The sequence below is a fragment of the Mesorhizobium sp. P2_F8 genome, assembly GCF_056403655.1.
This window is the reverse complement of record NZ_JBFUFB010000002.1, coordinates 561,367-618,772: the sequence shown is the minus strand read 5'-3', so window position 1 is coordinate 618,772 and position 57,406 is coordinate 561,367. Positions and strand designations below refer to the sequence as shown.

Annotated in this window: 50 protein-coding genes (2 of these 50 running past the window's edge); 28 read left to right on the top strand and 22 right to left on the bottom strand. The window is 63.1% G+C overall.

Features of this window, described 5'->3' with window-relative positions:
• The 16 genes from AC1DZP_RS06650 to tssA form a co-directional block, all read right to left on the bottom strand.
• Window positions 1-906 carry the 5' portion of a DUF4150 domain-containing protein gene (locus tag AC1DZP_RS06650; protein ID WP_457155189.1) on the bottom strand. The gene continues 39 nt to the left of window position 1, outside the view, so the window shows 906 of its 945 coding nt (coding positions 1-906); the start codon lies at window positions 904-906; its stop codon lies off the left edge, out of view.
• A complete protein-coding gene (locus AC1DZP_RS06645) occupies window positions 906-1,964 on the bottom strand; it encodes a beta-ketoacyl synthase N-terminal-like domain-containing protein (RefSeq protein ID WP_477300990.1) in 1,059 nt (352 codons plus the stop codon). Before AC1DZP_RS06645 ends, AC1DZP_RS06650 begins: the two co-directional genes overlap by 1 nt.
• Window positions 1,961-3,019 (bottom strand): DUF2169 family type VI secretion system accessory protein, encoded by a 1,059-nt coding sequence (locus AC1DZP_RS06640; protein WP_477300988.1) that lies wholly within the window; start codon window positions 3,017-3,019, stop codon window positions 1,961-1,963. Before AC1DZP_RS06640 ends, AC1DZP_RS06645 begins: the two co-directional genes overlap by 4 nt.
• Before the next feature lie 125 nt (window positions 3,020-3,144).
• The gene (tagF, locus tag AC1DZP_RS06635; protein ID WP_477300986.1) at window positions 3,145-3,672 is read right to left on the bottom strand and encodes a type VI secretion system-associated protein TagF; all 528 of its coding nucleotides are present in this window, start codon (window positions 3,670-3,672) and stop codon (window positions 3,145-3,147) included.
• Window positions 3,669-7,208, bottom strand: a complete 3,540-nt coding sequence (gene tssM, locus AC1DZP_RS06630) for a type VI secretion system membrane subunit TssM (protein WP_477300984.1) — start codon at window positions 7,206-7,208, stop codon at window positions 3,669-3,671. The genes tagF and tssM overlap by 4 nt, the downstream gene beginning before the upstream one ends.
• Window position 7,209: 1 nt before the next feature.
• Window positions 7,210-8,532, bottom strand: coding sequence for a type IVB secretion system protein IcmH/DotU (gene icmH / locus AC1DZP_RS06625; protein ID WP_477300982.1), 1,323 nt, complete (start codon window positions 8,530-8,532; stop codon window positions 7,210-7,212).
• 4 nt (window positions 8,533-8,536) lie between these two features.
• A complete protein-coding gene (gene tssK / locus AC1DZP_RS06620) occupies window positions 8,537-9,871 on the bottom strand; it encodes a type VI secretion system baseplate subunit TssK (RefSeq protein ID WP_095080766.1) in 1,335 nt (444 codons plus the stop codon).
• Window positions 9,872-9,910: 39 nt separating this feature from the next.
• The gene (gene tssJ, locus AC1DZP_RS06615; RefSeq protein WP_477300980.1) at window positions 9,911-10,363 is read right to left on the bottom strand and encodes a type VI secretion system lipoprotein TssJ; all 453 of its coding nucleotides are present in this window, start codon (window positions 10,361-10,363) and stop codon (window positions 9,911-9,913) included.
• 3 nt (window positions 10,364-10,366) lie between these two features.
• Complete coding sequence (gene tagH, locus AC1DZP_RS06610; RefSeq protein ID WP_477300978.1) at window positions 10,367-11,836, bottom strand: type VI secretion system-associated FHA domain protein TagH; 1,470 nt, start codon at window positions 11,834-11,836, stop codon at window positions 10,367-10,369.
• Window positions 11,833-12,900 carry a type VI secretion system baseplate subunit TssG gene (gene tssG, locus AC1DZP_RS06605; RefSeq protein ID WP_477300976.1) on the bottom strand — a complete coding sequence of 356 codons (1,068 nt, stop codon included), beginning with the start codon at window positions 12,898-12,900 and terminating at the stop codon, window positions 11,833-11,835. The genes tagH and tssG overlap by 4 nt, the downstream gene beginning before the upstream one ends.
• A complete protein-coding gene (gene tssF / locus AC1DZP_RS06600; RefSeq protein ID WP_477300974.1) occupies window positions 12,864-14,738 on the bottom strand; it encodes a type VI secretion system baseplate subunit TssF in 1,875 nt (624 codons plus the stop codon). Before tssF ends, tssG begins: the two co-directional genes overlap by 37 nt.
• 1 nt (window position 14,739) lies before the next feature.
• The gene (tssE, locus tag AC1DZP_RS06595) at window positions 14,740-15,495 is read right to left on the bottom strand and encodes a type VI secretion system baseplate subunit TssE (protein ID WP_477226416.1); all 756 of its coding nucleotides are present in this window, start codon (window positions 15,493-15,495) and stop codon (window positions 14,740-14,742) included.
• Window positions 15,482-15,937 carry an Hcp family type VI secretion system effector gene (locus AC1DZP_RS06590; protein ID WP_095080773.1) on the bottom strand — a complete coding sequence of 152 codons (456 nt, stop codon included), beginning with the start codon at window positions 15,935-15,937 and terminating at the stop codon, window positions 15,482-15,484. The genes tssE and AC1DZP_RS06590 overlap by 14 nt, the downstream gene beginning before the upstream one ends.
• A 49-nt stretch (window positions 15,938-15,986) precedes the next feature.
• The gene (gene tssC / locus AC1DZP_RS06585) at window positions 15,987-17,492 is read right to left on the bottom strand and encodes a type VI secretion system contractile sheath large subunit (RefSeq protein ID WP_095080774.1); all 1,506 of its coding nucleotides are present in this window, start codon (window positions 17,490-17,492) and stop codon (window positions 15,987-15,989) included.
• Between the two features lie 3 nt (window positions 17,493-17,495).
• Complete coding sequence (tssB, locus tag AC1DZP_RS06580) at window positions 17,496-18,035, bottom strand: type VI secretion system contractile sheath small subunit (protein WP_095080775.1); 540 nt, start codon at window positions 18,033-18,035, stop codon at window positions 17,496-17,498.
• A gap of 6 nt (window positions 18,036-18,041) precedes the next feature.
• A complete protein-coding gene (tssA, locus tag AC1DZP_RS06575) occupies window positions 18,042-19,214 on the bottom strand; it encodes a type VI secretion system protein TssA (protein WP_477301176.1) in 1,173 nt (390 codons plus the stop codon).
• Window positions 19,215-19,433: 219 nt separating this feature from the next.
• Here tssA and tssH point away from each other — a divergent pair, with 219 nt between their 5' ends.
• The 14 genes from tssH to derI all read left to right on the top strand — a co-directional run bounded on the left by tssH (window position 19,434) and on the right by derI (window position 37,976).
• On the top strand, window positions 19,434-22,256 hold the full coding sequence (gene tssH / locus AC1DZP_RS06570; protein WP_477300972.1) for a type VI secretion system ATPase TssH: 2,823 nt from the start codon (window positions 19,434-19,436) through the stop codon (window positions 22,254-22,256).
• Window positions 22,257-22,722: 466 nt separating this feature from the next.
• Window positions 22,723-24,258 carry an FGGY-family carbohydrate kinase gene (locus AC1DZP_RS06565; RefSeq protein ID WP_477300970.1) on the top strand — a complete coding sequence of 512 codons (1,536 nt, stop codon included), beginning with the start codon at window positions 22,723-22,725 and terminating at the stop codon, window positions 24,256-24,258.
• Window positions 24,255-25,031 carry a DeoR/GlpR family DNA-binding transcription regulator gene (locus AC1DZP_RS06560; RefSeq protein WP_477300968.1) on the top strand — a complete coding sequence of 259 codons (777 nt, stop codon included), beginning with the start codon at window positions 24,255-24,257 and terminating at the stop codon, window positions 25,029-25,031. The genes AC1DZP_RS06565 and AC1DZP_RS06560 overlap by 4 nt, the downstream gene beginning before the upstream one ends.
• Window positions 25,028-26,740: a glycerol-3-phosphate dehydrogenase/oxidase gene (locus AC1DZP_RS06555; protein WP_477300966.1), complete on the top strand. Its 1,713-nt coding sequence runs from the start codon at window positions 25,028-25,030 to the stop codon at window positions 26,738-26,740. The genes AC1DZP_RS06560 and AC1DZP_RS06555 overlap by 4 nt, the downstream gene beginning before the upstream one ends.
• Before the next feature lie 368 nt (window positions 26,741-27,108).
• Complete coding sequence (locus AC1DZP_RS06550) at window positions 27,109-28,182, top strand: sugar-binding transcriptional regulator (RefSeq protein ID WP_457151246.1); 1,074 nt, start codon at window positions 27,109-27,111, stop codon at window positions 28,180-28,182.
• A gap of 33 nt (window positions 28,183-28,215) precedes the next feature.
• The gene (locus AC1DZP_RS06545; RefSeq protein ID WP_477300964.1) at window positions 28,216-28,872 is read left to right on the top strand and encodes a DUF2291 family protein; all 657 of its coding nucleotides are present in this window, start codon (window positions 28,216-28,218) and stop codon (window positions 28,870-28,872) included.
• Window positions 28,869-30,410, top strand: a complete 1,542-nt coding sequence (locus AC1DZP_RS06540; protein ID WP_477300962.1) for a sugar ABC transporter ATP-binding protein — start codon at window positions 28,869-28,871, stop codon at window positions 30,408-30,410. Before AC1DZP_RS06545 ends, AC1DZP_RS06540 begins: the two co-directional genes overlap by 4 nt.
• A gap of 26 nt (window positions 30,411-30,436) precedes the next feature.
• The gene (locus AC1DZP_RS06535) at window positions 30,437-31,570 is read left to right on the top strand and encodes an ABC transporter permease (protein WP_095081090.1); all 1,134 of its coding nucleotides are present in this window, start codon (window positions 30,437-30,439) and stop codon (window positions 31,568-31,570) included.
• Between the two features lie 39 nt (window positions 31,571-31,609).
• Window positions 31,610-32,551 carry a D-ribose ABC transporter substrate-binding protein gene (locus tag AC1DZP_RS06530; protein WP_095081092.1) on the top strand — a complete coding sequence of 314 codons (942 nt, stop codon included), beginning with the start codon at window positions 31,610-31,612 and terminating at the stop codon, window positions 32,549-32,551.
• A gap of 99 nt (window positions 32,552-32,650) precedes the next feature.
• Window positions 32,651-34,225, top strand: coding sequence for an FGGY family carbohydrate kinase (locus AC1DZP_RS06525; RefSeq protein WP_477300960.1), 1,575 nt, complete (start codon window positions 32,651-32,653; stop codon window positions 34,223-34,225).
• Between the two features lie 4 nt (window positions 34,226-34,229).
• Window positions 34,230-35,738 carry a glycerol-3-phosphate dehydrogenase gene (locus tag AC1DZP_RS06520; protein ID WP_477300958.1) on the top strand — a complete coding sequence of 503 codons (1,509 nt, stop codon included), beginning with the start codon at window positions 34,230-34,232 and terminating at the stop codon, window positions 35,736-35,738.
• The gene (locus tag AC1DZP_RS06515) at window positions 35,738-36,676 is read left to right on the top strand and encodes a sugar phosphate isomerase/epimerase family protein (RefSeq protein ID WP_477300956.1); all 939 of its coding nucleotides are present in this window, start codon (window positions 35,738-35,740) and stop codon (window positions 36,674-36,676) included. Before AC1DZP_RS06520 ends, AC1DZP_RS06515 begins: the two co-directional genes overlap by 1 nt.
• Before the next feature lie 62 nt (window positions 36,677-36,738).
• Window positions 36,739-37,506, top strand: coding sequence for a triose-phosphate isomerase (locus AC1DZP_RS06510; protein WP_477300954.1), 768 nt, complete (start codon window positions 36,739-36,741; stop codon window positions 37,504-37,506).
• Window positions 37,507-37,538: 32 nt separating this feature from the next.
• Entirely contained in the window at window positions 37,539-37,976 is a 438-nt protein-coding gene (gene derI, locus AC1DZP_RS06505) for a D-erythrulose-4-phosphate isomerase (RefSeq protein ID WP_095080806.1), read from the top strand.
• Window positions 37,977-37,995: 19 nt separating this feature from the next.
• Here the strand turns inward: derI and dhaL are convergent, their stop codons facing one another.
• From dhaL to AC1DZP_RS06485, 4 genes are all read right to left on the bottom strand, one after another.
• Window positions 37,996-38,637 carry a dihydroxyacetone kinase subunit DhaL gene (dhaL, locus tag AC1DZP_RS06500; protein ID WP_477300952.1) on the bottom strand — a complete coding sequence of 214 codons (642 nt, stop codon included), beginning with the start codon at window positions 38,635-38,637 and terminating at the stop codon, window positions 37,996-37,998.
• Between the two features lie 82 nt (window positions 38,638-38,719).
• Window positions 38,720-39,727, bottom strand: a complete 1,008-nt coding sequence (locus tag AC1DZP_RS06495) for a dihydroxyacetone kinase subunit DhaK (protein WP_477300950.1) — start codon at window positions 39,725-39,727, stop codon at window positions 38,720-38,722.
• 141 nt (window positions 39,728-39,868) lie between these two features.
• Entirely contained in the window at window positions 39,869-40,633 is a 765-nt protein-coding gene (locus AC1DZP_RS06490; RefSeq protein ID WP_477300948.1) for a GntR family transcriptional regulator, read from the bottom strand.
• Window position 40,634: 1 nt separating this feature from the next.
• Window positions 40,635-41,678 (bottom strand): Gfo/Idh/MocA family protein, encoded by a 1,044-nt coding sequence (locus AC1DZP_RS06485; RefSeq protein WP_477300946.1) that lies wholly within the window; start codon window positions 41,676-41,678, stop codon window positions 40,635-40,637.
• Window positions 41,679-41,865: 187 nt separating this feature from the next.
• Between AC1DZP_RS06485 and AC1DZP_RS06480 the strand changes: the two genes are divergently transcribed.
• From AC1DZP_RS06480 to AC1DZP_RS06435, 10 genes are all read left to right on the top strand, one after another.
• Window positions 41,866-43,125, top strand: coding sequence for an ABC transporter substrate-binding protein (locus AC1DZP_RS06480; RefSeq protein ID WP_167391943.1), 1,260 nt, complete (start codon window positions 41,866-41,868; stop codon window positions 43,123-43,125).
• Between the two features lie 100 nt (window positions 43,126-43,225).
• Window positions 43,226-44,113 (top strand): carbohydrate ABC transporter permease, encoded by an 888-nt coding sequence (locus AC1DZP_RS06475; protein ID WP_477300944.1) that lies wholly within the window; start codon window positions 43,226-43,228, stop codon window positions 44,111-44,113.
• A gap of 29 nt (window positions 44,114-44,142) precedes the next feature.
• Window positions 44,143-44,997 carry a carbohydrate ABC transporter permease gene (locus AC1DZP_RS06470; RefSeq protein ID WP_477301174.1) on the top strand — a complete coding sequence of 285 codons (855 nt, stop codon included), beginning with the start codon at window positions 44,143-44,145 and terminating at the stop codon, window positions 44,995-44,997.
• Between the two features lie 64 nt (window positions 44,998-45,061).
• Window positions 45,062-46,105 (top strand): SIS domain-containing protein, encoded by a 1,044-nt coding sequence (locus AC1DZP_RS06465; protein WP_477300942.1) that lies wholly within the window; start codon window positions 45,062-45,064, stop codon window positions 46,103-46,105.
• On the top strand, window positions 46,105-47,034 hold the full coding sequence (locus AC1DZP_RS06460; RefSeq protein ID WP_477300940.1) for an ROK family protein: 930 nt from the start codon (window positions 46,105-46,107) through the stop codon (window positions 47,032-47,034). Before AC1DZP_RS06465 ends, AC1DZP_RS06460 begins: the two co-directional genes overlap by 1 nt.
• Window positions 47,035-47,038: 4 nt before the next feature.
• Complete coding sequence (locus AC1DZP_RS06455; RefSeq protein ID WP_477300938.1) at window positions 47,039-48,130, top strand: ABC transporter ATP-binding protein; 1,092 nt, start codon at window positions 47,039-47,041, stop codon at window positions 48,128-48,130.
• 210 nt (window positions 48,131-48,340) lie between these two features.
• The gene (locus AC1DZP_RS06450) at window positions 48,341-49,339 is read left to right on the top strand and encodes an ABC transporter ATP-binding protein (protein ID WP_457153805.1); all 999 of its coding nucleotides are present in this window, start codon (window positions 48,341-48,343) and stop codon (window positions 49,337-49,339) included.
• 7 nt (window positions 49,340-49,346) lie between these two features.
• Window positions 49,347-50,216, top strand: a complete 870-nt coding sequence (locus AC1DZP_RS06445) for an ABC transporter permease (protein WP_477300935.1) — start codon at window positions 49,347-49,349, stop codon at window positions 50,214-50,216.
• Window positions 50,213-51,007: an ABC transporter permease gene (locus tag AC1DZP_RS06440; RefSeq protein WP_477300933.1), complete on the top strand. Its 795-nt coding sequence runs from the start codon at window positions 50,213-50,215 to the stop codon at window positions 51,005-51,007. Before AC1DZP_RS06445 ends, AC1DZP_RS06440 begins: the two co-directional genes overlap by 4 nt.
• Before the next feature lie 37 nt (window positions 51,008-51,044).
• Complete coding sequence (locus AC1DZP_RS06435) at window positions 51,045-52,091, top strand: extracellular solute-binding protein (RefSeq protein ID WP_477300932.1); 1,047 nt, start codon at window positions 51,045-51,047, stop codon at window positions 52,089-52,091.
• Between the two features lie 76 nt (window positions 52,092-52,167).
• Here AC1DZP_RS06435 and AC1DZP_RS06430 read toward each other — a convergent pair whose 3' ends face one another.
• A complete protein-coding gene (locus AC1DZP_RS06430; RefSeq protein WP_477300930.1) occupies window positions 52,168-52,869 on the bottom strand; it encodes a GntR family transcriptional regulator in 702 nt (233 codons plus the stop codon).
• Window positions 52,870-53,013: 144 nt separating this feature from the next.
• Here AC1DZP_RS06430 and AC1DZP_RS06425 point away from each other — a divergent pair, with 144 nt between their 5' ends.
• The 3 genes from AC1DZP_RS06425 to AC1DZP_RS06415 are packed head-to-tail and all read left to right on the top strand — an operon-like array spanning window position 53,014 to window position 55,736.
• Window positions 53,014-53,898: a fumarylacetoacetate hydrolase family protein gene (locus AC1DZP_RS06425; protein ID WP_477300928.1), complete on the top strand. Its 885-nt coding sequence runs from the start codon at window positions 53,014-53,016 to the stop codon at window positions 53,896-53,898.
• A 27-nt stretch (window positions 53,899-53,925) separates the two neighbouring features.
• A complete protein-coding gene (locus tag AC1DZP_RS06420; protein ID WP_477300926.1) occupies window positions 53,926-55,200 on the top strand; it encodes a metal-dependent hydrolase family protein in 1,275 nt (424 codons plus the stop codon).
• Window positions 55,201-55,205: 5 nt separating this feature from the next.
• A complete protein-coding gene (locus AC1DZP_RS06415) occupies window positions 55,206-55,736 on the top strand; it encodes a DUF5943 domain-containing protein (protein WP_457155144.1) in 531 nt (176 codons plus the stop codon).
• Window positions 55,737-55,759: 23 nt separating this feature from the next.
• Here the strand turns inward: AC1DZP_RS06415 and AC1DZP_RS06410 are convergent, their stop codons facing one another.
• Complete coding sequence (locus AC1DZP_RS06410; RefSeq protein ID WP_477225853.1) at window positions 55,760-56,095, bottom strand: hypothetical protein; 336 nt, start codon at window positions 56,093-56,095, stop codon at window positions 55,760-55,762.
• A 347-nt stretch (window positions 56,096-56,442) separates the two neighbouring features.
• Here AC1DZP_RS06410 and AC1DZP_RS06405 point away from each other — a divergent pair, with 347 nt between their 5' ends.
• Window positions 56,443-57,406, top strand: partial view of a DHA2 family efflux MFS transporter permease subunit gene (locus AC1DZP_RS06405; protein ID WP_477300924.1) — the 5' portion only. Its footprint extends 467 nt past the window's final position; only the first 964 of its 1,431 coding nucleotides appear in the window; it begins with the start codon at window positions 56,443-56,445; the stop codon falls past the right edge of the window.

The following is a 57,406-nucleotide window of genomic DNA, read 5'->3' as shown; positions in this document are numbered from 1 at the left end:
GAAAACCCCAGTGTGGGGTTTGTTTCCACCCTTTCGCCAGAAATCCGTCTTGGCGCGATACTTCTTCATGCTCGACCCCATCCACGAATTCGCGCGGCTCGACATCCATTTGAGATTCTTGGCATCCGTTGGGTGACCATTCAACTGGAGCTCGTTGCTGTGGTCGGGGCTAAATCCGGAGTATTCTTGCTCTTCCGCCTTTTCCTTCGCGCAGTCTTTGTAGAACTCAATCTCGGCAGGTTTTTTTGCCACTGCCGCATCTTTGAGGCGTTTGCATTCGGTGTTGCCTTGCGTGCGCCTTTTGGCATAGCCCGCAGAGCGATTCCCATCCCAGGTCACACGTTTCATTTCACCGGCCTTCGCGGCATCGTTGATTGCCGCGCACTTGGCGCAAATCTCTTGCTTCTCGCAATCGTCGAATTTGACGTGCTTCTTGCCCTTCTTTTTCGCCGGGCCGTTGGCACAATCGATCTTCAATGGATTGGTGTTGGCTGGCCCCAATGGATCAACATCGCCAGCCAAATTCACGGTATTCTTGTCGTTGTGGAATTTCTTGTCTGTGTGTCGGCAGGCATTCTTGCCGTCCATCTTCACATCAAACGAGTAAAGTATCCAATCCGTTGCCTTCTTGAAGACGTTGGACTTTACGCCACCGACCGTGCCGGGCTCGTCGCCGGAACTCATGCCATACTGCGAGCCCTTAATCGCAATCATCTTGCCGCCCTTGGCGAGGACGGTCGTCGTGCCGTCCTTCAATGAGCTTTGCGTGGCGATGTTGGGATAGGGCAGGGGGATCGGACCACCAGGGCTGGGTGTCTTGCAGACATCGGGGATCGTCGCTATCGAGAGGCCGATAGTGCCTTTGTAGGTTAGCCCGAGGCCGTTGACCGTGATATGACTGGGCATCAGGCGGTCCTCCTCGGTCCGCCCAGCAGCACGGCGGCACGGGAGCCGTTCTCGGAACTCGCCCAGATCAGGGACAGCGGCCCGTTCTGGTAGTTCCGCGCTTCGGCCTCGCTTATCAAACCAACGAACAGCGGACCGGACGCCGCGCCGACATCGCCCCAACAGTCGGCCGGGGTCTCGAAGTCCGCCGCATCCTTGAAGCGGCCTGGGTTGCGGATGACAGCGAAGCCATATTCGTTCCCGCGATAGCGTTCGCCGTTCATGTCGCAGATGATGCGACCGACCGGATCGATCGGCGCGTCCTCGAAAAGGAAGCGGAAGGCCGCGCCCAACCCTTCGCCGAGCACGACCGTCTCTGTCTTGATCCTGTTTTCTTCGCTCGCCGTCGAGGCACTGACGATCTCGAGAAGAGGTTGCAGCCCAAACGCTCGTGCAGTAGTCAACGTCGTCAGCAGACAGAATCCTGCCGCCTCGCCCGGACAGAAGCCGTAGATGTTGCCCTCTGAGTGGAGTTGCTCGTTTTCATCCAGCCACTCGAGGGTTTCCGGTTCAAGATAGGTATCGACGCCGCCCGCGAGGCAGAACGTGGCTTTTCCATCTCGCAGTGTCTTGCAGGCATGGTAGATCGCCAGTAGCCCACCGGCGTGGCCACCAGCTATTGAACCACCACCTTCGAGGACAACATGCTGGGCCAGCAGCTTGCGCAACTTGGCGTCCACCTGAGCGGCAAACCCATCCGGTTGACCTGGCCTTGGCTCTCCGGTGGAGAGAATAAGGCACACTTCGGGCGACTGCAGTGATGCTCGCAATGGCCGCAAGGCGTCGAGTGCCGGTGAGATCGCGATTTCCACAGCGCGCTCCGGGCCGGCAAGGCTCGCATCTACGCCGATGTCGCGAGTGATTTTCATCCGCTCACCGAAACGGTCCACCATATGGGGATGATCCTGGATGGCCGAGATACCGGCGCGGACAGCCGCTGCACTTGAGGACGCGTCAAAACCCAACGGCGTGCGTACTCCAACGCCGACGACGACAATCGTGGCCCCTTTTGTCGTCATTCGTTTTCTTCCGGTTGCCAAATGCCTGTTGCCGCTACTGTCGGCGAAATGCCTGTCCGTGACCTGATACGCAGATTTGTATTCTTCAGCCGTTCCTCGTCGAAAGGCACCGGCAGGGCGGACATCCACGTAATCGAGAACTGCCGTAAATCGGGCTTGATGCGCAGGGTATGGATGGTGGCTTCGCCGTTCTCGCGATCCGGACGATTGTAGAACTCCGTGGTCAGGTCGAATTTTATGCGCGGCAGAAGGAATTGCCAGAAGCCATCCTCGGTGAAATTCCCCAGCCGAACGTCCTCATAGCCAATCAGCGGAGTTTTGGTTTGTTGATCTTCCGGGGCGCATTGATAGTACATACGGCTGAAATCGCGCGGCAAAAGCGGATCGCGCGTCTTCTCCCATTCTTCGCCATAGGTGCCAGCGTATCTTATCCGCGGCTGCCAGTGACGCGCCACCGGACCGAAGCTAGCCGGTGTGCCGCTCTTGTGGTCGCGATAGGGCGCGTTGGAATACTCAAAGTTAGGTCCGGCTTTGCCAACTAGCCGCTGGGGGTCGATTGCAAACCCCGTACCAACTGGATTGCGCTGGTCCCAATCCGGCTTTGATGCCTCCATATCCGTGCCGCCGTAAGTCCGGCGCCAGCTGATCGGCATTCTCGTGAATGGCTCCGCCCGGCTCATCCGCACCGACACCGGGCCAGGCATAAACACGCGGTCCCCCACCACGTTGAGGGTCTTGTCCACGTCGCCGACCTTTATGCGCGCCGCGCTCTCGATGGCTGGACGCCTGCCGGGCGCATAGACGTGTCCTTCGACCAGAACATCCGTATGCTTTTTCTCAAGATTGAGATCAGTTTCGTCGAGAAGTTCGTTCGGATCGGCCCCGTGTAGAGGTGCCAGGGTCACCGGCGTCTGGTTCTTCAAGAGCCGCTGCTTGCCGTCGGCATCGATCTCGAACGACGCCTTGATCGCGATCAGCCAGACCTCATGTCCTCGCTCGTCACGCGTCCAGCTTTCCTGAGCGGCGAATGGCGTATGGTTGGACAGTATCCACATTTGAAACAAGGCATCCTTGCGCGACGGTGAAACAACGGACCTTCAACTGTCTTGGGTATAGCTTGGAAACAATTTGCCGGCGCGACGTGGGTACCGGCTACTGCATATCGTCGAATTTGCCTCCATCAATTGGTCTCCCAGCTCGCCGCAAAGATCTGTTCCAGCCTCGCTTGCGGCGATTGCGGGTCGATGTCGAAAAGATCCGAACGGGCAGTCCACATCACCATGTCGCTGATGAGCTCTTCGCTTGGCTCGACAATCGGCACGGGCAGGGCGCCCAGCGCGGCGTCCAGTTCGTCGGGGGTCAGCTCGCCATGCTGTGCAGCGATGGCCGCCTCTTCGATGCTGGCAAACCACGCCTCGGCGTCGGCCAGCTGAACGGGCACTTCGGCAAGCTGCGCGACGATGGTCAAAGGGAATTGTCTGCCAACTCTGTCGGCGCTCTGCACAATGATGCCTGCCGATGCGCCGAAGGAAGCCGGGCCAGCCAGGAAGCGCAACGGGGTTTTGCTTGGCCAAAATTCCGAACCAAACAGCGGGACGAGATGCTGCGCAAGCCAGCGGTCCCAGACGCGCACAAAATCCCCCGGCAGCCGCCGTGTGACGAAATCGCCGGTGGCGGGCATTTTGCCGTAAAAACCAGGCAGGATCATATCTGTGGCGGACATGAGAATTTCTTGAACATTTCCAAATTGTAGGGGTTTTCGACGCTAGCGGCCTTGAGCTCGAAATCGGCGTACATGCCTTTCGTGCCCAGGCGCAGGCTGTAGACATCGGACAGCGAAGTGCCGGCGAAGCGGCCGCTGCGCAGCATCCTCAACCATGCCCAGCTGCCGGTCTCGTTGAGCAGGACTTCGGGCGATCCGTCGATCGGCTGGAAGGCGAGCGTAATGACCCCGGTGCCGTCCTTGCCGGGCCAGGTCATTGGTTGCGGCCGCGTCGCGTTGTTGTAGTAGACGAGGCTCTGGCCATCGAGATTGAGCGTGACGCGCGTGACGTTGGGAGACAGGTCCTTCGGCTCGAGCGTGAAGCTCATCACCGGTCCGGTACCACCGGCAAAGAGATCGTCGCGGATATGCCTGGCCTGCTCGAACGCCGGCAGCGCCGCAGGGTCGAGGCCGAAATCGGCGCGCCACTTCCATGGCTGGCTGGTCGTGTCGACATAGTTGATCAGGTGGTCGTTGATGAAACCGTCGATCAGCCCGGCCGGTCCGAACAGGCGGGCGAAATCACGTACATTGACGTCCACAGCGCTCTCGGCGCTGAAGGGATAGCGGTCGTTCAGCGCGGCCTGGCAGAAAGGCAGTATGTCGGCCCGCCAGATGGCGTTGAGCTCCGAGGTGACCGCTTTCTGAGTCAAATTGCTGGTATCGCCGGCAATCCCGCCCAGCCAGGTGTTGATGGGGTCTGGCAGGATCTGTGCCTGCCTGGCGACCGCGCCCGTCAGTTCGGCAAGGCCGCCTTGCTTCTTGATGGCATCCTGCGGATTGGGGTTCGCGCTGACCGTCTGCAGCACGTTCGAAAGCGCGGTCAGCGCGACAACCGCGGCATCTAGTGCCGGCGGCTGGCCGTCGACCTCGGCGATGGTGCTCTTGAGCGGTTTGAAATGTTCGGCCACCAGATTGCCGGTCAGGTCTACCTCGCTGGCCGATCCGGCGCGGGGAAGCAGTTTCGCACCGCTTGTGGCCAGCTTGCCGAGCTTGCCAAGCTTGCCGAGCAGTTTCGAAGCGCCCTTGGCCGCCGCTTTGTTGTCGGCGGGCGCGTCGTCGTCGGAGCGCGTCAACTCGGTCTCCTGAACGACCGCCGTAAGCAGCCGCTTCAGCGCCGAATCAGCACTCGACAGGTCCTTCAGATTTTCACTGGCGACATTGAGATCGGTCAGTGGCGCGAGCCTCATGTCGCGCAGGAAGCTGTCCCATTGCGCGATATAGTCGTCATAGTAGAGCTTCAGAATATCCTCGGACAGCGCCGAGACCGAGGTTTCGGAGTTTTCCGAGCAGCCGCCGGCGAAAACGGCACGATCGAGGGCCGCCTGGGCGGCGACATCGTCTATGCGGTCGAGAATGACGTCGTGGAAGCCGGAATAGGTGAAGGCTCCGGAAATGCCGACGCGAAGTGTCTTGGCGGAACGCCGTGCAAACACCTTGCCCCCGTTGGGGCCGGCGAAATTGGCAGGAATCCACTCCTTCAGCCCGGCCACTGCCGGATCGGCCAGCAACTGCTTGTAGGCACGCGCCGGCAGCGAAATCGTGCACACCGTCTTCAGCGCCTCGGCAACCAGCGCCTGGTCGGGCGCGATATAGCTTTCGTCGACCGTCATGCGGCGGATGGCGGCAAGCTGGTGCTCTTCGGCATCGGCGGTCGGAAATGGTGCCGCGGCGGCGAATTCGGGCAGGCTGTTGACCCACCAGGTCTGGGCGAAATCGGGATCCATCTGCGACAGCCCCGTCATCATGCGATAGGTCTTCAGCGCCCCGAGCATGAAATCCGGATCGCGGATCTGCCGCCACATGGTCGCCTCGAGCAGCGCGACCATGCGTGGCTCGAGGACGTTGCGCAGGGCGTGGTCGTAGGTGTCGGTCTGCGCCCGCATCAGTTCCGCCGAGGCCGATGGCCCCAGCAGGTCATGGGCGGCGCCCGGCGGTGCTGTCCGGGCAGTTGCGACCGCGTCCATCGCACCAAGCGCGCCGTCCATGGCAGGCTGCTCCACCGATGCCGGAGTTGCGGCGACAGAGGTCAGCGGCGCTTGCAGCGCTTCGAACTGGCCTGCCTGGGCGGAGATCGCATTGCGGTTGTCGTAGTAGGACCAGGTGAACACCGCACTGGCCACCAAGCCAGCCACGGCACACGCAGCCGCGGCACCTCGCCAGATCCAGGCGCGGCGGCGTTGCGCCAGCGGGTCGAACGTACCGAGGCCGGCTTCCTTGAAGATGACTTCGGTGAGCAGGTTCTTGAGGAAGAAGCTGCGTTTCTCGACCCTTGGTGCGGGCAGGGCCCGGCGTGGCGGTAGGCCGAAGGAAGATGACAGCGCCGCGGTCAGCCGGTCGATGGGCGCCCCTTCCTGCGTCGCCGATGTCAGATACAGCCCGCGCAGCCAGGCGACCTCTTCGTACCGGCTTTCGCCGAACATCGCCTCGACCAGCACCTGGATCGGTTCGGACAGGCTTGCGAGCTGGGCGGGAAACCTGAAGATCTCGGCACGGGCCGCGAGTTTGTCCTCATCCTCCAGGCGCGGCACCAGCCGCCGCTCGAGTTCGGTCGCCAGCGTCGAAATCTCTCGTTCGATGGTCTTGGCATCCACACGCGCATCCAGCGCGAAGGTCGTTCCCCACACCTGCTCGCGCGAGGCGGTGGACAAGCCGCCGAAGAAGGCCTCGAAGCCCTTGATCAGATCGGCCTTGGTCAGCATCAGGTAGACCGGGAGGCGGATTTCGAGCCGGTCGTTGAGCTCGGCCAGCCGGCGGCGGATCTTGCGGCCGTGCGCCTTGATGGCGTCGTCACCTTCCGAAAGCACGTCGATCGAAAGCGCGACGATCACGCCGTTGAGCGCACGGCGGCCCCGGTGTTTCTTCAACAGGTCGAGGAAGCCCAGCCATTCCGCCGCGTCCACATCGGGCTGGCTCTCCTGCTGGACGTAGCGGCCGGCGGTGTCGATCAGAACCGCGTTTTCGGAAAAGAACCAGTCGCAGTTGCGCGTGCCGCCGACCCCCTGCAGGTCGTCTGTGAGGTCGATCGGAAAATTCAGTCCGGACTGCCGCAAGGCGGTGGTCTTGCCGGTAGCCGGCGGCCCGACGATCACATACCACGGCATCTCGCGCAGAAACTTGCGTCCGCCCAGCTTGCGGCGCTTCAGTTCGGCCATTACCTCGGCGAACTTGGCGCCCACGGCTGCGACATTCTCTTCGCCGGGGCTGAGCGGCTTTTCCACTGCCGGTGCGGCAATCTCGGCGACGAACATGCGGTTGGCGCGGATCGCCCGGCGTTGGGCGACGATCAGCCAGATCAGCCAGAAGATGACCAGCAGCGCGATGATGACGATGCGCACATTTTCAGAGGCGAACGGTTCGTAGGGACCGACCCTGACGATCGGACCGAACACCCATATGACCAGGGAAAGCAGCGTGATGCCGATCAGCGTCCACAGCCAGCGCGATGTCAGAACTGCCCACAGGAAGCGCAGGATGAACATCTCACAGCCTCTTTTCGACGAGCACCTCGACGCGGCGGTTCAAGGCCCGCCCCTCGCGCGTGCTGTCGGTGGCCACTGGATCGGTGGCTGCGCGGCCCTCGGAACGGACGCGATCCTGCGGCACTCCGTTCTGGACCAGCATGTCGGCAATCGTCTGGGCGCGAGCCTCGGACAGTCGCTGGTTGGTCGACAGCGGGTTGGTCTTCTGTAGCGGAACGCTGTCCGTATGACCGATCACCGTGATCTTTCCGATGAGTTCCTGATTGGCGAGGATCACCTTGGCGATCGACCCGATCAGGGGCTCGAAGCCCTCGGTCAGTTGTGGCCGCGACGACTGGAACAGTTCGGGGTTGGAGGCCTGGATGATCAGCTTGGCCACCGAAACGCTTTCGGTACCGCTGAGGGCGGATTTCAGCTCGGCTGGCGCCCCAGCCTGAAATTCCGGCAACAGCGCAAAATCCACTTTCTCCGGCGGCGGGGCATCAACCTTCGGCGATGCACGGGTGATGTCGCCGCGTGCGGGCGGCGGCAACGCGCGAACAAGCGCGGAAAGCTCGACCGCCTGGCTGCTCAGTCCCGTCGAGAGCCCGACATGGACTGCCGTGGCAACGACCGCCGCACCGAGCGCCATGACCCAGATCGGAACGATGAAGCGCTGCGGCTCGTCGGACGCGATCACGCCCTTCCAGTTTGGCGACAAGGGCGCGCCTTCGGCGTCGACATCGCGCAGGAACCGTGCCGCCGCCACGCGAACGGCATTGATCGAGCGGTCGCCTGACCGGTTTGCCACACGATATTTGCCACGGAAGCCAAGCGCCAGGCAGTGATACTGCAGCTCCAGCAATTCGCGATCCCGGTTCGGGTGGCGCTCGAGTTCGTCGAGACGTGTGAAGAACTGCGTTCCGGCATCGACATCGCCGCGCAGCATGACAACGAGCGGCTGCCGCGGCCAGGCGCTGGCCCCGCCCCATGGCGTGTTCAGGGCCAGATCGTCGAGCAGCGCCGCCACGACCCATGCTGCCTGGTCGGCCCGCTCCATTGACGATCCCGCCGTCATTGCCGTGTCGCGGGCCCGCACCAGTTCTTCGAGCAACCGGGTACGCAATGCTTCCGGATTGTCCGGCGCCAGCGCGCTTTCAAGCTCGGGAGCGAACTCGAGCAAGGGCGCGAATGCGTTGACGAGCGCGTTCGGGTGGGTGCGGGATCGCTTTACAACCGCGCCCGGCAAGAGTGGCGCCATGGGCCGCGGCATCGGCGCGCCGGTCAATCGAATGCGAGTGCGTTCGCGATCCTCCGACAGTCCGAAAGGATCATCGCGGCTCATCATCTCACCTGTTCACCGAATAGCAGTCCACCTGCGGCTCGCTTGGCAACACGCCCGAAACGCCGATGACGAAGCCAGGAGCATCGAGCAGCGACGCCCAGTACTCGCTTTTCTGGTCCAGTTCGAGGCACAGCCGATCGCCATCGTAAGGGATTTCGCGCGGCTGCGAATGAAGTGGTTTCAGCGGAATGCCGGGCAAGCGCGACTTCCACAGGCCTTCGAACTGGTCGGCCGAGCCGACGGTCGCCTGGTTGACGAAGATCTTGCGCAGCGCGTCCTCCGACAACTCCGAACCGACCCGGATGACGATCCGGCTGGCCACCAGCAGCTTCGGGTTGTCGATGCGGATTTTCCAGACATTGGTCGAATGCCGCATGACAGGCAGCGCGCGCGATTTCGGCTCGATGTAACGCAGGCTGAGGATGAGCGAGCGCAGCGCATCCGCCAGCGCCGAATAGGCGGGGCCGGGGGCCATGTGATCGTAGGCCGGCAACTCGCCCAGCCGCCGTGCGCTCGATCCGTAGGTAGCCATCGAACCGGCAAGCCCGGCTAGCTCCAGGTAGAGCTCGGCCGGATGGAAGACATCCTGGGCCAGTATGTGGGCCAGCCGCGGGCGCGCCGCATTGGCGAGATTGAGCATCAACAGATCTTCGACGCTGCGCCCAGGCCCACCCATGACCATCTTGCCATGCGCCTCGGCGATCTGGTCGAGACCGGTGACAACTTCCAGCAACAATTGCCGATACCAGGCCACCGCGCCGGTAATCAGTGTCGGTGGCAGGAAGGTCTCGTCCAGGGAGACGCCGCCATCGGCGCGAACGCCCTTGAGGTCGGCTATCGGCAAGGCCGTGTAGCCACCGACCGACTTGCCGGGTGCAAGCAGCAGCGCCTGCGGGCGGGCGATTTCGATTTCTTCAGGGTCTGAACCGCCCTGGACTGCGTCACGCACCGAAACGATCCGCCCATGATATCGGGCTCCCGAGGCGGCGGCGTGCGCCGGATCGAAGCCGACACCGCCGGCAGGCTCCAGCGGCAAGGCGACCAGCACCGGTCCGGCGCCAGTGTCCGGGGTCACCGGCAGCGGTCGCGGCGCGTCCATCATATCTGGAATGGAAAAAGGCGTTCCGTCCGGGAAGATGCCCCGTGCGGACAGGATCGAAATCTGGCCGGCGTCCAGCAATGCCTGGTCCAGCGTCAGCTGTTGAAAGCCGAACGTATGCAGTTGCCCGGCCTGCAACGCGCCGCGCACCGTCGCCTCGAAGAAGCGATCCTGCTGCTGGAAATGCTGGGTCCGCAGGAAAAGCCCCTCGGACCATAGCACCCTGTTTGCATCGCTCATGCCGCTGCTCTCTGCATTGAGCTCCCCTTGCCCTGGCCGCTAGGCGGAAATGCCGCCGCTGCCAAGCGTGACGTTGATCGTGAATTTCGATCCCGGCGATACCGACTTGGTTGTCCGCCAGTTCCTGCCGCCAGGCTCGCGGATCAGTGCTACGAAGCCCAGCGCCGTCGCGTCCGGCTCGACGGTGATGGTTTTGGATGCGGATTTCCCCGGCCCGACAGCGATCTGGTCGGACCCGATAAGATCGCCTGCCAGCGCCGTGCCGGCATCCCCCTGCAGCGCAAAATAGTCGGCGGAATTGAATATGCCGGCGCTTTTCAGCCGCATCACGAGAACCGTCACCGGCCGATCGCCGCCACCTGGTCCTGGGTTCATGCCGGCCCCGCCGGTCACGTTGACGGTGATCACCGATGGCTTTGGCGGACCACTCTGGCAGGCCGCAAGCAGCCCCGTCGCGCCCAGGGCAACGACAAATTCACGTCGATCGATCATCTCTCACTCCTCCTCGTAAGCATCTCGAAAATCAGCGCCGATTTCGCCAAGGAAGCTTTTTTCCGCGCTCTCGGCGATTTCACGATGGCGTTTCTGGTAAAGCTCCCACAGCTTGGCGCCGCGCCCGCCTGAAAGCAGGGTGCCGATCGCCGAATTCGATTTCAGCTCTTCCTCGATCTCGGCCGGGTCAAAACGGTCGATCATCCGCCGCAAGGCGGCCTGTATGCCGCGCCAGGCGCGCACGTGATGTTGCGCGAGATCGCGAACCGCGTCGGCGATTGCCGCTTCGCCGGCAAGAAATCCGGGGCTGCGCTCGGCGATAAGCGTGACGATGGCATCATCGACAGTTGGCAGAAACTTGAGCGGATTGACCTCGGAGGCTCCGACCATGGTCTGGGCGACGCGGGCGTTTCCCTTTTCCTCGGCCCGCTTGCGCAGAAGCTGCATCAGGCCTTCCATCATCAGCCGATACTCGCGGCCAAACTTCTCCATTTCCGCGATGCTGTCGCGTCCGGGGAAATCGGCTTCCTCAACGCCCATGCCGTGCAGGAATGCCGAGCGAAGCGCCGACTCCCCCGGCTGTGGCGCGGCGGGCGGGCGGGCGGGTTTGGCAGGAGCGACCGCACGTGGCGGGGGAGGGGTATCCGCCGCTTGCACGGGCAAATCCCAGGGATTGGTGGATTGGGGTCGTTGGGCGGCGCGCTCGCGCTGTCCGGTCGAGCCGCCGCCGTTTGCCGAACTGGGCACTGCCGCCGGTCCGAAACCAAAATCATCATTGAGATCGGACGGCTTTCCGGCAGCCGGTTCGGCTCCGCGGCTGGGGGACGGCACCGGGTCGAGGCTGAATGGGTCCGCCAGGTTCGCGGCACCGCTCGGCTCGAGAAAAGGGGCAGCGTTTCTCGACACAGGCGTTGCAACCGGATCGAGGCTGAACGGGTCATCGAAAGCAGGCGAGTTGCGCTGGGATGCGGCACGCTCGAACGCGCCTGGAACCGGCTGCTCGAACGGGTTCGGAAGATCGGCCGGACGTGGCCGTCGCGGCTCTTCTTCGACCTTGGCGGAAAAGAAGTCGTCGCGGCCGATGCTCACCGGCGCCCGAGATGGCTGCGCCAGGCGTTCGGGAACCGGCTGGCCGGTCGCAGGTGCTTGAGCGACTGGCGTTTGCAGGTCGACGTAGACGATGTAGTCGCCCAGCCTCAGCCGCATGCCGCTTTGAAGGCGCGCCGACTTGCCGGCGCCGAGCGGGCTGTCAGAGCCGTTTATGAACAATCCGCTGCTCGACGTGTCGGTTACAAAATACCCGTCTCGCCCGCCAGAAATCTTGCAGTGAGCCCGCGAAACGAACATGTCGGGATCGTCGATCTGCCAGCCCGCGTCGGCGCTGCGGCCGATCACCAGTTCACCCTCGTCCAGCCGGGTCTGCCGTACCGCCTGGGTGCGTGGCCCTTGCTCCAGCGTCAGCAGCAGACTCATGCCGCGACCCCCGCGATTTCCGGCCGCCATCCGACGATTGTCCGCAGCCGCATGTCGTCAGCATCGCCCCTTTCGGCGGGCCGCGCAAGCCAGGTGGTTCGGCCGAGCTGTGCCGATCCGATACGCGGCGGCGGCACGGCTTCGCGTGCAAGCACGATGCGCAGGTCGACGTCAAGCGATTCCCCGATCATGTCGCGAACGGCCTGTTTGAACAGTTTGAGCCGCTGGCCGCCAGGCAGGAAGGCCTTGAAGTCCTCGTACCCCAGCGGGCCGACGCGCAGTTCGATCCTGCTCTGGCGGTTGAAAACCCGCGGGCCGATCGTCGCCCCCCGGCCGAGCCCCGCATAGGCCGTTGCAAGGCGGGTCTGGAGGCCGGTCGGCACGGTTATCCAGGCAGCGATGAACTCCCTGATCTGCACGGGCACCTTGAATGCTTCCGCCAGGAACAGCGTCAGCCGTTCCGGGCCGTCGACCTGGCTGGCGAGCGAAGCCGCCTGGCGAAGCTTTACCGTATCGAGATCGGCGTCCTGGGTGCCGGGAAGTCCAATCCCAGCCATCGCTTCCAGCATGGCGCGAACACGTCCGCCGACCGCGCGTTCGACCTGTACGGCCGGATGCGCGTCCGCCCACGCCCGGTAGTAGAGGGCAATCATGCGGTGCTGCAGAATGTTGACGAAGTCCACGAACGTCGTGTCGCTGGTCAGCTGTGCGTCGGTGCCGGCGAACCAGCGCTGCGACAGGCGGTCGAGCACCCAGCGCGTCAGATGCAGCGGCATGGGACCCTCCGGTCCCAGCAGGCCGAGATTTGCAACCGTGACCCGGGCTGGCGTCTCGCCATCGGCTTCGCGGAACTGAACCAGGTCCCGCGCCGAAAAGGCGAGGCGCACATGCTGGCCGAGCCGTGCCGGCTCGCGGTCGGGGCGGCCGGAATGGCCGAACAGACCGCTTCGCTGTTCGAGACGGCGCAGCAGTTCGAAGAAGTCGAACGCCTCGGACAGACCTTCGGCCCGGTTCGGGCTGGGCTTGTCTAGATCAGGTAGCGATTGCCGGGCGTCATCGGCCATGGCACATCCTCCTGCTTCTGCAGCAGCCGCGTGCGGGTTCGCACGAAGCCGTTTATTCCGGCGTGGCGGGCAAACAGCCGCGCCAGCAAGGCCGAAAGCAGCAAGGTGCTTTGGCCGGCCAGGACCGATTGATCAACGTGCAACGTCACTTCGGTGCCGCGTCCGAAGCACATCGGCCCGTCGATCTGCAGCCGTTCGATGACCGGCTGTGAGTCGATACGCACGATCGAATGCACATTGCGGGCAAGGCTCGGATCGCCGCGGTCGGCATAGAGGTCGAGCAGAGCATGCAGAGGGTCGATGCCGCGGCCTTCCTTGGCAAGGCTGAGGAAATTGAGCGCGAGCTGCGCCACCAGCCGCCAGGCAAGATCGTCGGCCCGCGATTCACCGTCGGCCCCAGCCGGCAGTGCCGCCGGGATGGCCGGCTGTGGCGGACGCAGCGCGCCAAGCAGCCGGACAGTTTCGACCGGGTCGCCGGCCTCCAGCGTCAATGTCGGATTGTCATCGAGGATCGGCAGATCACGATTGGTGCAAAGCGCCATGACGTCGAGACGCTTGAGCGGCCGGTTCGCCGGGCTTGCGAGTGGCCGGGATATGGCCAGGAAAACGTCGTCCCCGGTGTATGACGTTCGGGTCAGGCCGTCGCGCCGCTCCTCCTCCGTCGCCCGGCGTGGGCGCCGTTCGGTCGAATAGACCCAGCCACTGCCCCGGTTCTGCCCCAGGCTGAAGAGTTCGGGGATTTCGGCGTCGTTGCCTTCTGTGTCGGCATCCTCCACGCGGATGACCCGATAGATCTCGAAGTCGCGCGCCCGGGTTCGGTCTGCATGCAACACCTGCCGCGTCCTGCGCGCATCGACCTCGACGACGTTGCACTCACGTTCGAACAGATTGATGATCGGCGTCGCGAAAAGTTCGAAGTCCGCCGGTGTCAGGTCGGCAAGCTCGGGCACCGCACGTCTGAACAAGAAGATGATTTCCAACCCGGCGGCGCATCGGCGTACGACGGGCTGAAGCCCGGAAACCCGCGCATAGTGAAAGCGCTCGGGCATCATGAAATATTCGCGCAGCAGACGGTACCCCTCGAATGTCGGACGGGTACGAGGCATCAGGGCCTCGTCGTCGCTGATGCCGACCATTTCGGGTGCCGGCAGGGGCGACAACGGGTTGGTCTTGCCTTCTGGGCGTGCGCCAACGGCCGAGCAGGCGCCGAAAATCGCATCGAACAGGAGCGGCGCCTTGGTGCGTCCAGCAAAATAGAGGTCGAGTCGGTCGAGCGCCAGTTCGTCGAGCCTGCCTTTTCCGGTTCGGGCCAGCACGATGCGGAGCGCCGCCGCGCCGCCGACGCCGCCGATCGGCCCAATGCCGGCCATCGCCAGCGCGCTGCGATCCTGGAAATAGCTCACCGAAGTGACCGCTATCGGCCATAGGGTCATTTCTTGCGCGGTGGAGAACGTGCAGCGCGTCGACAGGCCTGGCTGCAGGCTGGAAACCAGCCGCGTGTTGCGCTTGACGACGTGGCCGGCGAGCATGGTCTGGACCTGCTGGCCGGGCTTCAGCACCGCCATCGCCGTTGCCGGCGCCGGCGTGACCAGATCGGGATAGAGAACCTCGAGCACACTGCGTGAAAATCGCGAGCGCTCGGCATCGACCTTCAGCCGGGTGCGCGCGGCAAGGAAGGCGACGCCGTCCAGCAGCCGCTCGACATACGGGTCCGGACATGGGACCGTATCGAGGGAAAGGTTGCGCGCCACCGCCGGATGCATGTCGGCAAATTCCGCCGCGAGGCCACGAATATGGGTCAGTTCCTCCTCGTAGTATTCGACGAAGACCCGATCCATCTCAGGCGTCCCTAATTTCGGTCCGCGCCAAGCCGTTATCGAGATTGATCGTGGTGCGCAGGCGCATGCGTTCCGGCGTCGGCGTCATGATCAGCACGGCGTCTATCTCGATCTTGAGGCCAACGGTCTTGTCGCCGAGGGTGACCGTAACCGTTGTTGCGCTCTCCTTGAGGCGAGGCTCGAAGGTGGCGAGCACTGCGCGGATCTCACGCGCCAGCACGTCGCGATCAAAGTCGCGGGACGACCGGCCCGAGAAGGAAGGCACGCCGTAATTGACCACGCTTCGACGCACCTCCGGAAAATCGGCGAGCGAAGGTGGATTGTCCGACACCTGTTCGTTTTCCAGATCGGAAAGCAACGGTGTGGCCTCGAAGCGCTCGGTGTTGAAGAGCGCCTCGATGTCACGCCGTACCGCTTCCCTGAGCACGCGAGCCGAGACCACCACGCCGCGGCTTTCGATCTCGACGCGGTGCTGGGTCTGAAAGGCCAATCGATGCAGCCGCCGTTTTTGATCGGGTGTCAGCTCCGCATCGGCGTCTATGGTGCGCGCACTGCCGGCGACGAGTGTGTCGAGACGGTCCGCGCCAAGCTCGTCGAGCAAGACATGGCGCAGCCCGTCTATCTCCGAAGTCAGGCCCGGCAGGTCATTGACGAGGCGATCCCAAAGTGAAGGCTGGACGGCCTCGCTTTTTGCCCGCAAGCTGCCGGTAGTCTGCTGCTTGCCCGCGCCGGGTCGCCGAACCTCACTTGCCGACATAGACATCCATTTCGGCTTCATCATTGCCGTCATAGACGAACTTGATCTTCTTGTAGGCGAAGCTGACCTCTTCCTGGATCAGGTCTTCCTCGTCCGGCGCCTGCGACATGTCGTATTCCATGATCGAGGCGTCGGTGAGGGTGACCACCAGGTAATCCTTGGTCTCACCATCGATGGTCCGCCGTGCCGAGAACACCACCTCATCCAGGGCCTTGTTCTCGAACAAAGCCTTCTTCAGGTAGGGCGAGGATTTGTCGTAATGTTTGATGAATTTGATCATGCCCATGGACACGCGGCCACGGCGTGAGAGCGAATTCGGATCATAAGGTGCGACCATCTTGTAGTCGACGCCATGGATTTCGATCTCGTCATCGTGGCCGTCGCGGGTGCTCGGGCCTTTGATATCCGGAACCTTCAGAAAACCATCAATCTTCACTGGCATTGTCTTTCTCCACCGCTTTCAAACAAAAACAAGGTCTGGTTGCTGCAAATCAAGTCTTCACGGACGGTAGTTCCGACACCAGTCGGAGCGAGGCATTGATGCCCTCCAGCTGGTAATGTGGGCGCAGATAGAAGCGGGCAGCGTAGTAGCCGGGACGCCCCTCCACACTGTCCACCTGAACCTCGGCGGCGGCAAGCGGGCGCTTGGCGCGCGCCTTGTCGTCGGCAAAGGCCGGGTTGGCCAGCACGTACCGGTTGATCCACTCGGTCAACCAGATCTGCATGTCGGAGCGTTCCTTGAACGAGCCGACCTTGTCGCGCGCAATGGCCTTGAGGTAGTGCGCAAAGCGCGAAACCGGGAAGAGATAGGGCAGGTTGGCGCTCAGCCGCTCGTTCGACTGTGCGTCCGGGTCGACCAGCCGTCCCGCCCGCGTCTCGTCGTCCTGCAGCGAGTGCGCGCCGATGAAGGCCGCGAGATCGGTGTTCTTCCGGTGCAGGATCGGCATCAGGCCGAGCTTGGCCAGTTCGGCCTCGCGTCGGTCGTCGATGGCGACTTCGGTCGGGCATTTCATCGCGATCGACCCATCATCGGTCGGGAAGCTGTGCACCGGCAGGTTCAGCACCGTGCCGCCGTTCTCGACGCCGCGGATCTGCGTGCCCCAGCCAAACAGCTTGTGGCTGCGGTTGATGTTGACGCCCATGGGGAAGGCGGCATTCATCCAGACATATTTGTTGTGATCGCCCTGCACCTCTTCCTCGAAGGTGAAGCCCTTCACCGGAACGGTATCGGTGCCGTAGGGCAGCCGGGCCAGGACCCGGGGCATGGTCAGGCCGATGTAGCGAGCGTCCTCGCTCTCGCGCAGCGACTGCCACGACGCATAGGCCGGGTTGGAGACGATCTGCTGCAGGTCTTGCGGGTTCGGCAATTCCTGCCAGCTGTCCATGCGGAACAGGCGCGGCGAGGCGGCTGCGATGAACGGCGTATGCGCCGAGGCGCAGATGCCGGAGATGTTGCGCAGCAGACCGACGTCGCGCGGGTGGTTGGAGAATTCGTAGGCGCCGACCACGCAGCCGATCGGCTCGCCGCCAAGCATCGAATACTCGTCTGTATAGACTTTCTTGAAGATCGGGCTCTGGTCCCACATCTGGCCTTCAAAGTCTTCGAGCGTGTCGGCCAGCTGCTCCTTGGAAATGTTCATCACCCGGATCTTCAGCTTCTGATCCGTCTCGGTGTTGTTGACGAGATACCAGAGGCCGCGCCATGTGCCTTCCATTTCGCGCACTTCCGGCGCATGCAGGATCTCGTTGACCTGCGTGGTCAGCATCTTGTCGATGCCCGCGATCAGCGACTTGATCGACTTGATCGCATTGGACGAGATGGTCGTGGTGTCGGAACGGGACTGCGCCGCCAGCGCCAGATTGCGCACGAGCTGCTGCAGCTTCTCGCTGTCGTCCTTCTTGACCTTGAAATCCTTCTCGAGGAGCCCGCTGAATTCTCCAAGGTCTATGGCTTCGGCCTCGGCGGCGACGGCGGCGGTCTTTTGCTGTTCGGCCATGATCTACTCCCCTGCCTTGTCGTCGTCGGTCAGCGCCTGACTGGCGATCTTGCCAAGAAGCGGCTCGTTGTTCAGAAGCTGCGCGATGCGCTTTTCGGCGTCGACGCGGCCATCCATGAAGCCCAGCAATTCCTCGAGCTGACGACGCATCTTGAGGATCTCGGCCAGTTGCGGAACTTGCGCGGCGATCTTGTCTGGGGCGAAATCGCCCATTTTGGTGAAGGTGAGATCGAGCGCCAGTTCCTCGTCACGCTCCTGGCCTTCGGCCTGCGGCAGCGTGTTCTTCACCCGGGCTTTGACGCGGGGACCGAGCGCCTCCATGAACTTGGGGAAGCGGTTCGCGTCGGTCTCGACAAAGGAGCGGTCCAGCACCGACTTTGACGCTTCCTTGGTTTGCGAAGCTCCGGAAAGATCGGCCATCACGCCCATGACGAACGGCAGTTCGATCGTCGTCGGGCTGCCATAGGTTTCTACATCGTAGGCGATCTGCACCCGCGGCGCGCGATTTCGTTCGATGACCTTCGCTTTGCTTTCGGCTGGCATGTGTTGTTACCTTTCATCCTTCTGAGCCGCCTTCTTGGCATCGGGAACGCCGGCAAGGAGCCGGAATTCCTTCAGCCCCGACGGGGCGAGATCTTCCATAAGTTCAACGAAATCCATGTGCACCATCCGGCGCACACGCCGAGCCAGGTGCGGGATCGGGCTCGACGGCTCGGTGCGGTCGTAGAAGGCGACGACGAGGTCGAGGCATTTCACCACGTCGTCACGCGAGGAAATCCGGTCGGGAAGCCCCGTGCTCGAGTCCGCGTAGCTTGCCATACTTGCCATCGCATCGGCTCCATGACCGTTTCGAGCAGGCGTTGCCGGTTCTGCCGGCGGGGGTGGCTTGGCCGCGCCATTGGCAACGGCGCCGGCAGCCGAGTTCCGTTCGAGGGTCGTCAGCAAACGCTGCAGAAACCGCTTTAATTCCGGAACCGGAGCGCCGCCGCCATCGAGACGAGCGTTGAGGGCGGTCTCGACCGCGTCGAGGGCCGCCATCGCTGCCCGGGTGTCGGCGATCAGCAAGACCATCTCTGCGTTGGCTTGATCCATCTGTGCCGCGCATCCGGCACGCACCCGGTTCAAGAGCTGTCCGTGCGCACTGACCAGTGCCGCCTTTTCTGCGGCATTCAATCCCGAGGCGGCTTCCTGGAGCATGACGCGGTCGTCGAGCGCACCCTTCTCCAAGTCTACGCCCTGAATCGGGCCGATTGCGCGCGGCGCAAAGAACGTCATTTGCCGCAGGTTCGCCAACAGCCCGTCCTGACCATTCTGCAGGTCGAGCAGCGCGTTGATCCGGCGCAAGGCGGCATCGCGTGCCGAAGTGCCTGGCCGCAGTGCCGGATGCATGGTTTCCCAATACTGATCGAAAGTCTGCGCAATGAGGGTCAGACCCTGCGCTAGCCCTGCCAGGCCCTCTTCATTGGCCAGCGCGCGCGTGACGATGACGAGCAGGCGCAGGTCCCGGCCATGTCCGCGCAATTCCTCCGCCTTGGCGAGTACCGCCGACCAGTCGACTGGAATGGTGCTTTGCGAGGTGGCCTTGTTGTTGCCGTCATGGACGACCTTGGTCTGGGCTTCCGTAAGGCGCTCCAGCTCATGAAAAGCCGGGTCGTTGCGCAAATCCTCCCCGGACGGATTTTCACCGTCGAGCGGAGCAAGCCAGAGTGCGAGATCAATCACACCAACCCCCAGCGACCGGCCGTCAAACCGTACGTGACGCAACGTTATCACACCGTTGTACTTTACCACAATTCAACGACTGCTCAAAAATTAACAGAAGCTAAATGCGACCTTCTTGAGTACCGGCTGACTGCGCATCGAGCCTCGTCTATCACGCGCTTTGTCAATCGGCGGCTTCTGTGGCAGGTTGTCGGCAGGCAGATTGCAGGAGCACGTTCGATGGAACAGCGCCGGTCGTCGCAGAGCTTCAAACGCAAGGAACTGGTCGGCAAGCTCAATCCTGTCGGGGTGCGCGCCTTCAAGGCCGCGGCCGATACCGCCAAGCTGCGCGGCAATCCTTACGTCGAACTCGTCCACTTCATCGAGCAACTGGTGCTTTCGGACCGCTCCGATGTGCAAATGATAGTCGCCGATGCGGGGCTGGATGCGAGCCGGCTCACGGCCGATATGACCCGCGCCGTCGACAAGCTGCCTTACGGCGCGACGTCGATAGAGGAATTTTCCGACCATATCTTCCACGCCATCCAGGAAGCCTGGAACCTGGCGACGCTGGAATTCGGCGTCGAGGAAGTCCGCAGCGCACATATTCTCCTTGCCTGCCTGAAGACGCCGGTGCTGGAAGGCCTGCTGTCGAAGATCAGTTCCGAGTTCGACAAGATCGACGCCGACGCGGTCATCGCGCGGTTCGCCGATGTCGTGGAAGGTTCGCTCGAAGCCGGCGCGGCCATCGCAGTTCCCACGGCCGAAACGCCGAAGCGGGCTCCGGGCGGGGATTCTGCACTGGCGAAATACGCCACCGACCTGACCCAGCGCGCCCGCGACGGCAAGATCGATCCGGTCGTCGGTCGTGATCCGGAGATCAGGCAGATCGTCGATATCCTGATGCGACGCCGGCAAAACAACCCGATCCTGACCGGTGAGGCCGGGGTCGGCAAGACGGCGGTCGTCGAGGGCTTTGCCTTGCGTATCGCCCAGGGCGACGTGCCGCCCACGCTGCAGGATGTCAGTGTCCGCATGCTCGATGTCGGATTGATGCAGGCGGGTGCAAGCGTGAAGGGCGAGTTCGAGAAACGGCTGAAGGCTGTCATCGACGAGGTTCAATCGTCCGAAACGCCGGTCATCCTGTTCATCGACGAAGCCCACACCTTGATCGGCGCCGGCGGCGCGGCAGGAACGGGTGATGCCGCCAATCTCCTGAAACCGGCGCTGGCGCGTGGCGAACTTCGCACCATCGCGGCAACGACCTGGGCAGAATACAAGCAGCACATCGAGAAAGACCCGGCGCTGACCCGCCGTTTCCAGGTGGTGAAAATCGACGAGCCGTCGGAGGCGGTGGCGGTTCTGATGTTGCGCGGTGTGGCCGGCGTCTTGGAGCAGCACCACAAAGTGCAGATACTGGATGAGGCGATCGAGGCGGCGGTCGGCCTGTCGCATCGCTACATCCCGGCGCGGCAACTGCCCGACAAGGCGGTGAGCCTTCTCGACACCGCATGCGCCCGTGTCGCCATATCGCAGCATGCCACGCCGGCCGAGGTCGAAGACATCATGCGTCGCCGCCAGGCGCTGGAGGTCGAGCACGGCATCATCGGCCGCGAGGCCGCGATCGGCATCGAAGTGGCCGAGCGCCAGGCACGGGTCGACACCGGCCTTGCCGAAACCGAGGTCACGCTGGCCGCAGCGCAACAACGTTGGGATCGGGAAAAGGCCCTGGTTGCCGAGATACTCGAATTGCGCGCCCGGCTGCGCGGCGAGGGTGTGCCGCTCGATGCTGTGGAGACGCCTGAGGCGAATGCCGGGACGGCAGGCGCGGACGCCGCGGAGACTGCGCCGCCCAAGACCGCAACACCCCAAACCGAAACGCAAAAGACCGAGACGCCCAAAACCAAAACGGCAAAGACCAAAACGGCCAAGGCCGACGTGGAGACACCGGCGGCAAACGCTCCTCCACCCGAACCGGGCGCCGATCTCGCCCGGCTGCGCGAACTGATGGCCGAACTCGCCGAGGCGCAAGGCGAAACGCCGCTGATCCTGCCGTCGGTCGACCGCAACGCCATAGCGGCGGTCGTTCAGGACTGGACGGGAATCCCGACCGGGCGGATGCTGTCGAGCCAGACCGAAAAGGCGCTGCGGCTCGCCGCGACCCTGTCCGAACGCGTGGTCGGCCAGGATCACGCCATGGAGATGATCGCCAAGCGTGTGCAGACCAGCCGCGCCGGGCTCGGCGCGCCGGAAAAACCGGTGGGCGTGTTCCTGCTCTGCGGCCCCTCGGGCGTCGGCAAGACCGAAACCGCATTGGCATTGGCCGAGACACTCTATGGGGGTGAGCAGAACCTGATTTCGATCAACATGTCCGAGTTCCAGGAGGCACATACCGTCTCCACCTTGAAGGGCGCTCCGCCCGGGTATGTCGGCTACGGCAAGGGCGGCATCCTGACCGAGGCGGTCCGCCGCAAGCCCTATTCTGTGATCCTGCTCGACGAGGTCGAGAAGGCGCATCCGGACGTACACGAAATCTTCTTCCAGGTTTTCGACAAGGGCATGATGGACGACAGCGAGGGCCGGCGCATCGATTTCAAGAACACGCTGATCCTGCTCACCTCAAATGTCGGCTCGGAAGTCATCATGGACCGGACCAGGAACGGCACGCTGCGCGCCGGGCTCGACGATCTGGACACCGCCTTGCGCAGCCCTCTGCTGAAGGTCTTCCCCGCGGCCTTTCTCGGCCGCGTGGTGACCATTCCTTACTATCCGCTCTCGGATTCGATGATCGAAGCGATCACCCGCCACCAGTTCGCCAAGATTGCCCGCCGGCTGCGTGCAACCAACGACGCGGAATTGGTGATCGGCGACGGCGTCATGGACCTGGTTAAGGCCCGCTGCACTGAGRTCGAATCCGGCGGCCGGATGATCGATGCCATCCTGACCAACACGCTTCTGCCGGAATTGAGCCGCGGCGTGCTGAATCGTTCGCTCGGGGGCGAAAAGATGACGAAGGTGACAGTCGGCGCCTCCAAGGAGGGCTTCACCTATTCCTTCGAGTAGCGGAGGCTGGGCTTCCCGTCACCGAAAGGCTGGCCCATGAAGTCTTCAGCCTGCCAATGCACCCCTACTTGGACGAAGCCACGCAGGACTTCATTGTTGGATCCATGAGGTCTTGAATCCGTCGGCCTGATTCCACTGCGTCCGCCGGGATTTCGAGTTCGAAACGCATGGCCGTTCCGACCGAATGAACGATCTCGGTGGGATATTTTTGTAGAAAAAAATTTTAGCAAAATCAGAAAGTTAGTAAGTTTCCGATTCTCTATAACGCACAATCTCAGCGATGCAAGCGGCATTGTCTCACATATTGACGTTAAATTCACATCGCTATATGGTCCGTTCAATCCGCAAGGTGTCAGTGCATTGTATCGCCGTTGTCCATTGATTGTCGCCATATCTGTAGCCCTTGCCCCAGCCTGCAGGATTGTCGCGCAGTGCGCATCGCCAGTTGCCGAAAGAGGCGGTGATCATGCCTAGTTTGCTCGGAATCGATAACGGTCTCACGGTCACCAAGGCGGTGATCTTCGACGCCGATGGCACGCAGTTGTCGGTGGCGCGCCGGCGGGTGCCGCAGTCGATGCCCCATGCGCACTGGGTGGAGCGCGACATGGCAGGCCTCTGGCAAGCGACCGCCGACGCCATCAAGGAAGCGATCGCGCTCTGCGGCCGGCCGGCGGACGATATCAGGGCGGTGGCAGCGACCGCGCATGGCGACGGTCTCTATCTGCTCGACAAGGATCGTCGGCCGCTAGGGCCCGGAATCTTGTCGCTCGACAGCCGCGCCGGCGAGATTGTCGAAAGATGGTCGGCGGACCTGGTCTTCGACGAAGCGCTTGCGTGCACCGGCCAGGCGCCGCATGTTTCGGCGCCTTCGGCGCTGCTTGCATGGCTCAAGCAGAACGATCCGGATCGCTATGCTCGCATCGGTCACATACTGGCCTGCAAGGACTGGCTTCGCTTTTGCCTGACCGGCACGATCGGCACCGACCGTACGGAGGCCAGCACATCGTTCACGGATTTCCGCACACAGGCCTACGCCCCGGAAGCGATGCAGATCTTTGGATTGGGTGACCTTTTCGACGCGCTGCCGCCGGTGGCGCATTCGGCCGACATCGTCGGCCAGGTCACCGCCGATGCCGCCGAAATGACTGGCCTTCGCAAGGGAACGCCGGTCGCGTGCGGCCTGCACGACGTGACCGCTTCGGCGCTTGGCATGGGCGGCCATGAGGAGGACGTGCTCAGCATCGTTGCCGGCACCTATTCCATCAACGAAGTCGTCTCTTCGAAACCGCGCGTCGACCGGCGCTGGTTCTGTCGCAACGCCATCGATGCAGGCCGTTGGAACAACATGGCGATCTCGCCGGCCTCGACCGCAAACTACGACTGGTTTCTCGACACCTTCTGCCGCTCGGAGCAGGACAGGACAAACGCCGATGGCGGCTCCATCCACGAACTGCTTGCAGCAGAGATCGACGCGGCGCTGAAGAAGCCTTCGACCATCCTGTTTCATCCCTATCTGTTCGGCTCTCCCTATGGCGACGTTGCCAGCGGAAGTTTTGTCGGCCTGCATGGCTGGCACGATCGCGGCGACATGCTGAAGGCGGTTCTGGAAGGCATTGTCTTCAATCACCGCACCCATGTCGAAGCCTTGCGCGAGGGCTTCGCCGTCCGCGAGATACGCCTGACCGGCGGCGGTTCGCGCAATCCGGCTTTCGTGCAGATGTTTGCCGACGTGCTGAACGCCCCGGTCACCATCACCTCGACCGACGAGGCCGCCGCCTTGGGTGCCGCCCTTTGCGCCGGCGCCGCGGTCGGCATCTTCGCGACGCCGCAACAGGGCGCCAGGCAGGTCGGCATGACGGCGCGCCAGTATCAGCCCGTGCCTGCCTCCAGTGCTGTGTTCAGCGAGCGGTTTTCCCTCTATTGCCGCATCGCCGAGCAGCTGAAGTCGCAATGGCCTGAGCTCGAACGGCTGGCGCGGCCAGACACCAAGGGGACTGCATGATCAAGGCCGACGAACGACGCGAAGAGATCGCCGAGTATGTGATCAAGCTCGGCCAGGTGCGCATCGACGATCTGGTCGAGCATTTCGGCGTATCGCGCATGACCATCCACCGGCACATCGACCGGCTGGCGCAGCAGGGCGTGCTTCGCAAACTGCACGGTGCGGTGACGGTTCAGCCTTCCGGCCTCTACGAAAGCGCCTTTCGTTACCGGATGACGGTCAACAGAGCCGAGAAAGATACGCTGGCGCGGGCGGCACTGGATTATGTCGAAGCCGGACAGGTGGTCATGCTGGACGATTCATCGACGGCAAACGCCGTCGCCACGCTGCTGCTCGACGTCAAGCCGCTGACCGTCATCACCAACAGCGTAGCGACGGCTTCGCTGCTGACCAATGTCGACGACATCGACTTCATCTGTCTTGGTGGCAAGTACCACGGCACCTACAATGCCTATATCGGCATCGTCTGCGAGAATGCTGTCGCGCAGCTTCGCGCCAATGTCCTGATCTGCTCGGCTTCGGCCATCACCGGAACCACGGCCTTCATCCAGGATCCCAACGTCGTGCGGGTCAAGCAGGCGATGATGGCCGCATCGGTCAAGCGCATCCTGCTGGTCGACCATGCGAAGTTCGACCGGATCGCACTGCATGTCTTTGACGATCTGACCAGTTTCGATGCCGTGCTGACGACCGAGGGGCTGGGCGATGCACAGGCGCAGCACCTCGAACGGGCAGGCGTGAAGCTGCGCATCGTCAAGACGACGGCACAATGAGCTCAGCCGACACAGCAGGTGAGGAAAATGCCGCCGGGCGTCTCGCCGCCATGGCCGCGGCCGGCGAGGTCGACGTCGTCATTCTTGGCGCCGGCATCAACGGGGCGGGGCTGTTTCGCGACCTGTGCGCGCAAGGCGTTAGCTGCCTGATCGTCGACAAGGCGGATTTCGGCTCCGGCACCAGTGCCGCGCCGTCGCGGCTCATCCATGGCGGGTTGAAATATCTCGAAACCGGCGAGTTCGGGCTGGTGGCGCAATCGACGCTCGAACGCAACCTGCTTTTGCAGAACGCGCCGCACTATGTCAGCCCGCTGCCGACCGTCATTCCGATCTTTTCCTGGAGCAAGGGCATGCTGGCGGCGCTGCGAACGCTGTTCGGCTCGACCAGCGCGCCGCGCAGCCGCGGCGCCCTCCTGATCAAGATCGGCTTGATGATCTATGATTTCTACGGCTCGCGAAACCAGGTCATGCCGCACCACCGCATGATCGGGCGGCGGCAGGCGCTCAGTGAGATGCCGGCGCTCAACCCTTCGATCGTCGCCACCGGCACCTATTACGATGCCAAGATAAGCCATCCCGAAAGGCTGGTGCTCGAGTTGATCCTCGACGGGTTGCGGTCCAATGCAGCCTCCGCCAGCACGAACTACACGGCGCTGGTGGCTTCGGCCGATGGCGTATTGACCTTCCAGCCAGAAAATGGCGACACATTTTCGGTGCGGCCAAAGCTGGTGGTCAATGCCGCCGGCCCCTGGATCGACGATGTCAACGCCTTGCTCGGTGCACCGTCGAAGATGATCGGCGGCACCAAGGGCTCGCACATCCTGCTGAAGCATGACGAACTGGTAACAAGCCTGGCCGGGCGGATGCTTTATTTCGAAGCCGATGACGGCCGCATCTGCCTTGTCTACGACTATCTCGGTCTGGCGCTGGTCGGCTCGACCGACATCAAGGCCGACAACCCCGACGAGGTCCGCTGCGAACCCGGCGAAGTCGACTATCTGCTCGAGAGCGTGCGGACGCTGTTGCCGGGTATGATTTTCGAACACGCCCAGGTCGTCTATGCCTATAGCGGTATCAGGCCGCTCCCGGCCTCCGATGCATCGCTACCGGGCCTGATCAGTCGCGATCATTCCGCTCCGGTCGCCGAGCCGGACCGGGACAGGCCCTTCGCGGTCATTTCGCTGGTCGGCGGCAAATGGACGACATTCCGGGGCTTTGCCGAGGAAGTCGCCGACGCGATACTCGACCGTCTGCGGCGCAGCCGCAAGGTAACGACGCAATCCATGCCGATCGGCGGCGGAAAGGATTTCCCCGCCAATGCTGAGGCACGCGCAAGCTGGCTAGCCCAGGCCCGGGCGGAGACGGACGTCGAGGAACGACGTCTCGACCAATTGCTGTCGCGCTACGGGACCAGAGCCCTGGAGATTGCCACTCATGGGCCAGATGGTCAGGGCGATTTGCCGGACTCCGACAGCTACGGCAGATCGGAGATCGACTACATCGTCCGCAACGAGTTCGTCGAACATCTGGCCGACATCGTGATGCGTCGCAGCACGCTCGCCATAGGCGGCTCACTGACAAGTCGCGATCTGCAGGAGATTGCCATGATCGCCGGACGGGCGCTGGGCTGGAACGCCAAGCGCATCGCGCAGGAAGTCGAGGCCGCTGTCGTGGAGCTCGAAGGCAGGAACCTGATGCGGCTGGACTGAGCGCGTCATCGACAATGCCGATCCCGCTTTTTCTGGGCAATCCGATCGGTTTGCTCCTGGTTGCGCCGCGCACCCGAAATGTCCCAACTCACAGATGGATTGGGATTTTTATACCGACGAAGATATCTCATTGAAAACAGTCACTTAATTGGCATGTTGGCGAGATTCGCCTCCATGATGCCGCCAACGAAGACATTTGATAACATCAATTGACGTTAATTTAACATCGCCATATGATCAACCCAACATGCCGACCTCCCAATGGACCGACGCCGACCGAGAGGGCGACGTATCGGCGAGGGGCGAGGCCTGTGGATCCCCGCAATGGCCTGGGAGTCAGGCGGAGGGGTTGACAGCGACGCAAAGGTATGAAAATTTTTGCACACAAAGATAATAATATCATCTCGGGAGGAGATGGCTTGAAATCTGGCGGAACCGCTAACCGCGACCACGAGTCCAGCCTCGCCACACGCGCGGCGTGGCTTCACTTTGCCGGGGGTCTCACGCAGGCCCAGGTCGCCAAGCGGCTTGGCCTGACCAGCCTCAAGGCGCATCGGCTCATCACCAAGGCCAACCAGGAAGGTCTGGTCAGGGTCTTTATCGACGGCGACGTCGCCGAGTGTGTGGAGTTGGAGCAGCGCCTCACCGCCGCATACGGGCTCGATTATTGCGAGGTTGTTCCGGATCTGGATCAGGAAGACCTGCCGCTCAGGGGACTGGGCATCGCCGGTGCGCAGTTCCTGAAGCGCGAGATCGATCGTGGCGAAGACATGCTGATCGGCGTCGGCCATGGCCGCACCCTCGCGGCCAGCGTCGAATATCTGACGCGCACTCCTGCCGCCCATATCCGTTTCGTCTCGCTGCTTGGCGGCGTGACGCGCAAATTTGCCGCCAATCCGCACGACGTCATGCATCGGCTGGCCGAACGGACCGGCGCGCAGGCCTATGTGATGCCGGTGCCCTTCGTCGCCAACACCGCCGAGGACCGCGAGGTGCTGCTCGGCCAACGCGGCATCAGCGATGTCTTCGCTCTGGCAGGCCGGTCCGACCTGATGTTCGTCGGCATAGGGACCGCCGAGCGGGAAGCTTCGCTGGTCGCAACCGGCATGATCGAGCATTCCGAAATCGATGAGGTCAAGCGCGATGGCGGCGTCGGCGAGCTGCTCGCCCACTTCTTCGACGACAAGGGGCGTCCTGTGGAAACGGCGCTGTCGGAAAGAATCCTGGCGCTGCCGCGGGACCAATTGAAAGGCCGCAGGATTGTCGCCGTCGCCGGCGGCAAGGTGAAAGTGCGGGCGATCAAAGCAGTGCTCGAAAGCCGTTACCTGAGCGGCCTGATCACCGATGAATGCACCGCCCGTGCCCTTGTCGAACTGAACCAGTCCAATGGAGCGGCCAGCGCGGCGAAGCGCCATGTGAACGGAGGATCGTCGAATGCGTGACAACGGAAAACCCGCATCGCCGGTGTTTGCATCATGAGCGCGAAGGCCACCACCGCACCGACCCGGCAGGTCTCGCCCGGCCTGCGCCGCATCCTTGCCGGCGCCGCGGCTGTCGTCCTGCTCGGCGCCATGGCGCTCGACACCAAGGTGGTCAGGATCGGGTCCGCGGGCGACGTTCGCAGCGCCGTCTTTTCGGCGGCCGACTATGGCAAGTCGGAATTTCCCAAGGTGCAGGCAGATGTCGAAGCGCGAGCGGCCGACGCGGTGACGGTGGCAACCGCGATCGCCAAGGACAGGGCGACGGCCGAGAAGGAATACGGCGTGCCGGCGGGCGTCGGACCGGTCATCTCGGTCAAGTTCACCGGCGTCGTCGGCGAGGGAAAATCGGGCATCTACAAGGTCGCCGTCGAGGGCGTGCCGGACACGCTGCAGGTTCGCGTACAGACGGGGCCGGCGATCAACGGCACCGAGCTGCGTGACGCCACCGGCAAGATCACATTCGGTCAGTTCACCAACCAGATCGAATACCAGGACGCCGGCTCGGCGCTGAACAACGAGATGAAGAAGGAAGTCCTGGCAAAGGTCGATACGAGCGCCCTGACCGGCAAGACCGTATCGGTGGTCGGCGCGTTCAAGCTAGTCAATCCGAAGAGCTGGCTGGTCACTCCGGTGAGGCTGGAGGTGCAATGAAACCGGCTGCCGACACCGCGCCCGCGAATGGCGACGCCGTGCTTTCGGCGCGCAACATCGTCATGTCGTATGGTGGCGTTCACGCGCTCAAGGGCGTCAATTTCGACATCCATCGCGGCAAGGTCACCACACTGTTCGGCGAGAATGGCGCCGGCAAGTCGACGCTGATGAAGATCCTGTCCGGCGTCGTCACGCCGACATCGGGCGACATCGTGCTTGACGGCAATCTCGTCAGTTTTTCCTCGTCCTCGGACGCGCGCGATCGCGGCATCTCGATCATCCACCAGGAACTCAGCCTGGCGCCGAACCTCAGCGTTCGTGACAACATCTTCATGGGCCGCGAACTGCGCACCAGGACCGGCCTCGACTTCGCCGAGGAATCGCGCCAGGCGCGCGCGCTGATGGCCGATCTCGAAGAGGACATCGACCCGATGACCCTGGTCGAGGATTTGCGTCTCGGCCAGCAGCAGATCGTCGAGATCGCGCGGGCACTGTCGGTCGACTCGCGCATCCTCATCATGGACGAACCGACCTCGGCGCTCAGCGCGACCGAGGTGGAGGTGCTGTTCAAGGTGATCCGCGACCTGACCAGCCGCGGCGTTTCCATCGTCTACATTTCACATCACCTCGAAGAGGCTCTGCAGATCACCGACTACGCCGTTGTCTTGCGCGACGGCGCGATCACGGCAACGGCCGAAGCCCGGGACATCGATCTCGAGTGGATCGTCCGCAACATGGTCGGCGAGAATTTCGATCTCGGCTCGCCGCCGACAGGCCATGCGTTCGGCGAGGTCGCCCTGTCGATCGAGGATGTCAGCGTCATAGACGCTTCGGGCTCGGGCTATTCCGTCGTCGATCACCTGTCGCTGGATGTCAGGGCGGGCGAGATCGTCTGCATCTATGGGCTGATGGGCGCCGGACGTACGGAAATGCTGGAAGCCGTCGCCGGGCGGATGCCGATGGCGGGCGGCCGGGCGCTGCTGGAAGGCGAGGATGTCTCGAGACTGAGCATAGCCCAGCGCATCGCCAAAGGTCTTGTGCTCGTCCCCGAGGACCGCCAGCGCGACGGGCTGGTGCAGACGATGACCGTTGGCCGCAATCTTTCGCTTGCCAGCATCGAGGCGTTCGCAAAAGGGCTGTTTCTGTCCCGCTCCAGGGAGCGGGAGCTGGTCGAGGACTCTATCCGCAAGGTGACCGTCAAGACCGCGGGCGGCAATGCCATGATCGGATCGCTGTCGGGCGGCAATCAGCAGAAGGTCGTCATCGGCAAGATGCTGACGACCAACCCCAAGGTCATCCTCCTCGACGAGCCGAGCCGTGGCATCGATGTCGGCGCCAAGGCGGAGGTCTTCCGCTTGCTGAGCGAACGCGCCGCGCAGGGCCTGGCGGTCGTCTTCTCGACCTCCGAGGTCAACGAGTGCCTCAGCATCGCGCACCGGATCGTGGTGATGCGCCGGGGCAGGATTTCAGCGGAATTCGACGCCAGCGCCACCAAAGAGCAGATCATGGCCGCCTCCGGCGAAGCCGTGGTCGCCTGATCACCATGAATATCGGAGCCCCGATCATGACCGACGTCAGCCAGGCCAGAAAACAGTCCAGTGCAAGCGCGCGCGGCGAAGGTTTCGATCTCGCCAAGCTGTTGCTTGAGGGCCGGGCCTTCTTTGCCCTGATTGTCATCATCGTCGTCTTCTCGATCCTGTCGCCCTACTACCTCTCGGTGGCGAATTTCCTGACCATGGCCTCGCATGTCGCCATCTTCGGAATTCTCGCGGTCGGCATGCTGCTCGTCATCCTCAATGGCGGCATCGACCTGTCGGTGGGGTCGACGCTGGGCTTGGCCGGTGTCGTTGCCGGATTCCTGATGCAAGGCGTGACGCTGACCTGGCTGGGTGTCGTTCTCTACCCGCCGGTCTGGGTGGTCGCGGTGATTGCCTGCATGCTGGGCGCCGGTGTCGGGCTGATCAACGGCGTGCTCATCGCGCGCTTCAAGGTTCCGGCCTTCGTCGCCACGCTGGGCGTCATGTACATGGCGCGCGGCCTGGCTCTGCTGATGACCAGCGGCCTGACCTACAACAACCTCGGCGGTAAGCCGGAACTGGGAAACACCGGCTTCGACGCGCTGGGCTTCAACCGCCTGTTCGGCGTGCCGACCGGCGTGGTGGTTCTGGTGGTCATCGCGCTGATCGGCAGCATCGTCTTGAACCGCACCGCCTTCGGGCGTTGGCTTTACGCATCAGGCGGCAACGAGCGAGCGGCTGAACTGTCCGGTGTTCCGGTCAAGACGGTGCAGGTTTCCGTCTATGTGCTGTCAGGCATCTGTGCCGCCATTGCCGGCCTGATCCTGTCCTCGCAGCTGACGTCGGCGGGTCCGACCGCCGGCACCACCTACGAATTGACGGCCATTGCGGCCGTCGTCATCGGCGGCGCGGCGCTGACCGGAGGGCGCGGTAACATCCGCGGGACCCTGCTCGGCGCCTTCGTCATCGGCTTCCTTTCCGACGGTCTGGTGATCATCGGTATCTCGTCCTATTGGCAGACAGTGTTCACCGGCGCCGTCATCGTGCTCGCCGTGCTGCTCAATGCCGTTCAGTATCGCCGCCGTAGCAAGCTCCCGGCTTCGACGGGCGGCCAACCGACTTCTCAGCAACGGGGGAAGGCCGAGCCGGCCAATCCTGCCCAAGGGAAGACTGCCAGGTGACTGGCAGCAACACCGCGTAAATCATTTGGAGGAATGTATATGAAAACCATGCTGAAAAGTCTGCTTGCCGCCGCGATGGTTGTCGGGTTCACGGCCGCCGCATCGGCCGCGGGCCTGATCTCGATCATCGTCAATGATCCGGCCAACCCCTACTGGCTGACGGAGGGCAATGTCGCCAAGGCCGAAGCCGAGAAGCTCGGCTATACGGCCAACGTCGCCGCCCACAAGGGCGACACCAACACGGAAAGCAACCTGATCGACACCGCCATCACCAACAAGTCCGTGGCGATCATCCTTGATCCGGCCAATGCCGACGGCTCCGTCGGTGCGGTGAAGAAGGCGATTGCCGCCAACATCCCGGTTTTCCTCGTCAACGCCGAGATCAATCAGGAAGGTCTCGCCAAGGGGCAGCTCGTTTCCAACAATGCCCAGGGTGCTGCTCTGGGCGCCCAGCAATGGGTGCAGGCAGTTGGCGAAAAGGGCAAATATGTCGAACTGCTCGGCGCCCCGTCGGACAATAACGCCGCCACGCGCTCGAACGGTTACGCGACCGTGCTGAGCCAATATCCGGACCTCGAAAAGGCTGCCTCGCAGGTCGCCGACTGGGATCGTACCAAGGGCCACGACAAGATGCAGAGCATGCTGCAGGCCAATCCCGACATCATCGCCGTGATCAGCGGCAATGACGAAATGGCACTCGGCGCGGTTGCTGCGCTGAAGGAAGCCGGCAAGCTTTCCGGCATCAAGGTTGGCGGCTTCGACGGCTCTCCGGACGCGGTTGCGGCAATCAAGTCCGGCGAACTGCAGTACACCGTGCTGCAGCCAGTCGCCATCTTCTCGGCCAAGGCCGTGCAGCAGGCGGACTCGTTCATCAAGTCGGGCGCCACCGGTGCGGCGACCGAGAAGCAGCTGTTTGATTGCCTTCTCATCACCAAGGACAATGTCGACAAATACACGGCACCCTTCGTGCTGTCGGAGTGAAACCTCACAGGGGGTGTCCTTGCGGACACTCCCTGCCTCTTCTACCGATCGAGACGACGTCCCTGTGAACCGCCTTCGCAACCAACCGGAATTTGCGGCATGAAAGATCTGCTGATCGGGATCGACGCGGGAACGTCGGTGATCAAATCGGTCGCTTTCGATCTGTCCGGTCGGCAGCTTGCCATGACGTCGGTGAACAACAGCTTCGTCACGCTGGAGGGCGGCGGCGCCGAGCAGGACCTCGATCAGACCTGGCGCGACATGGCGCGGACCGTTCGTGACCTGGCGACCAAAATTCCCGACCTCGCGCAACGAACCGCGGCGGTTGCCATCACCGGGCAGGGCGACGGAACCTGGCTGATCGATGGCGACGGCGTGCCGGTCGGGCGCGCGTGGCTGTGGCTCGACGCCCGCGCCGGACATCTGGTGGACGAGATGCGCGCGGATCCCCGCGATCGCACGCGGTTTGAACTGACCGGCACGGGGCTCAACTCCTGCCAGCAGGGCGCCCAGCTTGCCTTTATGAAAAAGAACGATCCGGACATGCTGAAGCAGGCGGCGACCGCATTGCATTGCAAGGATTGGCTCTACTTCAAGATGACGGGTGAACGCGCCACCGATCCGTCGGAAGGAACCTTCACCTTCGGCGATTTTCGCTCGCGCAGCTATTCCGACGAAGTCTTCGACATTCTGGATCTGACGACGCATCGCCGCCTGTTGCCTCCCATGCTTGAGGGCACCACCGACCATCACCCGCTATCGCGATCGGCGGCAGGAGAGACCGGCCTGCTCGAAGGTACGCCGGTTGTGCTGGGTTATGTGGATATGGTCATGACAGCGCTCGGAGCCGGCCTCTATGATCCCTCCGGCAATGTCGGCTGCACGGTCATCGGCTCGACCGGCATACATACGCGCTTCGCCCGCACACCTGGCGATGTCGTGCTCAACGGCGATGGGTCTGGCTACACGATCGCCATGCCCATTCCGGGTGGCTTCGCGCAGTTGCAGTCCAACATGGCGGCGACGCTCAACATCGACTGGCTGCTTGGCCTGGCGCGCGACGTGCTCACTGCCGGCGGCGCTGAGCTCTCGCGCGACGATTTGCTGAAAGCGCTCGACGTCTGGGTGGAAGGATCGGAACCGGGATCGCTGGTCTATCAGCCCTATATTTCGCTCGCCGGCGAACGCGGACCGTTCGTCGACCCTGATGCGCGCGCAGGCTTCATCGGCCTTTCGGTCAAGCACGGCTTCGGCGATCTGGCACGCGCGGTCCTCGAGGGATTGGCCTTCGCCGCCCGCGATTGCTATCAGGCGATGGGCACGGTGCCGGGTGAGATCCGGCTGTCGGGCGGCGCCGCGCGCAGCCCGTCCCTGCGTCGGATGATCGCGGCGGCGACCCGGGCGCAAGTGCGAACGAGCAGCCGCCAGGAAGCAGGTGCTGCAGGTGCGGCGATGATGGCCGCGGTCGGCCTTGGCGTCTATCGATCGATGGACGACTGCGCCGCCGAGTGGGTGACGCCGCTTCTCGGCGACTGCGATGCCTATGACGAGGCGCTTTCGCAAAGCTACGATGCGCTCTTCCCTTCCTTTGTTGCGGCGCGCCAGGCGCTTCGGCCGGTGTGGAAAACCATGGCGCACCGGCCGCTCACCCGCATCTCGGGTGCACAGGAGTAAGGTCTTGAGTGATACAGTTGATCTCTTCGTGATTGGCGGCGGCGTCAACGGGGCCGGCATCGCACGTGATGCGGCAGGTCGCGGGCTGTCCGTCATCCTGTGCGAAAAGGACGATCTGGCGCAAGGCACCAGCTCTCGCTCCGGCAAGCTGGTGCATGGCGGCCTGCGCTATCTGGAATATTATGAATTCCGGCTGGTTCGCGAGGCGCTCATCGAACGCGAAGTGCTGCTCGAGGCGGCGCCGCACATCATCTGGCCCATGCGCTTCGTTCTTCCGCACAGTCCCGAAGACAGGCCGGCGTGGTTGGTCCGGCTCGGACTGTTTCTCTACGATCACCTTGGCGGCCGCAAGCGGCTGCCGGGAACCAGGACGCTCGATCTAAGAACAGCGCCGGAAGGGGCGCCGATCAAGGACGAATTCAAGCGCGGTTTCGAATATTCCGACTGCTGGGTCGACGATGCGCGCCTTGTGCTGCTCAACGCCCTGGACGCCAGCCAGCGTGGCGCCAGCGTGTTTACGCGGACCGCTTGTGTCGCCGCCCGCCGCGAAGACGGACTGTGGTCGATCGAGATGCAGGATGGCCGCACGGGTGCGGTGACGAAAATCCGCGCGCGGGCGCTGGTCAATGCGGCAGGGCCGTGGGTCAACGACATTGTCAGCCGCGTCGCCGGGCAGAATTCCACCCGCAATGTTCGGCTTGTAAAGGGCAGCCATATCGTCGTGCCCAAATTCTGGGAGGGACGGCAGGCCTATCTAATCCAGAACAGCGACAAGCGGGTGATCTTCGTCAACCCCTACGAGAACGATCTGGCGCTGATCGGCACGACCGACATTCCCTACGAAGGCAGGCCGGAGGAAGTGGCCGCCGAGCCAAGCGAAGTCGACTATCTGATCAAGGTGGTCAATCGCTATTTCAAGCGACAGCTGACACCACGAGACGTGGTCTACAGCTTCTCCGGCGTGCGCCCGCTCTATGACGACAATGCCGACAATCCGAGCGCGGTGACACGCGACTATATCTTCGAACTCGACGCCCCTAGCGGCGGCGCACCGCTTCTGTCGGTGTTCGGCGGCAAGATCACCACCTTCCGCAAGCTGTCCGAACATGCGCTGGAGAAAATCCAGCCGTTCTTTCCGGCGATGAAGAAAGCCTGGACTGCCAAAATTCCCTTGCCGGGGGGCGACCTGCCGAACGCGGACTTCGAACAGTTCCTGGGCGAGTTGCACACCGAGTTTCCGTGGCTCGGCCCGTCGCTGGTGAAGCACTACGCTCGAAGCTATGGCAGCCGTGCCAGGCAATTGCTCGCCGGGACCCAAAGCGAGGCGGATCTCGGCCGCCGTTTCGGACCCGATTTTTATGAACGGGAGGCAAAGTTCCTGGTCGAGACCGAATGGGCCGGCACGTCAGCCGATATACTGGAGCGTCGCACCAAACATGGCCTCCATATCGATGCAGCCGAGCGGAAGACATTCGAAGACTGGTTCGGCAACATCATGGCGGCGGCGGACTGATGGCCTTCACGCTTTCCCTCAACACCAATCCGCTGGTCAACCGCTTCGCCGATCCCGACGACCTGATCGACGCCATTGCCTACGGCATCGGCATCCGCGACGTGCAGCTGACCCACGAATTCGTCAATCCGGGCTGGCCGGCGGCGACGATTGCCAAATTCCTGCGCTTGTTCAACCGCGCGCTTTCGCGGACCGGCGTCAGGATCACCTCCGGCATGACCGGACCCTACGGCCGGCTCAATCATTTCGGTCATCCGGATCCCGATGTCCGGCGCTACTATGTCGACTGGTTCAAGACCTTCGCCGACATTTCCGCCGAACTCGGTGCTCCGGGCATGGGCACACAATTCGCCATATTCACCTACAGGGACTTTGACGATCCGCAGCGGCGCGCTGCACTTTTCGACATCGCGCTTGAATGCTGGCGCGAGGTGGCCGAACACGCCAAGGCGGCGGGGCTGACATACTTGTTCTGGGAGCCGATGTCGGTGGGCCGGGAATTTGGCCACACCATCGAAAGCTGCGTCACGCTGCAGAGTGCCATCGATGCGGCCAAGCTGCCGATTCCGATGAAGATGATGGTGGATATCGACCATGGCGACGTCACCTCGCCAAATCCTGACGACACCGATCCTTATGCTTGGGCGAAGGCATTTCCGCTGCAGTCGCCGATCATCCACATCAAGCAGTCTTCGATGAACAAGGGTGGACATTGGCCGTTCACCGCTGCCTACAACATGGACGGCCGCATAGTTCCGCAGAAGCTGCTCGACGCCGTGCGGCAGGGTGGCGGAACCGACAACGAAATCTGCCTTGAACTTTCCTTCCGGGAGAGGGAACCGGTCGATCATCAGGTTATCGAGATGATCCGCGAGTCGGTGGATTTCTGGGCGCCTTACATCGACAGCGGCCGCGACAGTCTCAAGCCTCGGGCCTGAACGGATACGTCGCCTGAAAGCCGTCGCCGATGGCGGCCGCAAAGGATCGAAGGAGAAAAAGAATGGCCCCATATTGGGTTGGCACGAGCTGGAAGATGAACAAGACGCTGGCGGAGGCACTGCAGTTCGCCGATGTGCTGGCGGCTTTCGTGCCCGGTTTCGATCCGGCGATACAACCGTTCGTCATTCCGCCGTTCACCGCCGTGCGCGAGGTCAAAGCGGCGCTGGCCGCGACCCGCGTGAAAGTCGGCGCCCAGAACATGCATTGGGCCGACGCCGGCGCCTGGACGGGAGAGGTTTCGCCGGTGATGCTCAGGGATTGTGGGCTCGATCTGATCGAACTCGGCCATAGCGAGCGTCGCGAGCATTTCGGCGAAACGGATGCGACTGTCGGATTGAAGACGGCTGCGGCGGTCAGGCACGGTTTGGTGCCGCTGATCTGCGTCGGCGAGACGCTGACCGAACGCGAAGGCGGGCGCGCCGATGACGTTTTGACCGCGCAGGTTCTCGGTGCGCTGCAAGCGCTCGAGGACGGCGAATTGTCGGCCGAAATCCTCTTTGCCTACGAGCCTGTCTGGGCGATCGGCGAGAAGGGTATCCCGGCCAGCGCCGACTATGCCGACAAGCAGCAGGCGCTGATCAAAGAGGTCGCCGCAAGCCGGATGGCGAACGCGCCGCCCGTGCTTTACGGCGGCAGCGTCAATCCCGGCAACGCGGCCGAGCTGATCGGCCAGCCGCATGTCGATGGCCTGTTCATCGGCCGCTCGGCCTGGCAGGCGGAAGGCTATATCGACATCCTGAAAAAGGCGTCGGCCGCCATCGGGCGCTGACCATTACAATAAGAAGCAAAGGAGTTCATGTCATGAAAATTGCACTCGGAGCCGACAGCGCCGGCAAGCCGCTGCTCGACGTCATCGCCAAGCATCTCGCCACGAAGCCGGAGCTGCAGGTGATTGATCTTAGCCAGGCCGGCTACTACGCCGACATCGCCGCCAAGGTCGGTCACGAAATTCTGGACGGCAACTACGACCGGGCCATCCTGTTCTGCGGTACCGGCATTGGCGTCAGCATATCCGCCAACAAAGTCCCGGGAATTCGCGCCGCATTGACCCACGATACCTATTCCGCCGAGCGCGCCGCCAAGTCCAACAACGCACAGATCATCACCATGGGCGCCCGCGTCATCGGTCCCGAACTGGCGAAATCGATCGCCGACGCATGGCTGGCCTCGGAGTTCGATCCGAACGGCCCCTCCGCCGCAAACGTGCAGGCCATCGACAAGCTCGACAGCAAGCGCTGAAGGCGGGACTCGCTCCTGATCAGCCGGTCAGGGCGACCCGCATCGCCTCGATCACGGTTACGGCGGACGCGGCGCCTGGATCCATATGGCCAAGCGAGCGTTCGCCGAGGCGCGACGCCCGGCCCTTGGCGGCGATCATTGCCTTGGTCGCTTCCGCGCCTGCCTTCGCCGCCTGGGCTGCAGCCTCGAGACTGCCCGCCAGACCCTTGCCGGAGGCCAGCGCCTCGCCCGCCGCCTGCGCTGCCGGACCCCATGCATCCACCATGGTCTTTTCGCCCGGCTCGGCCTTGCCGCGATCCTGAATGCCCTTGGCCATGGCCTGGAACATTGCGACCGCGTCGGCGTCGTCGAGCGACGTCTTGCCCTTCACGGCTGCCGCGCCGCGCATGAACGCAGTGGCATAGAGCGGACCCGAGGAGGCGCCGACGGCATTCAGAAACGACTTTGCCGCGGTGTTCAGCAAGGTGGTCGGATCGGTGGCTCCGGTGTCCAATGCCGCTACCGCATCGCGTGCCGCGGAAAATCCGAGCTCCATCGCAATGCCATGGTCGGCGTCGCCGATAATACCGTCAAGTGCGCACAGCCGGTCCCTGTCTGCTGACATCGCGTCCGCGATGGCCGCGAACATGCCGGCGAGGCGGGCTGTATCGATTGTCGTCATGTCTTTGTCCCTTGCCGCTGAAGGTCTATTGTTTGACCATGAACTTTTCCGAAAACCGGAACCCACTTTTCGGGATCATGGTCTAGCCGGCGCGAAACATGGCGCAGTCGCAGGGGTGGTCGAGCATCGCCTGCAACTCGCCGTCCAGCCGATGTAGCGTGATGGAGGCCCCGGCCATTTCGAGTGAGGTGCAGTAGTTACCGACCCAGGTTGCGTGAATGGATACACCGATGTCATCAAGCCGGCGCTTCACCCGCCGGTTCATGATGTAGAGTTCCATCAGCGGCGTCGAACCGAGCGAATTGACGAGCACGGCGACCTTGTCGCCGCGTGCCGGCGCCATCTCGTCGAGGATCTTGTCCAGCATCTCGTCGGTGATCTCGTCGGCCGTTTTCAGTTTTCCGCGCGCGATGCCGGGCTCACCGTGGATGCCCATCCCGATCTCCATCTCGTCAGGCCCGATCTCGAAATTCGGCCGGCGGGTCTGCGGCAGCGAACAGGGCGACAGCGCGACGCCCATGGTGAAGGTGTGGTCGTTGGCCTTCCCGGCGATGCGCTCGCATTCGTCGAAGGACAGCATCCGGTCGCAGGCAGCACCGGCCGCCTTGAAGATGAAGAAATTGCCGGCGACGCCGCGCCTCTTGTGCCGCTGGTCGCGCGGTGCCGAGGCGACGTCGTCGGTGCTCAGCACCCTGCGCACCTCGATGTCGTCCATATCAGCCATCTCGGCGGCCATGTCGAAATTCATCACGTCGCCGGCATAGTTGCCGTACATGAACAGGACGCCGGCGCCCCCACTGACCGCCTTGGCGCATTCGAGGATCGGGTCTGGCGGCGGCGAGGCGAAGACGTTGCCGATGGCCGCCGCATCGGCCAGCCCCTTGCCGACGAAGCCAAGAAAGCTCGGCTCGTGCCCCGAGCCGCCGCCGATGACGAGGCCCACCTTGCCTTGGCGCGGTCCGTCGCGGGCAATGATCGAGCGTGAACTGCCGTCGACGCTCTTGAGATGGCGGGGATGCGCGGCCAGGATGCCTTCCAGCATTTCGTCGACGGCGCGGTTGCCGTCATTGATGATCTTCTTGGTCTGCACCCGCAGCCTCCCGATTTCGATATTTTTGCAGATAATACCGGGTGTTATCGGGATTTCCACCCGGCAAAAGCATTTCACGAGTTGCGGTGTTCGCGCGCCGCCGTTGTTGACAAGCATGCCTGGACGGTTGCGATCCGGCGGCTAGCCAGCGGCGCGCCCCGCCGACCTGCCTGTCCGCGAAAACGACGTGCGAAGGCGATAGCGGTCGCCGGCATATCGGATCGTCGACGACAGCAGCGGCCGGCCGGCCGCATCGACGATGAGCTGACGCATCACCAGGGTGGATTTGCCGACGTCGATGTCGAGGTGGCGCGCGAGGGTAGGATCGGCGCCGCGCGCCTCGATCGTGGTTTCGGCGCGTGCCAGATCAACGCCGGCATCGATCAGCAGGCCGAACAGCGAAGCGGTGCGGAAGTCGACACGGCTGAGATCGGGGACGAGGGCGAGGGCGAAGAACGAGGTGTCGACGGCGACCGGAACCTGGTCGAGGCGGCGGATCCTTTCCAGGTGGAACAGCGTCGCGCCGGGTGCGATCGACAGCTCCTCGGCCTCGTCCAGCGAGGCGGGTGCTTCCTCGGCGCGCAACACGTCGGAGGAGGGCGCCAGACCGAGACGCCTGGCGGTCTCGCTGAAGGATTCCAGCGTGTTGGGAAACTCCTTCGGCACCTTGGCCGAAACATACCAGCCGCGCCCATGCGAAGGCGTCAGCACACCCTCCTCGACAAGGCTTTGCAGGGCCCGGCGCAAGGTCACCCTGCTGATCGACATGCGCGTGAACAGATCGCGCTCGGGCGGCAGCCGCGCGCCCGAAGCAAGCTTGCCGGCGGCGATCTCCTGCAGGATCGCATCGGCCGCTTGTCGCCAGAGCGGTTCGGGTCCGTCCGACTGCAGTGGCGAGCCCCCCATTTCAGTTACCATCTGCCCTGATCTTTTCCCAGACGCCCGTTCGCATCGAACGGTAGCAGGCGTCAATTACCTGGTTAACGATGACCCCATCCTCGAAGGTTTCCAGTGGCGTCGTCCCAGCCGCGAAGTGTTCCACAAAATGCCGCATCTGTTGTGAAAAACCGTAGGCCCGGGTCTCCTCGGGCACCGGATAGACCCAGCCGGTCTCGGAATCCGCCTTCTCGACGAGGTAGCCCACCGGCTTTTCGATAAAGCCCCAGACCGGGCCGACGGATGTGTCGGTGACGATGCGGCCGGCCGAGCCGACCAGTTCGTGGCGAAGCTGCATGCCGCCTTTTTCGATCCACGACGATTCGATCGTCGCGAGCTGGCCGCCGGCGAATTTCAGCAGCGCGATCGCCGTGTCTTCCCCGGTTGTCTTATCACCGTGGACCAGCGTCGCGCCCCACGCCATCACCTCGGTGATCAAATTGTCCTTGCCGAAGAAGTGGCGGGCGCTTTCGACGGTGTGACAGCCCATGTCGAGCAGGGCGCCGCCACCGGCGAGCTCGGCGTTCCAGAAATGCGGCGCGTGCGGCCCCGAATGTGCTTCCCGGGCGCGCATGGTGAGGAGATTGCCGATGCCGCCCGCCTGTATCATCTGGTGGGCCTTGGCAATGTTGGGGGAAAACACGGCGCATTCGGCATAGCCGTGCCAGATGCTGGCACGCTGGACGATATCGAGGATTTCCTGCGCTTCCTTGCCCGTGCGTGCCAGTGGCTTGGTGCAGATGACGGCCTTGCCGTGCCTGGCAGCGATCCTGACGGCTTCGAGGTGGATCTCGTTGGGCAGCGCGATCACCACGAGCTCGACCGCCGGATCGGCGCACAGGGCGTCGATATCCCTGTGGGCGGTGACCTTTGGACCCCACTTTTTCGCGAAGGCTTCGGCGCGCTCGAAGCTACGCGAGGAGCAGGCCACGAGTTCGGCATTGCGTACGTCGAGCAGTGAGTCCGCATAGGTCTCGGCGATGAAACCCGAGCCCAGAATTCCAACTCCAATCATCAAGTCCTCCCAAAATTCTTGCCGTCGGTTTGGTCGTGCCCAGTCCGGACAACGACCATACAACAGGAAAAGACAACACAATACCACTTGTCACAACATGTATCAGTAGGTATGGTCCCAGGCAACAGTGCAAAATCGTGAATCCACACGGGGCACCATCTTGAGGGAGAGCAGGAAAATGCGTTCCATGCGTGTATCGATCCCGCTGGCGGCGACGCTTGGCGTGATGTTTTCAGGCGGCGTAGGCGCCGCTTTTGCCGACCCGGTCACCATCACCTTGAACAGCTGGCGGACCGAGGACATCGCGGTCTGGCAGGACACCATCCTGCCCGCCTTCGAAGCCAAGCATCCCGACATCAAGGTCGAGTTCGCGCCGATCAACACCAATGAATACAATGCCGCCATCCAGTCGCAGATMGAAGGCGGCGCCGGCGGCGACCTGATCACCTGCCGCCCCTTCGACGTGAATCGCGAATGGATCAAGCGCGGCTATTTCGAATCCCTGGAAGGRCTGCCGGGCCTGGAAAACTTCGACAAGACGTCCCGCGCCGCTTGGTCGGGCGCCGATGACAAGGCCTACTGTCTGCCGGTCGCCGCCGTGCTCGCCGGCTTCTACTACAACGCCGACATCTTCAAGGAACTGGGTTTGAAGGTGCCGACCACCAGCGCCGAGTTCATCGATGTGCTGCAGGCGATCAAGAAGGACGGCCGCTATACGCCGCTGGCTTACGGCTCGGCCGAATCCTGGCAACTCGCCTATAACGGCCTCTACAGCATCGGTCCGGCCTACTGGAAGGGCGAGGAGGGCCGGCTCGGCCTGATCGACGGCAAGAAGAAACTGACCGACCCCGAATTCGTAGATGCCATCGCCGCCTTCGAGGCCTGGAAGCCGTTCCTGCCGGCCGGGCAGGAGAGCCTGAACTATGCCGACATGACGCAGCTGTTCACGCTCGGCAAGGCGGCCATCCTCCCCGACGGTTCATGGGACATCAATCAGGCGACCTCGACCGGCCTCAATATCGGCGTGTTCGGTCCGCCGGTGCCGAAGGCGGGCGACCAGCGCTACCTGCAGGAGATGCCGGACATGGGCATCGGCATCAATGCCAAGAGCGCGCACAAGGAAGCGGCCAAGACCTTCCTCGACTGGGTTGCCGGCCCCGAATTCCAGGAGCTCTATGTCAACGCAGCCCCCGGCTTTTTTGCCATGAGCAGCAAGCCGGTCACCTACAAGAACAAGCTGGCGCAGGATTTCGCCGACCTCAAGAAGGGCGCTGAGCTGACACCGCGGCTGGCGCTGGATCGCTTGAGCGCCGGCACGCCGCCGCTCGACGACGAGACCTGGCGTCTGCTGCAAGTGATGTTCACCAAGTCGGATGTCACGCCTCAGCAGGTCGCCACCGAGCTCCAGACCGGGCTCGCCTCCTGGTACGGACCGCAGAAGAAGTAATCAGGGAACGCCTTGCGCATGTCTTGCCAGCCGGCGAGGCATGCGCGAAGCCTTCGGTCACGCCGGCACATCCATGCCGGCGTGAACAAGAGGTCATCAATTGATATCTCCCGCTGCCGCCTACAGAAACCTGTTGCTGTTCGTGCTGCCGGCCCTGGCCGTCTACCTGGTCTTTGCCGTGCTGCCGCTGGCGACCTCGATCGTAATGAGCTTCTTCCAGACCAGTGGCGCCTCTGGCGACACCTTTGTCGGCCTCGCCAATTACGAGCGCCTGTTCACGCATCCGACGATCAGCGCCCGCTTCTGGAACGCGCTTTTGAACAACATGCAGTATTTCGCCATCCATCTCATTGTCGAAGTGCCGATGGGCCTGCTGCTGGCGGCGTTGCTGACGTCGGGAAAACTGGCACGGTCGGAAGGCATCTACCGCACCTTGCTGTTCATACCGGCGACGCTGTCGGTGGTCATTGTCGGCTTCGTCTGGCGTCTGATCATCAACCCGCTCTGGGGCCTGGTCGGTTTTCCGCTGCTGGGCACGGAATCGACCGCACTCACCACGATTTCGCTGATGTCGGTCTGGCAGTATTTCGGCATTCCGATGGTCTTCCTTTACAGCGCCCTGCTGGCGGTGCCCAACGAGCTCGTCGAAGCCGCCAACATCGATGGCGCCGGCGGCTGGATGACGTTCTGGAAGATCAAGTTTCCGCTGATCGCGCCGCAATTCGGCCTGATCGCGATCCTCACCTACATCTGGACGTTCAACGGCTTCGACCTGGTGTTCGCGCTCAACGGCTCGGCGCCCGGACCCAACTACAGCACCGACATCCTCGGCACCTATTTCTACCGGACCTTCTTCGGTTCGAGCGGGCAGCTTGCCGATCTCGACCTGGGTGCCGCGGTCGCTACGATCATCTTCCTCACGGTTCTGTTGGTGACATCGGTCTATTTCTGGCTGATCCAGCGCCGCCTGAAATCCTATTCGGTCTAGGAGCTGATATGAGCGCCCCGGACCTCACCATGCCAGTTGCCCGCCGCCGCCAGGACCGCGAGCCCTGGACGCTGGAGCACATCATCGTCCACGCACTGCTGATCCTCTTTGTCCTGCTCGCCATAGGACCGGTGCTGATCGTCATCATCAATTCGCTGAAGACGACGCCGGCGATCTTCGGTGGTCCGTTCGACCTGCCGACGGCCAAGACCTTCAGCCTCGAAGGCTACAAGCGGGTCTTCACGCGCGGCAATTTCATCGTCAACTACCGCAACAGCCTGATCGTCACGGTGACGACGATCGTGCTGACGGTGGTCCTGTCGACGCTCGCCGCCTTCGCCCTGGTCGAATATCGCGTGCGGGTCGCCTCGCTGCTCGCTGGCCTGTTCGTGCTCGGCATCATGTTGCCGATCCGGCTCGGCACGATCCCGCTCATCCAGATGATGCTCGCCTGGAAGCTGATGGATACGCTGGCGGCCCTCATCCTCGTCTACACCGCCATGAGCATCCCGATCGCGGTAACGCTGATGGTCACATATTTCCGCACCGTTCCGACAGATCTCAAGGAAGCAGCGCGCATGGATGGCGCAAGCGAGCTGCGCACCTTCTGGATCGTGCTGCCTTTGGTCAGGCCCGGCCTCGCCGCGGTGGCCGCGCTGACGATGCTGCCGGTCTGGAACGACCTCTGGTTCCCGCTGATCCTGGCTCCAAGCCGGCAGAACCAGACGGTGACGCTCGGCGTGCAGCAATTCGTCGGCCAGTTCATGAACGACTACCCCGCACTTCTCGCCGCGCTGACGCTTGGCGCGGTGCCACTCGTCCTGCTGTTCACCCTGTTCTCGCGGCAGTTCATCAGCGGCCTGAGCAAGGGCTACAGCAAATAGCCGGACGTCATGGCCGACAGATTTTCGCAAGACTTCTACAATTTCGAACTGATGGAACATCAAGATGCAGATAGGCAAATACATCCGCCGGCAGCCTTCGACCCTGACCGGGCTGCCCGCCGCCATCGGCGCGGATCTGGATCGGTTCGCCAGCCTGCGCCAGAAGCCGCAGCGCATCGTGCTGCTCGGCACCGGCTCCTCGATGAATGCGCTGCTGGCTGGCGCTGAAGCGCTGGAGGAGGGGACGGGCGCCTCGGTGATCGCCAAGGAACCGGAGGCTTTCCTGCGCTTGCCGCCCAAGGCATCGGACCAGCGGACGCTGGTTCTGGCCGCCTCGCAGTCCGGCATGAGCATCACCACGATCGAAGCGGTGCGCCTGGCGGTGGCGCGCGGGTTTCCCACCCTTGTCATCACTGGTGAGGAGGGCAGCCTGATTACCGAGACCGGTGCCGAGGTGATCGTCATGCCGATCGGCCCGGAGACGGTCGGCCCGAAGACCATGGGCTATACCGCCACCGTCATCTCGGTGCTGGCGGTTGCCGCCAAGCTAGCCAACAAGACGGTCGATCTGTCGAAGCTTCTCGGACAACTGGAGCAGACAGCGGAAACCGGTCTCGCCGCAGCGAAGGATCTGGTCGCCCGCTTCGGCGTCCCGGATTACATACTGGTCGCCGGACAGGCGACGCATCTCGGCACCGCGCTCGAGGCATCGCTCAAGATCGCCGAGATCAGCGGCGTGCCGACAGCCGCCTTCGACACCGAGGAGGCTTTGCATGGGCATGTCTATGGCACGACGGACAACAGCCTGGTGATCGCCATCGCGCAGACCGAGGCCGAGGCGAAGGTCGCCGCCAATCTTGGCGAGGCTCTGGCCGAACTCGGACCGCGAACGGTCGTCCTCAACCTCTCCGGCCATCCGACCCGCTTCGACCTCGATGTCAGCTGGCCGACCGAGCCACAACAGCAATGGCTCGCCGGTTGCTGGGCGCCGATCCCGTTGCAATGGTATGGCTGCGAACTGGCGATCGCGCGTGGCATCGATCCAGACAAGATGATCTATCCCAATCTCGGACGCAGGCTCAACGTGCGCATACGCAAGGAGGCCTGATGGTAACCGCGATCGGAATCGACATTGGCGGCAGCCTGGTCAAGCTCGGCGCCGTCGACGGTTCGGGCAAGGTGCTGGCGCGCGGCGCTGTCCCGGTGCATCGGGATATCGAGTTCGCGGATTTCGTCCATCTGGTCACCAAGGCCACCGACGAGCTGACGCGGCAGTATCCGGACATCACGGCCATCGGCATTGGTGTGCCGGGCACGCCAAATCCCGAGACCGGTATGCTGAATGGCCGATGCCCGGCGATCCCGGCGCTGTTGAAGGGTTCGCTGTCAAGACTGTTCGGCATCCGCTTCGGCGTCCCGGCCATCGTCCGCAACGATGCCGTCTGCGCCACCCATGGCGAGATGCGGCACGGCGCCGGTCGTCCCTTCTCCCGCTTTGCGCTGCTGACGCTCGGCACCGGCATTGGCGGCGCCATGGTCATCGACCGCAAGGTGATCGACGGCCCGGACGGGTTGCCGCCACAGCTCGGCTGCATCTCGCTCGATCCGGCCCGCACCGACATTGCCGATCCGGTGCCGGGCATGGTCGAGAACCTCGCCAGCGCCCGCGCGCTCGTCAATCGCTATCGCCAGCTCAAGCCGGACACCGACGCCACCAACGCCGAGACCGTCTGCGATCTTGCCAAGGAAGGCGACCCCATCGCGCTGCAGGTCGTCGACGAGGTGGCGCGCTGGCTCGGTCAGATGATCGGCATCATGTCGAACATGCTCAACATCGAGGCGGCGATCATCGGTGGCGGCCTGGCGCTGGCCGGCCCTTTCTTCACCGATCGTATCGCCCGCAATGTCAGGGATTTCGTGCTGCTCAAGCCCGGCCGGCCACCTTTGATCGTGGCGGTGGAACACGGCAACGACGCCGGCGTGATCGGCGCCGCGGCACTGGCGCTCGACATGTTCGCGCCCACGGCAAGGGAATAGCGCCATGGCAGACGTCGAACTGAGGAAGGTTTCGAAGAGCTTCCAGAATCTGAAGGTCGTGCACGATATCGATCTCGATATCGCAGAGGGCGAATTCGTCGTCCTCGTCGGGCCGTCCGGCTGCGGCAAGTCGACGACGCTGCGCATGGTGGCGGGACTGGACAGGCCGAGCGGCGGCGAGATCCATATAGGCGGCAGGCTGGTCAACAACGTCCAGGCCAGGGATCGCGACATCGCGATGGTCTTCCAGAGCTACGCGCTCTATCCGCAGATGACGGTCGCGCAGAACATGGCTTTCGGCCTGCGCATCCGCAAGGTGCCGGACGGCGAGGTGACGCAGCGCATCGCCCGTGTCGCCGACATTCTCGACCTCAGCGAACTGCTGCAGCGTAAGCCTCACCAGTTGTCTGGCGGCCAACGCCAGCGCGTCGCGATGGGCCGCGCGATGGTGCGGCAGCCGAAAGTGTTCCTGTTCGACGAACCGCTCTCCAACCTCGACGCCAAGCTCAGGGTGAAGATGCGCGCCGAGATCAAGAAGCTGCACCAGAAGGTCGCGACCACGACAGTCTACGTCACCCATGACCAAGTCGAGGCGATGACGCTGGCCGACCGCGTCGTGGTGATGAACAAGGGGCGCATCGAGCAGATCGGGCCGCCCAACGATCTCTACCATGAACCGGCCAGCCGCTTCGTCGCCGGCTTCATCGGCAGCCCCGGCATGAACTTCTTCAAGTGCCGCCTGGAAGCGCGCGGCGACCGGCTCGCGGTCGTGCTCGGTGATGGCACGGCCCTCGCCGTCCCGGCTGCCCGTACGGCCCACTATGCCAGCCATGCCGGGCGCGAACTCGAATTCGGCCTGCGTCCCGAGCACATCACCGAGCAGCGCGAGCGGCCCGACGTCGTCGACATCAAAGCGCCGGTCGAGGTGGTCGAGCCGATGGGCATGGAGACGCTGCTGCATGTGCTGATCGCCGGCGCGGAGGCGACGGCGCGCATCGATCCCGCTTCGACGCCGAAGCCGGGCGAGGTGGCGACACTCTCGCTCGGGATGGCCCATATGCACCTGCTCGATCCCGACAGTGGCAAGGTGCTCTGAACCTACCGGCGTACCATCACGACACGCAAAGGGGTGGGCGCGGAGGATAGCCGGTTCCCTGCCACACTTTCACGTGTCAGAGAGCAAAAACAATATATTATTTGTTGACAAATATAATTTTGGAGCGAATTTTTAGGCACGGTTTCGAATGACCGTGATGGTTCCCAGCAGGCACGGCCATCTCACCGCAGTCCCAGGAATTTGCCGGTCATGATCGACATCCAAAGCGTGTCAAAATCCTTCGTGACCAGGGACGCCGATCCGGTTCAAGCCCTGAATCATGTCAGCCTCGAAATCTACGACAATGAGTTCTTCACCCTGCTTGGCCCATCCGGTTGCGGCAAGACGACCTTGTTGCGGCTGATCGCCGGCTTCGAGGCGCCGAGCTCGGGCGCCATCCGCATCGCCGGCAGCGATGTCGCCGCCTTGCCGCCGCAGAAACGGCCGGTCAACACGGTGTTCCAGAGCTACGCGCTGTTCCCGCATATGAGCGTCGCCGAGAATGTTGCCTTCGGGCTGGAAATGCAGAACACGCCGAAATCGCTGATCGACGAGCGGGTCAGGGAAGCACTGGAAATGGTGCGGCTCGAAGGCTTCGCCACGCGCCGCCCGGCGCAACTGTCGGGCGGCCAGCAGCAGCGCGTCGCGGTGGCGCGTGCCCTTGCTCCGAAGCCGAGCGTGCTTTTGCTCGACGAGCCGCTGTCGGCCCTCGACCTCAAGCTGCGCAAGGGCATGCAGAGCGAATTGAAGCGGCTGCAGCGCGAAACCGGCATCACCTTCGTGCTGGTCACCCACGACCAGGAGGAGGCGCTCGCGATGTCCGATAGGATCGCGGTGATGCGCAGTGGCGACGTGCTGCAGGTCGGCACGCCGCGCGACATCTACGACAATCCGCAGGACCGCTTCGTTGCCGATTTCATCGGCGAGTCCAACCTGCTGCCGGGTGCAGCGCTTGGCCGCGACCCTGCAAAGACGATCGTCGTGCGTCCCGAACACATCGTCGTATCACCGGCATCCGATGACGCCACAGGCCACGCCAGAGGAGCGGTGTCAGCCATCACCTTCCTCGGCTCCGACACGCTCTACGAGATTGTCCTGGAAGAGGGAGCAAGGCTGCAGTCGCGCTCGCGCGGTGGTGCGGCATTGGCGACAGGCGACAGGGTCGTCGTCGACTGGGCCCGCGACGTCGAACGCGAACTGGCGAACTGAGGCGGCGATGGGTCCGAACCGCACCTACCTGCTGATCGCACCCGCCATGCTGGTCATCGGCATTTTCATGGTGCTGCCGCTGTTCCTTGCGGTCGCCTATTCGTTCATGACCGCCAACCCCTATGGCGGCGTCACGGCGCCGGCGACATTCGACGCCTATCTCCAGTTCCTGTACCAGCGCGACTTCGACGACAGCCTGGTGTTTTCGCCGAGCTATGCGCTGATCATCCTGCGTTCGATCTACCTCGCCATTGCCACGACCCTCATCTGCCTGGTGCTCGGCCTGCCGGTTGCCTGGTACATCGTCTGCCAGGCACCGGAGCGCCGCCGGGTCCTGCTGTTTGCCGTCACGCTGCCGTTCTGGATCAACACACTGATCCGCACCTATTGCTGGATCCTCATCCTACGCGACGAAGGCCTGGCGAATGGTGCGCTGCGTCATGCCGGGATCATCTCCGATCCGCTGCCGCTGCTCTACAATGACGGGTCGATCCTGCTCGGCCTCGTCTACACCTTCCTGCCCTTCATGGTGCTGCCGATCTATTCGACGCTGGAGCGCATCGACCCGCGTCTGATCGAGGCCGCACACGATCTCTACGCCAGCCGCGCGGCGGTCTTCCGCCGCATCGTCTGGCCGCTGGCGAGGCCCGGCGCGCTGGCCGGCGCCACGCTTGTCTTCGCGCCGGCGCTCGGCTCGTTCCTGGCGCCCGACCTGCTTGGCGGCGGCAAGAAGCTTTTGATCGGCAGCCTGATCCAGATGCAGTTCACCTCGTCGCGCAACTGGCCGTTTGGGGCAGCACTTTCGACCGTCGTGACGGTCGTCGTGCTGACGGTCTTCGTCATCCGTTCGCGCAAGGCACAGGAGGGGCGGCGATGAATGGCGCAAAACCCTTCGACTGGCGGCATACGCCCGGCCTGTCGGCCTACACCGCTCTCATATTCCTCTTCTTCTACGCGCCGCTGCTGATCCTGGTGATCTATGCCTTCAACTCGAGCCGGCTGGTCACCGTGTGGGCCGGCTTCAGTTTCAAATGGTTCGTCGCGGTCGCCAACAACGGCTCGATCCGCGACGCTGCCTTCAACAGCGTCATCATCGCGATCGTCGCCACCATCGCCTCGACGGCCATAGCCACGGCCGGTGCGCTGGCGCTGGAACGCGGCCGTCTGCGCTTCGGGCGCAGCGCGGCAACGGCGCTGATCGCGATGCCGCTGGTCGTGCCGGAGATCGTCGTGGCGATCACCACGCTGATCTTCTTCTCCGGGCTCGGCATGCATCACGGGCTCATCAACCTGATGATCGCCCACACTGTCTTTTGCATTCCGTTCGCGCTGCTGCCGATCCAGGCGCGGCTGCGCGACATGGGCGGCACGCTCGAAGAGGCCGGCCGCGACCTCTATGCCGACGAATGGCGGCTGTTTCGCCGCGTCACGCTGCCCTTGCTGATCCCGGCGATCTCCGCCGGCGCCATCATGGCCTTCGTCGTCTCGCTCGATGATTTCCTGATCTCGATGATGGTGTCGAGCGCCGGCTCGACCACCTTGCCGGTCTACATCTACGGCATGATGCGGCTTGGCGTGACGCCGGAGGTCAACGCCATCTCCACCATCCTTCTTGCCGTTTCCATCGTCTTCGTCGCAGCGGCGCTGCTCATCGGACGACGCAAATAAGCTTGCCTAGAAATAAGAAAACCAGAGGAGAACGACCGTGACCAAATGGAAAGAAGGACTTTCAGGAATAGCTTTGGCCACCGCCATCATGGGGGCCATCACCACCACGGCGCTCGCCGGTCCCGGCGAACTGCACATATACAACTGGACCGACTACACATCGGACGAAATGATCAAGAAGTTCGAGGCGGAGACCGGGATCAAGGTCACCATCGACACCTACGATTCGAACGAGACCGCGCTCGCCAAGCTAAGCTCGGGCGCCGCCGGCTACGACGTGATGATCATCAGCAACGACTTCGTGCCAATCTTCGTCAAGCAGAAGCTGTTCCAGGAGGTCGATGCGGCGGCGATGCCGAACTTCAAGAACGTCGATCCGAAATGGCAGCATCGGTCCTGGGATCCGGATGCGAAATACACCGTGCCATGGGTGTGGGGCACCACGTCCTATTCGGTCGACACCGCCGTCTACAAAGGCCCGACCGACAGCCTGAAGCCGCTCTTCGATCCCCCGGCGGAGCTCAAGGGCAAGGTCGGCATGTTCGGCTCGCCGACCGAGGTGATGTCGCTGGCGCTGGTGTATCTCGGCAAGGATCAGTGCAACAGCAATCCGGCGGACCTGAAGGAACTCGATGCCTTGCTCGAGGCGCAAAAGCCCTTCGTCAAGGTTTACAATTCCGACGGCATCGTCGAGCGCCAGGTCGCCGGCGAGACGGTCATGCACGAGCAGTGGTCGGGCAAGGCGCTGGCGACACGCCAGCAGAAGTCGACGGTCAAATACGTATATCCCAAGGAAGGCGTTGTCGGCTGGATGGACAATGTCGCCGTTCCCTCGACCGCGCCCAATGTCGACAATGCCAAGAAGTTCCTCAACTTCCTGATGGATCCCCAAAACATCGCGCTGCAGCAGAAATACACCGGCTACCAGAGCGCGATCGCTGGTTCCAACAAATACCTGGCGGCGGATATTGGCGGCTCGCCGGAGTTCAACCCGCCGGCCGATCTGAAAATCTCGTTTGCGCCGTCATGCGACGAGAAGGCGATCCGCGCCTACGATCGTATCTGGACCAATCTGCGCCAATAGGCTGATGACGCAAATCGCCGCCCGTTCGCACGGGCGGCGTTTTTACCTCCTGTCCGAGGACCTCGAAAATGAAGCGCTACGCCCGCACAATTTTCTCGCGCGCCGGCAGGTCATCGGCTTCGGCCGCCAGCAGGATGTCGGTGGTCACCGCCAGATGCGCCGCCAGCAATTCGGCTGCCTTCTCGGCATTGCGGTCGAGCACGGCATTGGCGAGGTCCTGATGTTCCTTGCTGATGTTGCGGGCATTGGGTGCCAGCGAGACCGAACGGCGGCGGTAGCGCTCGCTCTGGTCGTAAAGCTGGTCGCGCAGGCGCAGCAGCCAGCGGCTGTCGCAGCCGCCAACCAGCGCCTTGTGGAAGACCGCATGCGCGGTCGCCCATTCGTCGCTCGAATGCACCGGATGGTCCGGTGTGTGCTCTGGCGTTCGCGACAGCCGGTGCAGGGCCGCGACCAGCTGCGATTCCCAGGCGACGTCGCCCACCTCGATGGCGCGGCGGATGCACAGCGTCTCGATCTGGATGCGCGTCTTGGTGAGGTCGACCAGATCCTCGGCCGAGATCGGTGCGGCGCGGAAGCCGCGTTGCGGTTCGGCCACGACAAGGCCCTCGGACGTCAGCCGCGACAGCGCCTCGCGGATTGCGCCGAGGCTGACGGAAAGCCTATCGCACAGTTCCTGCACCTTGAGCCGGCTGCCAGGTGCGATGCGGCACGACAAAAGGTCGGCGCGCAAATCCTCGTACGCGCCTTGGGTGAGATTGATCGAGCCTTCCCTAGCCATTGGTTCGCCCGCGGCCGAATCTGTCCATCGAATGCCCTCATACATTATCCCAGGAAGGAATCAGAATGCAAAATAATATATTCTATGTTGACAGATATATAATTTCTGAACAAAGTCCAGCCTTCACAAGCGAGGATGTGGCCAGTGCGATTTGCAGCCTATAAGTCGCCGCGGGGACCCGGACTGGCAATCGCATTGCCGGCGGGTGAGTTCCGCGGCATCGACGAAAGCGATGCGATGTTTCCCGGACGGCTGGAGGAACTCATCGCCGAAGGCGCGCAGGCGCTGCAGGCGGCAGGCGAGCGGCTGGCCAGCGGACGGCGGATCGATCCTCAATCGGTCGAGTGGCTGCCGCCGCTATCGGCGCCGGGCAAGATCATCTGCGTCGGCCTCAACTATGTCGACCATTCCATCGAGAGCGGCTTCGTACCGCCTAACTATCCGACCTTGTTCGCCCGCTTCTCGACCAGCCTGATCGGGCATGGCGCGGCCATCCGCCGTCCGGAGGCCTCGATCCAGCTCGACTACGAGGGCGAGATGGTGGCGATCATCGGCAAGGCCGGCCGCCACATTGCCCCTGGCAAGGCACTGAGCCATGTCGCCGGCTACTCCATCTTCAACGACGCCTCGATCCGCGACTTCCAGACCAAGTCGCCGCAGTGGACCGTCGGCAAGAATTTCGACGGCACTGGCTCCTTCGGGCCGATCTTCGTGACGGCAGACGAATTGCCGCCGGGCGGCAAGGGGCTGCGCATCCAGACGCGCCTCAACGGCGAGGTCGTCCAGAACGCCTCGACCAGCGACATGATCTTCGATGTCGCCTCGCTGATCTCGATCATCAGTGAAGCGATCACACTCGAGCCGGGCGATATCCTCGTCACCGGCACGCCGTCCGGCGTCGGCATGGCGCGCAAGCCGCAGCTGTTCATGAAACATGGCGACGTCTGCGAAGTGGAATTGGAAGACGTCGGCATCCTGTCCAATGTCGTTGCCGACGACGTCATTACTGCGCAAGCCGTCAACCAATAACCCCGCCAACTCCGAAAGGACGATGTCATGACAAGAGTGATGTTTCGAAATGCCATGATTTGGGATGGCACCGGCGCCGATGCCTTTCCAGCCGATCTGCTGGTCGAGAATGGCCGCATCGTCACCATTGCGCGCACGCCCGGCCAATTGTCCGGTGACAGCGCGACGACGATCGAATGCCGCGGCATGACGCTGATGCCGGGCCTTGTCGAAGGCCACGCCCACATCTCCTTCGGCGGCGCGATCAAGGATTCCGACCTTGGCCTGATTCCGCCAGAGGAGCATCTTCTGCTGACCATGCGCAATGCCAAGACATTGCTCGACCATGGCTTCACCAGCGCCTACAGCGCCGCGACCTCGAAGCTCAGGCTAGACATCGTCATCCGTAACGAAATCAATGCCGGCCGCTTGCCGGGACCGCGCATGCGCGCCGGCAGTCCGGAAATCACCGTAACCGGCGGCCTCGGCGACGAGCGCCAGCAGCACATGTATCACGAGAGCTTCGGCATGATCGCCGACGGCGTCGAGGAGATCACCAAGGCGGTGCGCCTGTGCTGCCGCGAAGGCGCCGACAACATCAAGATCAACATTTCCGGCGATGATCTGAGCCCCGCGGCGCATGGCGGCCTGACCGTGATGAGCGAAGCCGAAGTGATGACGGCGGTGTCGGTGGCGCGCGACTTCGGCAAGAAGATCAACTGCCATGCCCGCGCCGCAGGTTCGGTGAAGCGCGCGGTGAAGTGCGGCGTCGACGTCATCTATCACTGCGAATCCGCCGACGAGGAAGCGCTCGATGCGCTGGAATCGGCCAAGGACCGCATCTTCGTCGGCCCGGCCATCGGCATCATCTACGGCACACTCTACGAGGGCGAGCCCTTCGGCTTCACCCACGAGATGGCGGTCAAGTTCGGCATGCAGCGCATCCTCGACGACAGCCGCAAGGTATACTCCGAATTGCGCAAGCGCGGCGTGCGCGCACTGATCGGTGGCGACTATGGTTTCGCGCAGACGCCGCAAGGCACCAACGCGCGCGACCTCAAGCATTTCGTCGACCTGCTCGGCTATTCGCCGAGCGAGGCGCTGCAATGCGGCACGCGGCTCGGCGGCCAGGTGATGGGGCTCGGCGACGAGCTCGGCATGGTCAAGGAAGGCTTCATCGCCGACCTGCTGCTGGTCAATGGCGACCCACTGAAGGACCTCGACATGATGGTGCATGAGAAGAACCTTGTCGTCATCATGAAGGACGGCGAGCTCTACAAGGACCAGTCGGCCTCGGTCGCCGCGCAGCGCCAAGCAGCGTAGGCATCATGCAGCCCGCGGTTCCGATCGATGTCGACGAGACAAGCGGCATCTGGCGGACCGACGGGCTGCCCATGGTCTACCTGCCCAGGCACTTCCTGGTTAACAATCATCTCGCGGTCGAGGCAGCCCTCGGGCGCGACGCCTATCGCGCCATCCTGCGCACCGCGACGGCAAAGTCCGCCATCGAATGGTGCGAGGCGCAGGTGCAGGGCAAGGGCCTCGATCCGGAGGCGACGTTCCGCCATTATTTCCAGCGCCTGTCGCAGCGCGGCTGGGGCCAGTTCTCGATCGACACGCTGGATGTGGGCGGGCGCTTCGGCAGCATCAGCCTGAGGAATTCGATCTTCGCGCTGGAGGCCGGGCAGGGGCCAGGCCAGCGCGTCTGCTACATGTTCGAGGGTTTTGTCACCGGCGCCTTCTCGTTCCTGCTCGGTCTTGCGGCACCGACGCAAGTCGAATGCGAGGAGACATACTGCGCCTGTGATGGCCGGCACGACCATTGCCGGTTCGACTTCGCGGAAAGGCGTCCTGCCTGAGGCGCGCTACGGCCGGATGAGGGTCAGGGACCGTGGGGGCCGCACAGGTCGAGCGTCCATTGGATGGTTCCGCAATAGTCGCCGGCGTAGCCGTCGTAACTGCCGTAGCCATTGTAGTAGCCGTCTATCCAGCCATCATCGCCGACCCGATCGTCGCCGGTCCAACCGCCGCTGACCCACCCGCCGCGGTGCCCATGTCCACCACGCACAGCGTGTCGATGCGCGCCACCGTGATGGGCAGCAGTGTGGTGGACACTATGGTGCCTCACGACCGCGGCATTGGCGTCGGTGGTCAACGGGATCGCGCTCGTGGCCAACGCCAGTACGATGGAAGTGATGAATGCTATTTGCCTTTTCATGAGGATGCCTCCTGTTCATGCGAGACATACATGGGGAGGAAAACGACCTCTCACTCGACACGTTCCTTCACGAAATCGGGACGACATTCGCTGAGACGCAAATGAACCGGAAAACTCCACGCAACGGCCGTTTGCCAATGTCCTCGCAGGGATAGCCGCGGTCAAGATTTGTTGACCTCCATCAAGCCCAAATTGACTACCGCTTGCCTTTTTGTCGGACCATAAGACAGGCCGTGCGGTCAGGTCTCGGCTGGCTGGCGCGCACAAGGCAATCTTGCCTTTGAACGCGGATGCGCCAGCTTGGGCTGCAACATATAGCCGCCTGCATGACGGAATTGGCCACAGCATTGGAACAGCCTCAATTTGCCACCGAGCGCGACCCGAGGTTGAGGCTAATCATTCCGATCATCGTCGCCATCGCGTTTCTGATGGAGCAGCTCGATTCCACCATCATCACCACCGCGATCCCGGCCATCGCCCGCAGCCTCGACACGACACCGGTCAGGCTGAACCTGGCGATCACCACCTACATCCTGACCTTGGCCGTGTTCATCCCCGTCAGCGGCTGGTTCGCGGACAGGTTCGGCGCACGAAGAGTATTCGCGCTGGCGCTTTTCACCTTCACCCTTGGTTCGGCGCTGTGCGGCATCGCCAGCAGTTTCGGCATGCTGCTGGCGATGCGCGCGCTGCAGGGGCTGGGCGGTGCCATGATGACGCCCGTCGGGCGGCTGATCCTGCTGCGCAGCTTTCCGCGCAGCGGCTTGATCACCGCCATGACGTACATGACCTTGCCCGCCATCATGGGACCTGTCATCGGGCCGCTGCTCGGCGGCCTGTTGACCACATATGCCTCGTGGCGCTGGATATTCTATGTCAACGTGCCGTTCGGCTGCCTTGGCATTGCAGCTGCGCTGCGCTTTGTCGACGATTTCCATGAGGAAGCGGTGCAACGTTTCGACTTCGCCGGATTCCTGATGGTGGGATGCGGCGTCGCATTGCTGCAATTCGGACTGGAAAGCATCGGCCGACCGATCATCCCTGTCTCGGCGACAGTGCTGGTGCTGGCAGCGGCGGTCCTGCTGCTGCTCGCCTTCGGGCGCTATGCGCGCCGCGTCGTCGCGCCGGCAGTCGACCTGACGCTGTTTCGGTTTCGCTCGTTCTGGGTCGGTACGCTGGCCGGCGGCCTGTGCCGTGTTGGCCTCAACGGCGTGCCGTTCCTGTTGCCGCTGATGCTGCAGGTCGGCTTTGGCATGAGCCCGGTCACCTCCGGCTCGCTGACATTCGTCGGCAGCTTCGGCGCCTTGCTCATTC

Excerpts from the sequence above, each read along its gene's own strand:
- AC1DZP_RS06645 (WP_477300990.1), bottom strand. The coding sequence starts at position 1,964 with ATGACGACAAAAGGGGCCACGATTGTCGTCGTCGGCGTTGGAGTACGC.
- AC1DZP_RS06640 (WP_477300988.1), bottom strand. The coding sequence starts at position 3,019 with ATGTGGATACTGTCCAACCATACGCCATTCGCCGCTCAGGAAAGCTGG.
- tagF (WP_477300986.1), bottom strand. The coding sequence starts at position 3,672 with ATGATCCTGCCTGGTTTTTACGGCAAAATGCCCGCCACCGGCGATTTC.
- tssM (WP_477300984.1), bottom strand. The coding sequence starts at position 7,208 with ATGTTCATCCTGCGCTTCCTGTGGGCAGTTCTGACATCGCGCTGGCTG.
- icmH (WP_477300982.1), bottom strand. The coding sequence starts at position 8,532 with ATGAGCCGCGATGATCCTTTCGGACTGTCGGAGGATCGCGAACGCACT.
- tssK (WP_095080766.1), bottom strand. The coding sequence starts at position 9,871 with ATGAGCGATGCAAACAGGGTGCTATGGTCCGAGGGGCTTTTCCTGCGG.
- tssJ (WP_477300980.1), bottom strand. The coding sequence starts at position 10,363 with ATGATCGATCGACGTGAATTTGTCGTTGCCCTGGGCGCGACGGGGCTG.
- tagH (WP_477300978.1), bottom strand. The coding sequence starts at position 11,836 with ATGAGTCTGCTGCTGACGCTGGAGCAAGGGCCACGCACCCAGGCGGTA.
- tssG (WP_477300976.1), bottom strand. The coding sequence starts at position 12,900 with ATGGCCGATGACGCCCGGCAATCGCTACCTGATCTAGACAAGCCCAGC.
- tssF (WP_477300974.1), bottom strand. The coding sequence starts at position 14,738 with ATGGATCGGGTCTTCGTCGAATACTACGAGGAGGAACTGACCCATATT.
- tssE (WP_477226416.1), bottom strand. The coding sequence starts at position 15,495 with ATGTCGGCAAGTGAGGTTCGGCGACCCGGCGCGGGCAAGCAGCAGACT.
- AC1DZP_RS06590 (WP_095080773.1), bottom strand. The coding sequence starts at position 15,937 with ATGCCAGTGAAGATTGATGGTTTTCTGAAGGTTCCGGATATCAAAGGC.
- tssC (WP_095080774.1), bottom strand. The coding sequence starts at position 17,492 with ATGGCCGAACAGCAAAAGACCGCCGCCGTCGCCGCCGAGGCCGAAGCC.
- tssB (WP_095080775.1), bottom strand. The coding sequence starts at position 18,035 with ATGCCAGCCGAAAGCAAAGCGAAGGTCATCGAACGAAATCGCGCGCCG.
- AC1DZP_RS06565 (WP_477300970.1), top strand. The coding sequence starts at position 22,723 with ATGCCTAGTTTGCTCGGAATCGATAACGGTCTCACGGTCACCAAGGCG.
- AC1DZP_RS06560 (WP_477300968.1), top strand. The coding sequence starts at position 24,255 with ATGATCAAGGCCGACGAACGACGCGAAGAGATCGCCGAGTATGTGATC.
- AC1DZP_RS06555 (WP_477300966.1), top strand. The coding sequence starts at position 25,028 with ATGAGCTCAGCCGACACAGCAGGTGAGGAAAATGCCGCCGGGCGTCTC.
- AC1DZP_RS06550 (WP_457151246.1), top strand. The coding sequence starts at position 27,109 with ATGAAAATTTTTGCACACAAAGATAATAATATCATCTCGGGAGGAGAT.
- AC1DZP_RS06545 (WP_477300964.1), top strand. The coding sequence starts at position 28,216 with ATGAGCGCGAAGGCCACCACCGCACCGACCCGGCAGGTCTCGCCCGGC.
- AC1DZP_RS06540 (WP_477300962.1), top strand. The coding sequence starts at position 28,869 with ATGAAACCGGCTGCCGACACCGCGCCCGCGAATGGCGACGCCGTGCTT.
- AC1DZP_RS06535 (WP_095081090.1), top strand. The coding sequence starts at position 30,437 with ATGACCGACGTCAGCCAGGCCAGAAAACAGTCCAGTGCAAGCGCGCGC.
- AC1DZP_RS06530 (WP_095081092.1), top strand. The coding sequence starts at position 31,610 with ATGAAAACCATGCTGAAAAGTCTGCTTGCCGCCGCGATGGTTGTCGGG.
- AC1DZP_RS06525 (WP_477300960.1), top strand. The coding sequence starts at position 32,651 with ATGAAAGATCTGCTGATCGGGATCGACGCGGGAACGTCGGTGATCAAA.
- AC1DZP_RS06515 (WP_477300956.1), top strand. The coding sequence starts at position 35,738 with ATGGCCTTCACGCTTTCCCTCAACACCAATCCGCTGGTCAACCGCTTC.
- AC1DZP_RS06510 (WP_477300954.1), top strand. The coding sequence starts at position 36,739 with ATGGCCCCATATTGGGTTGGCACGAGCTGGAAGATGAACAAGACGCTG.
- derI (WP_095080806.1), top strand. The coding sequence starts at position 37,539 with ATGAAAATTGCACTCGGAGCCGACAGCGCCGGCAAGCCGCTGCTCGAC.
- dhaL (WP_477300952.1), bottom strand. The coding sequence starts at position 38,637 with ATGACGACAATCGATACAGCCCGCCTCGCCGGCATGTTCGCGGCCATC.
- AC1DZP_RS06490 (WP_477300948.1), bottom strand. The coding sequence starts at position 40,633 with ATGGGGGGCTCGCCACTGCAGTCGGACGGACCCGAACCGCTCTGGCGA.
- AC1DZP_RS06485 (WP_477300946.1), bottom strand. The coding sequence starts at position 41,678 with ATGATTGGAGTTGGAATTCTGGGCTCGGGTTTCATCGCCGAGACCTAT.
- AC1DZP_RS06470 (WP_477301174.1), top strand. The coding sequence starts at position 44,143 with ATGCCAGTTGCCCGCCGCCGCCAGGACCGCGAGCCCTGGACGCTGGAG.
- AC1DZP_RS06465 (WP_477300942.1), top strand. The coding sequence starts at position 45,062 with ATGCAGATAGGCAAATACATCCGCCGGCAGCCTTCGACCCTGACCGGG.
- AC1DZP_RS06460 (WP_477300940.1), top strand. The coding sequence starts at position 46,105 with ATGGTAACCGCGATCGGAATCGACATTGGCGGCAGCCTGGTCAAGCTC.
- AC1DZP_RS06455 (WP_477300938.1), top strand. The coding sequence starts at position 47,039 with ATGGCAGACGTCGAACTGAGGAAGGTTTCGAAGAGCTTCCAGAATCTG.
- AC1DZP_RS06450 (WP_457153805.1), top strand. The coding sequence starts at position 48,341 with ATGATCGACATCCAAAGCGTGTCAAAATCCTTCGTGACCAGGGACGCC.
- AC1DZP_RS06445 (WP_477300935.1), top strand. The coding sequence starts at position 49,347 with ATGGGTCCGAACCGCACCTACCTGCTGATCGCACCCGCCATGCTGGTC.
- AC1DZP_RS06440 (WP_477300933.1), top strand. The coding sequence starts at position 50,213 with ATGAATGGCGCAAAACCCTTCGACTGGCGGCATACGCCCGGCCTGTCG.
- AC1DZP_RS06430 (WP_477300930.1), bottom strand. The coding sequence starts at position 52,869 with ATGGCTAGGGAAGGCTCGATCAATCTCACCCAAGGCGCGTACGAGGAT.
- AC1DZP_RS06420 (WP_477300926.1), top strand. The coding sequence starts at position 53,926 with ATGACAAGAGTGATGTTTCGAAATGCCATGATTTGGGATGGCACCGGC.
- AC1DZP_RS06415 (WP_457155144.1), top strand. The coding sequence starts at position 55,206 with ATGCAGCCCGCGGTTCCGATCGATGTCGACGAGACAAGCGGCATCTGG.
- AC1DZP_RS06410 (WP_477225853.1), bottom strand. The coding sequence starts at position 56,095 with ATGAAAAGGCAAATAGCATTCATCACTTCCATCGTACTGGCGTTGGCC.